A 53,057-nucleotide genomic window follows, 5' to 3' on the forward strand; every position below is an offset into this window, starting at 1 on the left:
TTTGCGGCTGGTCGCGCAGCACGACGGTGGCGGCGATGATGGCGCGGCCGATATGGACTTTGACATCGCCGGGGAGGTTGACGTCATTGCCCAAGGCATTGACCGTGGCGCCCTGGATGCCGCCGGCATTTTGCAAGATGGCCGTGCCGGTGAGGCCGGAACCGAAGAGGCTGAGCGTGCCGGTGAAGGGGCCTGCCGCCGATTGGGTGATAGTGCCGGCTGTGTTGATGCCGGCGAACTCGGCTTGATGGATATCGATGACCAGGGGCGCGCCGGTATGAATGAGGGTATCGGCCGAGAAGGGGCCATAGCTGCTTTGGCCGGTCGCCTTTATGAGATAGCCTTGCGGCGCCGTCGCCAGATTGGCGGTGACGTCGGCTATGCCGGCGCCGAGGCCGGGACGAGGGGCGTGGAGCACGGCCTGGGGCGCATCGAGCGTGCCCGAAGCGACAGCGTCAAGCGGGCCGTATTTGACGGATTCCGCCGTGGCTTTCAGGGCGATGGCGCCCTTGGCGGTAATCGAACCATCGGCATTAAGCAGGGTGAAGTCCGGCGCCTTGCCGGCGACGTGGTGGATGGAAAAGACGCCGTTCTGGCCGTAGGCGTAGCCGCCGGTGATCCTGGCATTGCCGCCGAGGAAGTCGGCCACGCCCTTATTGCTGATTTTCGTCGTCTGGGCGGCCATGGTGCCAGTCACCGAGGGATGCCAGTTGGTCAGGACGACAGTGGCTTCGGTGGTGACATTGACCGTGCCGACGTCTTTGATCTCGTAACTGTTGAGCGCGGCCTTGACCTTGGCGGCGTAGTTGCTGTCGGTCACGCTGCCGCTCAAGGTGCCGCTGGCCTTCACGCGATCGGAGTTCAGGTGGAGGGTGTTGCTGCTGAGGTGGCCGGTCTTGTCGATCGTGACGTCGCCGTCCAGCTTGAGGTGGGTGAGCAGAGGATCGACCTGATCATTGATGCCACTTAAGGCAACGAGTTGGGCATTGAGCGGGATGGTGACCTTGTCCTCGGCCACGCGGCTCTTGCCCTTGGCGGTCAATCCGCTGAGCTTGATCGTGCCGACGGCGAAACGCGTCGCCTTGATGTCGTAGTCGATGCGTGGCGTCTTCATGGCGCCGTCGAGCAGCAGGTCGGCACGCAAGTCGTCAGTGGTGATGTCGCTGCCGAGCGCGCGCGGATCGAGCAGACGGGCATGGACCTGGAGATTGTGGAAACTGTTGGCGGCGAAATCGACAACACCGTCGGCCGTGACGGCCATGGCGCGCGACGATAGTTTCAACTGGCTGTCGAGGGCGCGGTTCTTCATGGTCGCGGTGAGGTCGACGGCGACGGCCGGCTGCAGGAGGACGGTCGATCCCATGTTCACCAGGCGGTCGGGATGGGTGTCGCCCTTGACCTGGAAGACGCCGTCGCGCGCGGTGACGGCCAGGCCCAGCAGGTTGTCTTCGCCGAGATTGGCCGTCGCCTGGCCTTGCCAGAAGCTCCAACTGCCTTGGCCGTTGATGCGGGCCGTCATGGGTTTGTCGACATGGGCGAGCGCGGCGACCACGCCGGCTTGCGGGGCGATCAGGTCGGCCTGGATATCGAGCCGGTTCTTGTCGGGCGCGGCATTGAGCAGGACGTTCAGCCGGTCGCCCTTGTCGCTGCCGGCATTGGCGGTGATGTTGAGCTGCTTGTGCAGGATATGGGCGGCGCCGTCGAGATTGAGATTATAGGCGGTGCCGAGCACGGGCTGATCGAGTTGGATCAGGTCGAACTTAACGCGGCTGACGTCGATCTTCAGGTCGGGGAGGAGCGAGCCGGTCTGTTTCTGGTCCTGGGACGGGTTGAACTTCGGCCGGCGCAGCATCTCGACCCTGGGGCTGGACAGGTCGACAATGTCGATATGCTTGCCGAGATAGCCGAACGGATGCCAGTTGAGATGGACCAGATCGCTCTGTAGAAAGACGCCCTTGGGGTCGTAGAGTTTCAGGCCGTGGATGGTCATGTCGCCGTATAGCGAGCCATCGAGGCTGTCGATGCCGATTTTTAACCCGGAATTGAGCTTCAGGCCGGTGGCGTACTGGATCAGGATGCGCCGGCCGATGGGTGTATTGAGGCTGGTCAGGAAGACGCCAACAATAACGAGAACGGTGACGATGATGCCGGTGATATTGATAGCAACGCCGCGCCACGAAAACGCCGACCAGTCGAGACGGTCCCATTCGCGTTTCAGCCACGAGCGCATATCGCGCGGCGGAGGTGGCGCCTGGGGTTCCGGTCCGGGAACGGTCTCAGGTTTCGGCTTGCGCTCCGGGCGGCCGGCGCGCGGTTGGTCACCGTCCTCGGGTGCCGCGGGCATGGGCGGTTTCTTGCCCGTCTGTCGGGGTTTGCGCGCCATCAGAACGCCTGCCCTATGCCGACATAGAGGGCGATGATCGGATCGCCCTTGTCGCGAACCAGTGGCGTGGCGACATCGATGCGGATCGGGCCGAAATTGGTATAGAGCCGGCCGCCGACGCCGATGCCGGCATGCATATCCGAGAAACCAGGCGTCGTTGTCGCGTAGGCCTGGCCGATATCGATAAAGGGTACGATGCCGAAATCGCCGAAGCGGTAGCGGTATTCGATCGAGGCCTCAAAGACGCTTAGTCCCCCGGTCGGATCGCCATTGGCGTCTTGCGGTCCCAGGCCCTGATAGGCGTAGCCGCGCACCGAGCCGCCGCCGCCAGCGAACAGGCGCCGTGACGGCGCGATATTTTCCAGCTTGGCGCCGACCTGGAAGCCTAAGCGAACACGTGCGGCGATGACGGACTGGGCATTGAGGGCGTGGTAATAGCTGCCGTCGAGGATGGTTTTGACATTGGGCGAACCGCCGCCGCCGAGCGCCACTTCCGGTGTCGTCTGGACGCCGAGACGAAAGCCCTTGGCGGGATTGAGGAGGTCGTTGGTGCGATCGTAACCGATCTTGATCGGCGTATCGGCCAGGTAATAGAGGGTGCGGATGTTGCGTGCGGTATTGCCGCTGGTCAGATCGGCGGAAATTTCCTGGGTCGCCAGGAGTTCGACGCCGTAGGACCAGGTCCACACCTTTTGCCATAAAGGCGTCGACACCAGGGAGCGTGAGCCCGAGATGCTGAACGTATTGGCGTCATAGGCGTCATAGACATTGTGCGACAGGCTGGTCGCCAGTTGGGTGGTGCGGTCGCGGCGATGGTCGTTGGAGCGGCGGAAGGTCGCCGACAGCGCCTGTTCCTGGGTGCCGAGCGCGCCGGTGAAAATCAGTGCGCCTTCCGGCGGGAAGAGGTTGCGGTCCTGCCAGCCGGCGGTGGCGGTGAAGCCTTCGCCGGTCGAATAGCCGAGCGTGCCGGCGATCGTCCGCGACGGGCCCTTTTGCTGGTGGACGAGGAGGTCGACATATTGCGTGCCGTCGTCGGCCTTTTCGGTTGTCGGCACGGCCTCGACGGCAACGCTGCTGAACAGGCCAGTGGCGGTCAGGGCCTGGCGCAGATCGTCGACCTGGCGATTGTCGTAGAGGTCGCCCTTCTTGAAGCGTGTGAGCACGCCGACATGTTTAGCGTCGAAGGCCAGATCGCCGTCGGTCTGGAAGCCGCCGAAGCGTGACCGGGCACCGGTATCCACATTAAGCGTATAGTCGCCGGTCTGGACAGCGGGATCGAGCAGAATGTCGCGGCCGCCGAGCTTGGCGAAGGGATAGCCGCTATTGGCCAGGGTCAGGCTGACATTGGCTTCGGACGCAAGGACATTGTTGGCGATGATCGGATCGCCCGCCTTGACCATGAAGGCATTGCGGATCAGGTCTGGCGGCTGGATCGGATCGCTGTCGGCGGTGACCAGACCAAGCTTATATTGCGGGCCCGGGGTAACGATGAGATGGGCCTGGACCTGGCCGGTGACGCCGGGCACATTGCTGACCGTCGTCTGGACGATGCCATCATAATAGCCTCGCGATTGGAGGAGCCTGAGGATCAGGGCTTCGTCCTCGGTGGCGCGGGCGCGCACCATGGCGATATTGACGGCCTTGCCCTTGCCCATTTGCAGGGCGGACAGGCGTTTGAAGTCGACATTTAGGTCGACGTCATGCAGGCCGTCGACGACGGTAATATAGGTGATGGTCGGCGGCGCCTGTTCGGCGGCCATGCTGGGCAGGGGCTGGACGTCATATCCTTGCAGCCCGGGCAGGGGCGAGGTGAGCTCTTGGTCCTGGGCAGTGGTGACGGGCGGCAGGGTTTGCTCTGTGGTGACCGGGGCTGCCGGCGTAGTTTCCGGCGGAATCGGAATAGTCGTCTCTGGAGTAGGCGTCTCTGGAGCGGTTTCAGCTGGCGGCGCGGTCGTCTGATCCAGCGGCGGCAGGGCGGCGTTGAAGTCGTCGTCAGTGATGATATCGGTTTGGGCCGGCGGCGTGTTCGTAGGTGGAGTAGCCGGCGTGGTCTGGGCTTGGGCGGCGGTCACGGCGAACCAGCAGGCGAAGATGCTCAGTCCCCGGAAAAAGGGGAAGCGGGCAGGCGCAGTTGTGGCTTTGTTAGCGGAGATGTGAACAGCCCTCAGAAACTGTGCGGCGGCGGCCGCCCATGTGTTCTAGCTTGCGTGCCTTAAGAAGCTGCAAAAAATCTATGGGGAATGGGGCTTTATTAAGGGCATTTTGCCGGCAGGCCATCTTTCCGAATTCGACCGCAAGGGACGGAGTGCGACCAGAATCGACAGCGACTAAGGTGGTGGCAGATCAAATCATGATGCCCATATGAACAGGAGCGGCTATGATGACCACCATGCCCACGACCATTCCATCCGATCCGCGCTGGGAAGCGATTACGAAGCGCGATGCTGGCCTTGACGGCCAGTTCGTCTACAGCGTCAAGACGACCGGTGTCTATTGCCGGCCGTCGTGTGCCGCCCGCCCGGCGCGGCCGGAAAACGTTGCCTTCCATGACAGTTGCGAAGCGGCCGAAGCTGCCGGCTTTCGCGCCTGCCTGCGCTGCAAGCCGAAGGATCAATCGTTGAGAGCGGCTCAGGCGGCCATGATGGCGGATATCTGCCGCTGGATCGAGGACGCCGAGGAAGAACCGTCCCTGGCACAGTTGGCCAGACGCGTCAACCTTAGCCCCTACCATTTCCATCGCGTCTTCAAGGCCGCCACCGGCGTGACACCCAAGGCCTATGCCACGGCGCACCGGACAAAAATGGTGCGGGAAGGCCTGTCATCCGGCGAGAGCGTGACGGCAGCCTTGTACGACGCCGGCTTCGGCTCGAACGGCCGGTTCTATGAAAACTCGAACGGTATTCTCGGCATGACGCCGAAGCGGTTTCAGAACGGTGGCGCCGATACCGATATCCGCTTTGCCCTGGGACAGTGTTCCCTGGGCGCCATTCTGGTTGCCCAAAGCGACAAGGGCGTCTGTGCCATTTCGATCGGTGACGATGCCGATGCCCTGGTCCGCGAGGTCCAGGACCGTTTCCCCAACGCCAATCTGATCGGCGGAGAGGCCGAATTCGAGGCCCTGGTCGCCCGCGTCGTCGGCTTGGTCGAAGCGCCGAACCTTGGCGGCGACCTGCCGCTCGATATCCGCGGCACCGCCTTCCAGCAGCGCGTCTGGCAGGCCTTGCGTGACATACCGTCCGGTATGACGGTGAGCTATGCCGATATAGCGCAACAGATTGGCGATCCGAAGGCCGTCCGCGCTGTCGCCGGCGCCTGTGCCGCCAATACCCTGGCCGTGGCCATTCCGTGCCACCGAGTCGTCCGTACCGACGGGTCGCTTTCAGGCTATCGCTGGGGCGTTGAACGCAAGCGCGCCCTGCTGCTCAAGGAAGCGGCCTGTGCTTGATTGGGCAATGATTGACGACGAGCTCAACGCCTTTGGTTGCGCGGTTTTACCGGGATTGCTGAAGCCGGAAACCTGTTCCATGCTCAGCGGTATGTATGATGGCAACGGCTTTCGCAGCCATGTTCATATGGCCCGGCACGGTTTCGGCAAGGGCGAGTACAAATATTTCGCCTATCCTTTGCCGGAGGTCGTCACAAAACTGCGCGCCCAGCTCTATCTGCCGCTCGCCGTCATCGCCAATCGCTGGCAGGAACGGATGGAACTGGAGGCGCGCTTCCCGGCCGACCATGCCGACTATCTGGCGCAATGCCATGCCGCCGGCCAGCAACGCCCGACGCCCTTACTCCTGCAATATGGCCCGGGCGACTATAATTGCCCGCATCAGGATCTCTACGGCGAGCACGTCTTCCCGCTCCAGGTGGCGGTCCTGCTGTCCCAGCCGGGACGCGACTTCACCGGCGRCCAGTTCGTCCTGACCGAACAAAGGCCGCGCATGCAGTCGCGGGCCGAGGTCGTGCCGTTGGAACAAGGCGATGCCGTGGTGTTCGCGGTCCATCACCGCCCGGTCGCGGGCTCGCGCGGCAGCTATCGCGTTACCATGCGCCATGGCGTCAGCCGATTGCGCTCGGGCCGGCGTCATGCCTTGGGCATCATTTTCCATGATGCAGCGTGATACCGTCTGGGCAACCGCTATAACCCCTTGATTTTTTAATTCAATTGACCACTGTGAAAATTGAGCGCATAGGTAGAGTGTCGTCTCGAAATGCAGATGATCTGAAATGTCTGTAAAGCCGTCCTGGACGGGCAGGGTTTCACCAGGGGCAGAAAAAGGGCGTCACCTTGCCCGATTCCATGGCTATTTACGCAACAGATTGACCCTGACGGTAAGGGGCGAGGCGTCGCTCTCGATCCGTTTTTGCTCGCTTTCCCGGAGAGTATGGCCATGGGGGCACCGAACCCACGCTTAGGCCGCAAGGCCGAAATCATGTTCGTCGAAGACAATCACGGCGACGAACTCTTGGCCTTGCGGGCCTTCCGCAGCGGCCAGATCGAAAATCACTTCACCTTTGCCGGCTCTGGCGAACAGGCATGGTCCATGTTGCGCGGTGTCGGGGTCTATGCCGACCAGGTCTTGCCCGACATTATCATGCTGGATATCCGACTGCCCAGGATGAGCGGGCTGGACTTGCTGGAAATGATAAAAAACGATGCCAGGCTCAAACACATACCGGTTATCGTCATGTCCAGTTCGGAATCCGTGGAAGATGTCCGGCGCAGCTACGACCTCTACGCCAATGGCTACATCGTCAAGCCAATGGATATGGAGGCGTTCAAGGACGCGGTGGCGGCGATTGAGCACTACTTTTTCATGCTGGTCGTCCTGCCGCGACCACTGGAAAGGCATGCCAGCAAATTCGATCTGTCCTGTCATTGACGTGGTTCGCTCCGGTTGCCGCCGGGAGACGGGCTTGGTATTAAGCGTGTGATGTCGCAAGATGAACAATTGAGCCTGTTCGGCGCGCCGGCCGATCCGCAGCGCGACGGCCTGAGCGTGCTGCGCGGTTTCGCCCTGCGGTGGGTTCACGATCTGCTGACGGCCATAGCGACCGTAGAGGCAACGGCGCCGTTTCGTCACATGGTCACCCCGGGCGGTCACGCCATGTCCGCGGCGATGACCAATTGCGGCATGGGCTGGGTGACCGATCGCAGCGGTTATCGCTACACGGATACCGACCCGGTAACGGGCATGAGATGGCCCGAGGTGCCGCGGGTGGTGCGCGAACTGGCGGTCACAGCCGCCGCGGAAGCCGGCTATGCCTTCGCTCCGGACGGCTGCCTGATCAATCGTTACGCGCCTGGCGCCAAGATGGGGTCGCACCAGGATTTGAACGAGACCGACAAGGCGGCGCCGATTGTCTCGGTGTCGCTCGGCCTGCCTGCGGTGTTTCAATTCGGCGGCGTTTCGCGAACGGGGCCGACCGAGCGGATTGCCTTAAACCATGGCGATGTCGTCGTGTGGGGCGGGCCCTCGCGCATGGCCTATCACGGGGTTTTGACCTTGAAAGACGGTGTGCATCCGGACGTCGGCCGCCGGCGCGTCAATCTGACGATCCGCAAGGCGCGCTGACGGTCAATTGTTGATTTTGCCAAACCGCCCGGTGTGGAAGCAGTCGAAGCCCATGCCTGCTTAGGAAAATCGCGGTGTCGGTTCGTCGGGTGGCAATTGCATCAGGCTGAACCAGTAATGTTCGATACGGCTGATGACTTCATCGAACGTATCGGTGCTGATCGGCTTGGTGATATAGCCGTTGGCATGACGGTCATAGCAGCCCGTGACGTCATTGTCAGCGCTTGAGCTGCTGAGAACGATGACCGGGATGCGCCGCAACGACGGGTCGTCCTTGACGGTCGACAGGAAATCCTGGCCGCGCATATAGGGCAGGTTGAGGTCGAGCAGGATCAGGTCCGGCCGTACGGCCTCCGCATGTTCACCTTCGCGGCGCAGTATACTCAGGCCCTTTTCACCGGTTTCGGCGACGACGATATCACTGGCGATCTTGGCGCGCTTGAAAGCGCGCTTTGTCAGGACGGCGTCTCCCCGATTGTCTTCGATCAACAGGACTTGAGCGCTGCGGGCGCGTTCGGTGAGCTTACTCATGCGGCGGGAATCTTCCGGAAGACTTGTGGGCGCAAAGCGAAGGGTGCCACAGGACGGGACAGCGCCGCAAGCACTTTCAGATATCGGCGCGCATGTGATGACGAGGCCGTAATCTCAGCCTCTGCCGCAACCATGACGCTTGTAAGCGCCGGCGATTCGCGCCAAAACAGGAACCGAGCGCCGAATACGTGCGCAGACCGCGAGGCACAGGTGGATCACAACATGACCGGCAATGACTTCATGCCGCATGGCTACTGTTTTCTGTGGCGTCCCGACGTGCTGTGGCTACATGTCCTGTCCGACCTCTGCATCATGCTGGCCTATCTCGGCATACCGTTGGTGCTGCTGTATTTCATCCATAAGCGCAAGGACCTGCCGTTCCAACTGGTCTTTGTCCTGTTCGGTGCCTTTATCCTGCTGTGCGGCACTACCCATGCCCTGAGCATCTGGGTGTTGTGGCATCCCAACTACTATTTCGAAGGTGTGGTCAAAGCGATGACCGCCGTGGTGTCGATCGCCACCTTGGTCATGATGGTCCGCCTGTTGCCCCAGGCGCTGAGCCTGCCCAGCCCCGCCCAGCTCGAGGCCGCCAATGCCAAATTGGAAGAGACCAACCGTCAGTTGGAAGTCGCCAATGCCAAGCTGGCCGAGCTCTACGTCCGGACCGAGGAGCGTGGCCGGGTCGAGTTGGGCGCTGTCGTCGACAATGTCCTGGACGGCATCATCACCATAGATGAAAGCGGCGCCATCGAAAGCTTTAACGCCGCCTGCGTCAGCATTTTCGGCTATCGTCCTGACGAAGTCATGGGGCGCAATGTCAAGATATTGATGCCCGACCCGTACCACACCGAACACGACGGCTATCTCAGCCACTATATCGCCACCGGAGAAGCGAAGATTATCGGAACCTCCGGCCGTGAAGCCATGGCGCGGCGCAAGGACGGCACGGTGTTCCCGATCGATCTGTCGGTCAGCGCCTTTACGATCGACGGCGTCCGTCATTTCTCAGGCATCGTCCGCGACATCACCCGCCATAAACAGGCGGAAGAGAGCCGCCAGAAGCTGCTCGACCGCCTGACCGAATCCAATACCGAACTGGAGCGCTTCGCCTATGTCGCGTCACACGACATGCAGGAGCCTCTGCGTATGGTGCTGAACTTCAGCCAGATCGTCGCCACCGACTATGCCGACAAGCTGGACGACGACGGCAAGGAATATCTCCGCATCGTCGGCGACAGCGCCATGCGCATGCGCGACATGGTCCAGGACCTGCTCGACTATGCTCGCCTGGGCCAGGAAGCGCGCACGTTTACAGCCGTCGATATGGGCGCCGAACTCGACCATGTCCTGATCAATCTCAGCCAGATGGTCGAGGCCAGCCAGGCGCGCATCACTCATGACGAACTGCCGGTCGTCAGGGGGCACGCCGTCCAGCTGATGCGGCTGATGCAGAATCTGATCAGCAATGCCATCAAGTTTCAGCCCAAGGGTCGCCAACCGCTCATCCATATCGGCGTCACCGATCAGACCGAGGCCTGGCTTTTTTCGGTGCGTGACAATGGCGCCGGCATCGAAGCGGCCTTCACCGGGCAGATATTCGAGCCGTTTCGCCGCCTGCATACCTGGGAAGCTGTCGCCGGCAGCGGCCTGGGTCTGGCTGTATGCAAAAAGATTACCGACACCCACGGCGGCCGTATCTGGGTCGAATCCAAACCGGGCGAGGGGAGCACCTTTTATTTCACCCTGCCCAAGCCACGCGGCTAAACTTGCGGAGAGCCTATCATGCCCAATCTGTTGATACGTGAAGGCCGCCCGGCCGAGATATTGCTGGTCGAGGACAATCGCGGCGACGTTCTGTTGGCATCGCGCGCTTTTCGCGACGCACAGATCGAAAACAACCTGACCGTGGTCGAAACCGCCGAAAAGGCGCTCGAAGTCCTGCGTGGCGAGGGTGACCATGCCGGCAAGCGGCGGCCGGACATGATCCTGCTCGATCTTAACCTGCCGCGCATGAGCGGTCAGGAGTTGCTGGCCATCATCAAGGCCGACGACAAGCTGCGCAATATTCCGGTCATCATCCTGTCGAGCTCCGAATCCGAGGCCGATATCAGCGGCAGCTATGGCCAGCATGCCAATGCCTATATCGTCAAACCGGTCGACCTGCAGAAGTTCAAGACGGTGGTCGCCAGTATCGAACAGTTCTTTTTCATGTTGGTGGTTCTGCCCGGCGGCGGCCCAACCCTGATCCGGGCCTAGAGTTAGAAGCGCTGCGCCAGATAGCGGCCGGTAAGAGTGTCCGATTTCGCCAGGTCGCCCGGCATGCCCTCGAACTGCACCGTGCCGCCGTCGTGGCCGGCGCCGGGGCCCATATCGATCACCCAGTCAGCTCGCGAAATGACGTCGAGATTGTGCTCGATGACGATGACCGATGAGCCGGCGTCGACAAGCCGGTCGAACAGTCCGATCAGGGTATCGACGTCGTTCATGTGCAGACCGGTTGTCGGCTCATCGAGGACATAGATGTTGCCCTTCTTGCCCAACTCGGCCGCCAGTTTCAGGCGCTGGCGTTCGCCGCCCGACAGGGTCGACAGCGGTTGGCCCAGCGTCAGATAGCCCAGGCCGACATCGTCGAGCCCTTGCAGAACCCTGGCGATCGCGGGCTCGGTAAAAAACGCCACGGCATCGGCCACGCTCATTTCATAGACATCGCTGATCGACTTGCCGCGCAGCTTGTGTTCCAGCACCTCGGCGGTAAAGCGCTTGCCGAAACAGGTCTCGCACGCCGTCACCATGGGATCGAGATGGGCGAGGTCGGTATAGATCACGCCCAGGCCGTTACAATCCGGGCACGCCCCCTTGGAATTGGCCGAGAATAGCCCGGCGTCGACGCCGTTGGCCTTGGCGAAGGCCTTGCGCACATTGTCCAAAATGCCGGTATAGGTCGCCGTATTGGACCGTCGCGAGCCGCGCGCCAGGTTCTGGTCGATAATGATGGTGTCGGGATACGCCTCGGGCAAGCAACCCTGGATGAGCGACGACTTACCCGAGCCGGCGACGCCTGAAATGACGGTCAGGACGCCCTTTGGGATATCGACCGAGACGTCCTTGAGATTGTTGAGCCTGGCATGGGCGATCTTCAGCTCGCCGGTTGGCTTTCTCACCTTGTCCTTGATTGGCTGATATTTGTTCATGTGGTTGCCGGTGAGCGTGCCAGACGTCAAAAGCCCGGCAAAATCGCCCTCATAGACCAGTTCACCGCCCTTGGTGCCGGCGAACGGCCCCATGTCGACTACGTGATCGGCGATGGCGATCATGGCCGGCTTGTGCTCGACGATCAGCACCGTATTGCCCTTGTCGCGCAACTGCTGCATCAACCCGGCCAGCCGCCCGACATCGTGGGGGTGCAGGCCGACCGACGGCTCGTCGAAGACATAGGTGATGTCGGTCAAGGATGAGCCCAAATGGCGCACCATCTTGACGCGCTGGCTTTCGCCGCCGGACAGGGTCGAGCTTTCGCGATCGAGCGACAGATAGCCCAAGCCGATGGTGACGAGATTATCCAGCCGCGCCGCCAGGGCCGCCAGCATCGGTCCGACCTGTGGCGCCATGATACCGCGCACCAGCTTGGCCAGCTCACTCACCTGCATGGCCGACAACTCGGCGATATTGTGGCCCTCGACCAGGCTGCCCAGCGCCGCCTGGTTCAGCCGCGCGCCCTGGCAGGCCGGGCAGGTGGCGCGGGTAAAGATCTTGTCGTATTCGACGCGGACATGCGGCTGCAGGCTCTCGGGATCCTTGCTGCCCAGGGATTGTTTGAGCTTCGGCACCAGGCCCATATAGGTCAGGTTGATCTTGTCGACCTTGATCTTGCGGCCATCATCGAGGTGGAAGAGGTTGGCGCGTTCCTCCGCCGTATAGTCCCGGATCGGTTTGTCGATATCGAACATGCCTGAGCGGGCATAGGTCGACCACCACCAAGTATCGACCTCGAACCCCTTGGCCAGCAAGGCGCCGCCTTTCAAGGACTTGCTCTCGTCGACCACGGCGGTCATGTCCATGGCGGCGACCTGGCCTATGCCTTCGCACTCCGTGCACATGCCGCGCGGATCGTTATAGGAATAATAGCCCGGCGCCGGCAGGCGGGGTTCGGCGAGGCGTGAGAACAGCACCCGCAACATCTGGGCGGCGTCGGTCACGGTAGCTACCGTCGAGCGCGTATTACCGCCCAGGCGTTGCTGATCGACGATGATGGCCGCCGAGATATTTTCCAGCAGGTCGGCGTCGGGCTGGCCGTAATGCGGCATGAACTGCTGCACGAAGGCGGGATAGGTTTCGTTTATCAGTCTTTGGCTTTCGGCAGCAATGGTACCGAAGACCAGAGAGGACTTGCCCGAGCCCGACACCCCGGTAAAGACCGTAATCCGCCGCTTTGGAATATCGAGGGAGACGTTCTTGAGATTGTTCTCGCGCGCGCCGCGGATAATGATGGTGCCGTAGTCGGGTATGGCCATGGGCTGGTCCTGATTTGTCCGCGCGCCAGTTGGGTGATGTGAACGCGTTACCGCAAATATCATTCAATTGCGCGATGGTCGAGGCGGTGACGCGGTCGGCGTCGGACGACCATTCGGAGTGGTTGGAGGCTCTTTTCAAAAAAACGGCGCCCGAATGACAAGCGGTTGGCATTAAGCGGTAATTTAACACCTCCATATGGTCGCCGGGACACCTGCGCCCAATCTGCTTGCGGCGCGGCGAACAGCTATTTCGGAAAATAGGCCGCGTGGTCCGGCATGGCGCGGGCAGCTTCGGCGATAGCGGTGCGCATGGCGTCGAACTGCGCGACGACCGTGGCTTCATCGGCGACATCCGCCATTGGGTCATAGCCGGTGGGCAGGATATTCTGCCCCAACATGACGGCCAGCCAGCTTGGCGGCTGAAACAGGTCGCCGCGGGTCAGTACGATACGCCCCGATGTGCGGAAATGATCGAGCTTGTAGGTCAGGCTGTCGGGGATGGTCATGTTCCTGCAATAGCGCCAGAAGGGCGAATCGTCGCGCTCGGTCGCCTTGTAGTGCAGGATGAGGAAGTCGCGAATGGCTTCATATTCAGCTGCCACGGCGCGATTATATTGCTCGCTGACCAGCGGGCTGAACTCGGCGTCCGGCCACAGATCCAGAAGCTTGATCAGTCCGGAATGGATGAGATGGATGCTGGTCGATTCCAGCGGCTCGAGAAAGCCGCCGGCCAGGCCGATAGCTACGACATTCTTGGTCCACAACGACTTACGACGGCCGGTCGTGAAGCGGACGAATTTGGGGTCGGCGAGGGCAGGGCTGTCCAGGTGTTTCAGCAGGATGCCGGCGGCTTCGTCGTCGCCCATATAGACCGATGAGAAGACGTGGCCGTTACCGATGCGATGCTGCAACGGAATGCGCCATTGCCAGCCCGCTGTATGGGCCGTGGAGCGCGTGTAAGGGGTGAGGGGGGCGACTCTCTCGCTTGGGACAAAGGCGGCGCTACTGCAAGGTAGAAAGGCGCTCCAGTCGTCAAATCCACTATGCAGGGTTTTCTCGATCAGCAGCCCGGAAAGCCCTGAGCAATCGAGAAACAGGTCCCCGGACACGTCCTCTCCGTTGTCAAGTTGCAGAGACTGAACGAAGCCGCTTTCGGGATGTTGGTTAACTTTTATGATTTTGCCTTCAACGCGTTTAACCCCGCGGGCTTCGGCATAACGACGCAGATAAGCGGCATAAAGACCGGCGTCGAAATGATAGGCATAGCCCAGGGTGGACAGCACCGAGCGGCTGTCCGGCGGTGGCGGCGAAAAACGGTTAAGGCGCGATGCCATGCAGCACAAGGAATAGGTCTCGAAGTCCTCTACGTGACCGGCCAGCCTGCGCTTGGTGAGATAGTGTTGGAAGGCCGTACGTCCGATGGGGGCGCCAATAGAACCGAACGGGTGCATGTAGCGATGACCAAGCCGGGTCCAATTGTGGAACTCGATGCCGAGCTTGAAGGTCGCTTTGGTCTGACGGACGAAATCGGCTTCATCGATGCCGAGAAGGCGGTTGAAGTCGATAATATAGGGGATGGTGGCTTCACCGACGCCGATCGTGCCGATTTGTTCCGATTCGATCAGGGTAATCTCGCCGAGCTTGCCCTGGGTCATGCGGGCGAGCAGGGCAGCAGACATCCATCCGGCGGTGCCGCCGCCGACAATGACGATCCGGCGCGGCATGGAGGTCGCCATCTTTGGCAGGCTGGCAGGAGTCATGTTGGTCTTAGCTCATGGTGGTGAGTTCGGCGACGACATCATAGGCGTCGCCGCGGTAATAGGATTGGGTATATTCTGCGGCGCGGCCGTCACGCAGGAAGCCGCGCCGTTCGATAAACAGTCCCGAAGCGCCTGTGGCAATCCCCAGATAGCCGGCTTGTTCCGCGGTAAAGGAAACCGCGCGCAACCGCTGCAGGGCGCGTAAAGGGCGGTGGCCTGCCTGCTCCAGCGCGTCATAAAGCGAGTCGCCGACGCATTCGAGCGACGGCAAGCAGTAATCCGGTATGGTCGACATCTCGAGCGCCATCGTGGTGTCGTCGGCATAGCGCAGGCGCTGGAAGCGATAAACCTTCGAGCCGGGAGACAGGTTGAGTGACATAGCCTCCTCAGGATTGACGGTGCCTATGGCGCGACTGACCCACACGCTGTGCGGCCGGCGCCCGCGCGAGCGCATGTCCTCGCTGAAGGACGACAGGATGGAGAAGTTCTTTTCCACCCGGCTGGCGACGAAGGTGCCCGCGCCGCGGCGGCGCGTGACGAGCCCTTCCTCCACCAAACCATCCAACGCCTTGCGCACGGTTATCCGCGACAAGCGGTATTCCCGGGCGAGATCGCGCTCTGTCGGCAGGGCGTCGTTTTCGGTCAGCGCTTGTTGGAGAATGGCGTCACGCAATATGCGCTGCAATTGAAGATAAAGCGGAGCTGGGTCGTTTTCTTTTAAKGACGGCAATACGTCGGAGAATAACACTCTGAAAACTCCTGCAATGGATAGACCGGTCGGAGAGGCCAAAATGGCGATTCGACCGGGCGAGCATGGTTGGCCTTGGATTGGTATTGCTAAATCGCCAAAGATGTCGCATTTGATATGACCTTGGCCCGTATTGCCATGTGCCAAAAGCAGCTGGATCAGGGGCTGGGCGAACTTAGGATAGCCATTTTTTAGGTTTTGAATACCATTTTTAAAGCCCAAATCTCACGAAAGCGGCTGTATTTTTATATACTAAAAGGCAAAATCGTAGCAAATTAAATTTAAAAATCCTCAAAATCCTCATATTGCAAAATAGATAGTATTGTATAGTTGGAATTATTCTGAGAAATGCAAGTAGTTTATATTAATTTGTTATATACTTATTCTAGTCGGGGCCGTGGCTGTGTAATAGCGTATTTGTGGCGATTAATTCAAATGTAAAATTTCGTTTATTTTGTTTATTCTAGAAATATTGTTCTATTTTAATCATTTACATTGATTTTGTTACATTTTTTCCTATTTCTTATTTCATTTTGTTTAATTTTAATGCCCCAATCTGAGTGAGTTCGTTTTTGAAATCGTTTAAAAAGTGTTGCAAAAACGTCAATTTTTGTGACGACGTTATACTTCTGTAATATTGAATTGACATGGTCTTATTTTGGAACATACCTTGCCCCCCGCCCGGAGATTAAAGTGGGCGGCCATCTTTCCAAAGATGTCCTGTTCGCTCGACCGGTTACAGAAGGCATAGCTGTGTCCGCCACGTGACACAGTGGTTTTGAAAATGGGGATAAACATAATGAAATACAGAGATTACGCTTTGGTCACGACAGCCATGGCAAGCTTGATGCTGTCGTCAGGGGTCATGGCGCAGGATGCTGCGCCTGGCGATGCTGCGTCCGCGGACACAGCGCAGGAAGTTGTGGTGGTCGGTATCCGCCACAGCCTGCAAAGCTCCATAAAGAGCAAGAAGAACACGGACGCGATCGTCGACGTGATCACGGCGGAAGATGTCGGCAAGTTCCCCGACACCAATGTCGCTGAATCGCTGTCCCACCTTCCGGGTTTCTCGGTCGACCGGATGTTCGGGGAAGGCGAAAAGGTCTCCATCCACGGTACCGACCCGGCGCTGAACCGCATGTTCGTCGACGGCCACAGCATCGCTTCGGCCGACTGGGGTGGCAATCCCAACGACATTTCAGGCCGGACCTTCAACTACGCCTTGCTGGCGCCGGAAATCATCGGCAAGGCCACGGCTTACAAGAGCCCCGAAGCCTGGATCGACGAAGGCTCGCTGGGCGGCACGGTCATGATCGAGACGCGCAAGCCGCTGGATTTGAAGCCGGGCACGCTGYCGGCATCCGCCGGTTATGCCTATAATGACCGTTCCGAAAAGGGCAATGCCCGCGGTTCGGTGCTCTACAGCTGGCATAACGACAACAAGAACTTCGGTGTTTTGGTCGCTGCCACCTACGACAAGGAAAACCTGTACCGCGCCGGTGTCGAATATTTCGGCTATAGTGGCGGCGACAGCTTCGACGGCAGCTTTACCACGACGACCGATGCGAACGGCAATGTCACGGCCGTTACGGGCCCGAACATCAACGGCGCGGCGCCGACACCGGCCTCCTATGCCGAGATGAATGCTGCCCGCGTGCCGTGTTGTATCAACTGGGCCTATTTCGACCAGACGCGTGAGCGCAAGGGTCTGAGCGCGGCCGTGCAGTGGAAGCCCGATGACAACAGCGAGTTCGATCTGACGGCCCTGCACATCGTCGGCGATTATACCAATTTCAGCCAGTCGGAATATTCCGTCGCCGTGTGGGGCGGCAACCGCGCCTCCGACATCTCTGTCGCCAACGGCCTGGTGACCGGTGCCACGATCGGTTCGTCCGGCTATATCGGTTTCGATCCCAACAATCCGAACGGGGCGACCAGCTATGGCACCAATGCCCAGCTCGACAACAACCTGCGTCATTCCGTTGTGACCACGGACAGTGTCAACCTGGCCGGCAAGTGGTCGTTCGACACCTGGAAGGTCAGCGGCAATGTCGGCTTCACCAAGGCGACGGGCGGCAAGGATCCGGAATATCTGTCCAGCTTCCAGACCGGCGCCGGGTTCACCTTCAACTTTGACCAGAACCACACCATGGTCAATTACACGGTCGATCCGACCGACCCGACTTCGTTCTTCAAGAGCGACCTGCGTCAGGGCACCGTAAATGGCGTCCAGGGCTGGTATACGCAGATCGGCGGCGTCTATTATGAAGTCTATAAGGACGAGGAAACCTACGGACAGATCGATTTCGCCAAGGAGCTCAACGGTCCGTTCACCAAGCTGCGCTTCGGCCTTAAAGCATCGGTGCACGACAATTCCGACTGGAGCTCCGGCACCAATGTCTATTTGGCCGCGCCGACCGATCTCAGCCACTGGGACTATACCCTGTCACCGTCCGACCTGTTCGATGGTCTGGGCGCCAGCGGCAACGCCACTCAGTACGCCACCCTGACCCGTAGTGGCCTGATGGCCATGCTGAACTCGGGTATCTCCAGCGACAACGGCCTGAATTACGGCGCCATGTTCGACGTCAACGAAATGATCATGGCAGGCTATCTGCAAGGTGACTTCCGCGTCGACAAGTTCCACGGTAATGTCGGTGGACGCTTGGTCCGCACGCGCGATCAATCGGATTACTGGAATACCACCACTGTTGTGCAATTGGACGCCAACGGCAATCCGGTGCTGGACTCCGACGGCAATCAGGTCACCGTACAGGTTACGGAACCGCGTAGCGTCACGCAGGACGACACCAAGTTCCTGCCCGCGGTGAATGTGGTCTACGACCTTTCGGACAATTTGCTGCTGAAGGGCGGTATCGCCAAGGTGATTGCACGTCCGCGTTACGGCCAGTTGGCAGGCGCTTTCAGCCTGGATAACCAGCACCTGACCGGTGGCGGCGGCAACCCTGATCTGAAGCCTTACGAGTCGACCAATTATGAAGCTTCGGCGGAATATTATTTCGGCAAGTCGGGCATGGCGGCCGCGGAATTCTTCTACCGCGACATCTCGTCCTATATCGTCCAGGACACCCAGGACAAGGTCCTTTACAACACCAGTACCCGCGCCATGTCGACCTATAGCGTCTCGTCGCCGTTCAACGCGCAGAACGCCAAGGTCCACGGCCTGGCCCTGCAATATGAAACCGATCTGCCCTTCGGGTTCGGCGTCAGCACCAATGTGACCTTCGCCGAGGCCGATACCGGCACCAAGGCCTACTACATGCCTTACCTGTCGAAATATACGGTCAACGTCATTCCGTATTACGAAAAGGGGCCATTGCAGGTCCGCCTGAGCTACAGCTACCGGTCCAAGTATTTCACCCAGATCGGCCGCCGCAACTCCAAGGATTTCACCGACTCCTATACCCAGGTCGATCTGTCGGGAACCTACAACGTCAATGATCACGTCGCGGTCTATGTCAAAGGCCTGAACCTGCTCGACGAAACCTACTACCAGTTCTCGTCCGTCACGATCGCCCCGACCAACTTCTACAAGAACGGTCGCGTCTTCATGATCGGCGTAAACTACAAGATGTAATTTAGTCTGCTTTCTTGTTCCGCTTTCCTCACCAATGGAACAGCGGCGGAAGTTGCTGCGGTTTCGGCCTCCCTGGGCTCCGTAGCGACTTCCGCCGTTTTTTTTATGAATCCGGGATGCCTTGTGCAGCGCGGCGAATGCGTAGACCGGGCACTCATTTCTGGACTAGTTTCGTTGAAAAGATTGGTTTTTTGGGCTCGCGAATGAGTAGGTTGGAAAATACTATGTTACCGTAGTTGGCGCTCGTTTCGCAACGTGACTTGACTTTCGCGGTGCCTGCCGTGATTTTGGTGGCATGACTTCGGTTTTGCACATCGGCCTGTCCCGTCTTCGCGCCATACTCACCTTGTGCTGTGTGGCCATGATGATGTGGGCCGGCGTGACGGCGGCGGAAGCGCAGGTCCAGAACGCTGCCCACGCTGCGCGCGGCGATGTTGTTCTGGCGGACGGCGGCTGGCCGTCGGCATGCGAAACCGGTCACCAGGCCTGCGCCGCGCAGGTCGATTCCGAGGAAGACGCCGGGCTTTCCGGCCTGCACCATCACCATGCTGCCGACGGCCAACTCAACGCCCTGCCGGCCGGTGCCGACGACATGACCCCCATCCTCACCGGCGCCCGCCTCGGCGCCGCGCCTTATAATTCCGTCGTAAAGCCGGGCTCGCCAGCCGGTACGGATCAGCCTCCGAAGATTTGATCGCACGCCCGAAGTGTGTCGCGCCACCGGCGCTTTGATCAAATCTGACTGAGGATTCTCATGAAATTTCCCTATCGGGGGCCGCTTGGTGCGGTTCTCCTCGGTGCGAGCCTGGGTGGGTTCGTGCCGTCATTGGCGTCGGCCGATCCGGCGCCGCCGTTCCACGACCTGTTGCGGCAGGCCCAATCGGCGCCGCGCCTGAAGGCGGCGGAGGCAAGCCTCGACCAGGCCGAAGGCCTGGCGCAGCAGGCCCGCGCCCGGCCCAACCCGTCATTCAATCTCAGCGTCGAAAATTTCGCCGGCAGCGGCGCCTATGCCGGCAGCGAGAGCGCCGAAACGACGGCGGAAATCGAGCAGACGATCGAACTGGGCGGCAAGCGCGGGGCGCGTATCGAAGCCGGCCGGGCCGGCCTGGATGTGGCGCGCGCCAAGGCTAATCAGTCGCAGAGCGATTTGGCCTTCGACCTGGCGCAGGCCTACGCCGCCGCCGAGGCGGCCGACATACGGTTGCAACTCGCCAAGGATTCGCTTGCCCTGGCGCAAGACGACGCGCGCGCCGCCGACGCCATGGTCAAGGCCGGCAAGGAGGCCGATCTGCGATCCGTGCAGGCGCGATCCGGCGTGGAAGCCGCGCGCGCCGATGTCGACGAAGCTGGGGCGGTGCGAAGCGCCGCTTTCGCCCGGCTCACGGCCATGGTGGATTCGCCGGTCCCGTTTACGGCGATTTCGGAAAGTCTGTTGTCTCACGCCGATTGTGGCGAAGCGATCCCTCCCGTGGATCCATTGACCAGCCCCGCCTATCTGGTGGCCCAGGCCGAGCGCAACGCGGTGGCGAAACGTGTCCGCGTCGAGCAAACCCGATCGGCCCCGGATGTGACCGTGTCGCTCGGCGTTCGCCGGCTTGCGGCGGACGATTCCCACGCCCTGGTTGGCGGTGTTTCGGTGCCGTTCCCGATCTTCGATCGCAATCGCGGCAATATCCGTTCCGTTCAGGCGGAACTGGCGGCTGCCGACCAACAGGTCAATATCGCCCGCCTCGACGCCCAGGCCGATATTCAGTCGGCCATGGCGGCCCTTCAGGCCGCTTTCACCCGAGTTCAGTCGGCCCATGACAGCGAGCAGGCCGCGCGGGAAGCCTACCGGCTTACCCGTATCGGCTACGAGGCCGGCAAGCTGCCGTTGAGCGAAGTGCTGGGCGCGCGCCGCAACCTTGCCGAGGCGCGCAATCAGACACTCAAGGCCCGGGAGGACCGCCTCCGCGCCGAAGCCGAACTCGCGCACCTGCGCGGCATTATCCCATTTGGAGATCCGCAAGTCTCCGGAGACAAATCATGACAACGAACAAGCGATATCTGTACGGCGGCGCCATGGCCGCCCTTTTGCTCGCCGCACTCGGCGGTTTCGGCCTGGCGCGGTGCACGGCAGACAAGCCAGCCGCATCCGCGTCGGCTGCGGCGGTGGAAGAGACGCCTTCGGCCGACCTGGCCCTTACGCAAGAGGCCATTGCCGCCGCCAATATTGCTGTGGAAACCGTCAATTCCGGTGGCTTGTCCTCGGAAATCGTTACGCAGGCCCAGGTCGTGGCAAAGCCTGACGGTCAGGCGGCTCTGACCGCCCGCGCCGCCGGCTCCATCTTGCGCATCTATAAGCGCCTCGGCGATCCGGTGCGGGCCGGGGAGCCGCTGGCCCTGATCGAAAGCCGCGAGGCCGGACAGATGGCCGCCGACCGTACGACGGCGCTGGCCCGCGCCCGTGTCGCCCAGGCCAATCTTGCCCGTGAGAAATCCCTGATGGATCAGGGTGTTTCGGCACGGGTCGATTACGAGCAGGCGCAGGCCGAGGCGGCCGCCGCCCAGGCGGAGGTGTCGCGGGCCCAATCGGCGGCGACGGCGGCGCGGATCACCTCCGACGGCCACGGCGTTATCGTGGCCAGCCCGATCGCGGGCCGGGTGACGGCCAGCAGCGCCAGTCTCGGCGCCTATGTCCAGCCGGAGACCGAGCTGTTCCGCGTGTCGGATCCCAGCCGGGTGCAGGTCGAGGCGGCCATTGCGGCCTCCGACATGACGCGTGTGGCGGCCGGCGATCGCGCTGTGATCGACATGCCCGACGGCCGTGCACTGGAGGGGCGGGTCCGCTCGGTGACACCGGCGCTGGACGCTGAGACGCGCGCCGCGACGGCGGTGCTCGACGTGCCCGGCGGCGATTGGCAGCCCGGTCTGTCGGTCAAGGCGCGATTGTTCCCGCAGGGTAGCGGTCCGTCGTCGGCCATCGTCGTGCCCGAAGACGCCGTGCAAACGCTCAATGGCGGCGATGTCGTCTTCGTGCGCACCGGGGACGGCTTCAAGGCCGTGCCGGTCACGGTCGGCCAGCGTAGCGCCGGCCGCGCCGAAATCATTGCCGGTCTCACCGCCGGCCAGTCGATTGCCACACGCAACGCCTTTTACCTCAAGGCTGAGCTGGGCAAGGGCGCGGGCGAGGAGGAATAGCCATGATAGGATATTTGATGGCCCTCAGCGTGCGGGCACGCTGGGCGGTGCTGCTGATCGTGCTGACGATCGGTGCGTTCGGCGCCTGGCAATTGACCCGGCTGCCGATCGACGCCGTGCCCGATATCACCAATAAGCAGGTGCAGATCAATACGCTCGATTCCGGATTGTCGCCGGTCGAGATCGAGAAACGGGTGACCTTTCCCATCGAGACGGCCTTATCCGGCATTCCTGGCCTGGAAACGACGCGGTCCTTGTCACGCAACGGCTTTTCCCAGGTCACGGCCATCTTCAGCGAAGGCACCGACCTCTATTTCGCCCGTCAGCAGGTCAGCGAACGCCTGGTCCAGGCGCGGGACAGCCTGCCCGGAGGCACCCAGCCGCAGATCGGGCCGGTGACGACGGGATTGGGCGAAGTCTATATGTATGCCGTCGACTATACCCAACCGAACGGCAAGGGGGCCAGGATCGCTGATGGCCGGCCGGGCTGGCAATCGGACGGCGGCTTCCTGACGCCCGAGGGCGATCGTTTGGGTGACGAGGTGTCGCGCGCCGCCTATCTGCGCACGGTCCAGACCTGGATCATCTCGCCGCAATTGCGCACGGTCGGCGGCGTGGCCGGCGTCGATTCAATCGGCGGGTTTGAAAAACAGTATATCGTCGAACCCGATCCGGTGAAGCTGAGCGCCTATGGGATATCGTTCCCGGAACTGGCCAAGGCGTTGGAAGCGGCCAATCTCGCGGTCGGCGCTAATTTCCTCAATCGCGGCGGCGAGGCCTATCTGGTGCGGGCCGATGCGCGCATCCGCTCGTTGGACGAGATCAATGGCGCCGTCATCGCCACCCGGGGCGGGCTGCCGGTGGCGGTGAGGGACGTCGCCACAGTGCGGCTGGGCGGAGAATTGCGCACCGGCGCCGCCAGCATGAATGGCCACGAGGTCGTCATCGGCACCACCTTGATGCTGATCGGCGAGAACAGCCGGACGGTGGCGCGTGCGGTCGGTGAAAAGCTGGAGGCGGTCAAGAAGTCGCTGCCGCCGGGCCTTGAGGTCACAACGGTGCTGGACCGTTCGAAACTGGTCAATGCGACGGTCGAAACCGTGCAGAAAAATCTGTTCGAAGGCGCCATTCTCGTGGCGGCGGCCCTGTTTTTGCTGCTCGGCAATGTGCGGGCGGCGATCATCGCCGTGCTGATCATTCCGTTCTCGTTTCTGATGATGGCGATCGGGATGAACGGGTTGAAGGTGTCGGGCAATCTGATGAGCCTGGGCGCGCTCGATTTCGGCCTGATCGTCGATGGCGCGGTCATCATTATCGAAAACTGCCTGAGGCGGCTGGCCGAACGTCAGCATCACGAAGGGCGCATATTGACCCTGGCCGAGCGGCTGGACGTTACGACCCTGGCGGCGCGCGAGATGACCCGGCCGACGGTTTACGGTCAGGCCATCATCTTCCTGGTGTTCGCGCCGTTGCTGACCTTTACCGGCGTAGAGGGCAAGACCTTCTCGCCCATGGCCATCACCCTGATCCTGGCCCTGGCGGCGGCGTTCGTGCTGTCCATCACCTTCGTGCCGGCCATGGTGGCCCTGTTGATCCGCGGGCGGATCACGGAAAAGGAGGTGTGGATCATCCGCAAGATCAAGGCTCTCTATGCGCCGGTTCTCGACCGCGCGGTCGCCAGGCCGTGGCCGTTCATCGGCGCCGGTGTCGGCTTGTTCGTCGTGTCGGGCTTCGTGTTCACCCTGTTGGGCCAGGAATTCATTCCGCAACTCGACGAGAAGAATATCGCCTTGTCGACGAGCCGTATTCCTTCGACCTCCCTGGAAGAGTCCCTGACCATGCAGAAGGGTGTCGAAAAAGCCATTTCCGGTTTACCGGAAGTGTCGCTGATGTTTTCCAAGACCGGGACGGCGGAGGTGGCGACCGACCCGATGCCGCCCAATATTTCCGACGGCTTCGTCATCCTGAAGGAGAAAAAGGATTGGCCCAAGGACGTGAAGACCAAGGCCGATGTCGTTGAGCGCATAGAGGCGCGCACCGGTGGATTGATCGGTCAGGCTTATGAGATGAGTCAGCCGATTCAACTGCGCTTCAATGAACTGATCGCTGGGGTGCGCGGCGACGTCGCCATCAAGCTGTACGGCGACGACCTCGACAAGATGGCGGCTTCGGCCGCGCGGATCGTCGGCGTGTTGCAGGCGATTCCGGGGGCTGCCGACGTCAAGGCGGAACAGACGGACGGATCGCCGACGCTCGATATCCGCTTCGATCGCGGCGCCATCGCGCGTTACGGCCTGACCGTCGAGGAGGTGGCCGAAACAGTGGCGGTGGCGATGGCCGGACGCGAAGCCGGACTGGTGTTCGAAGGCGACCGGCGCTTCGACATCGTCGTGCGCATGCCTCAGGCGGCACGCAACGACCTGGACGCGTTGAAGGCGGTGCCGGTCATGCTGCCTGAAGCGGACGGTCATGCGCGCGGTTCGGTGCCGTTGAGCGAGGTGGCGCAGTTCCGTTTCAGCGAGGGGCTCAACCAGGTCTCGCGCGAAAACGGCAAGCGGCGGATCGTTATCCAGGCCAATGTCCGTGGCCGCGATGTCGGGTCGTTCGTGCGGGAAGCCCAGCCCGCGGTGGAAGGTGTGGCCCTGCCGACAGGATCGTTCCTGGAATGGGGCGGTCAGTTCCAGAACCTGAAGGCGGCGTCCGACCGGCTGGCGGTCATTGTGCCGGTGTGTTTCCTGGCCATTTTCGGCCTGCTGTTCATGGCCCTTGGCGGGCTTGGCCGGGCGATTTCTGTGTTTACGGCCGTGCCCCTGGCCCTCGCGGGCGGGGTTTTCACCCTGGCCATGACCGGGATTGCCTTTTCGGTGTCGGCGGCGGTCGGGTTTATCTGTCTGTCCGGTGTCGCCGTGCTCAACGGCCTCGTCGTCATGAGCAGTATCCGGCAAAGGATCGAGGACGGCATGGAACTGGGCCAGGCCATTACGCAGGGCATGATCGAGCGGTTGCGGCCGGTGATCATGACGGGCTTGGTGCCGGCGATCGGTTTCATTCCCATGGCTATAGGCAGCGGCACCGGCGCGGAGGTGCAGAAGCCACTGGCGATTGTGGTGATCGGCGGCCTGGTGACAGCGACGGCCCTGACGCTACTGGTGCTGCCGGCGATCACGAAAGTGGTGCTCGGGCTCGGGGCGGGTTTCGGACGCAAGACCGGAGCGCCCAAGCCGGAGGTTCCGGCTGAGTAGACCTGCACATCCGGGGCTCCGGTACCGGATGGCCGGTGTCTGGCTGCATGTCTCGACCGGCCCAATCCAGCCGCCGAAGACCCTCTCAACGCCGCCAATCGGTCTGCCGGGAGGTGCCTGGAGGCCCTCCAGGCACCCTTGGACTCAGCGATGGCGGCGAACGAATTTGAGGATTTGGGGATTATGTCGAAAAGTGGTGCGGTGAACATGGGACCATATCGGCTGTAATCGGCGGTCGATCACCCATTTCCACCCATTTAGCCGGGGGTCGTGGGCGCTTATAGGCTGTAGTCGGCGGAGGATCACCCATTTCCACCCATTTAGCGGGGGCGCGAGAGCTTACAAGTTGGCGTAGCCCTGTTATCGGGCCGTGATCCTTTTCGCGCGGAGCGTTTGCAGCGCCGGCGATACGCTTCTCGGGGCGTCCGTCGTGTTCAAGAACGCGCTATAATCGTGAAGCGCCGGTTGTCAGGATTCTTGACATGCCGGCAGGCCGTGGTGGCGATCGATGTGATCGTTCAGAATTCCTGGCTTATTGCGCCAGACATCGTCTATTTAAAGGGCCCAATGAAAAGACATGACAACTTGGCTCTATGAAGCTTTCTGGAACCCTGGCGAGATTTAACGCGACAGGTTCGCTTCGAAATCGATCGGATCAAGGATAAGCGCGGGGAAACGGCCCTTCATGATGATATTGTCGATGGCTTCGCGGGCATAGGGGAAGAGGATCGTCGGGCATTTGCCCAGCACGATGCGGTCCAATTGCGTCGGGTCGTAACCGGCAATGTGGAAGACCCCTGCCTGCATGATTTCGATCATGAAAGCCGTGCTGCCGGCGCTCTTGGCGACGATGGCGATGGTGAGGACAACCTCGGTCAGGCCGCCGGGCAAGGCCTCCTGGGCCACCTTCACGTCCACCTTGACCTCGGGCTGCCATTCCTGGGTGAAGATGGCGGCGCCGGACGGCGCCTGGTATGACATGTCCTTGAGATAGATCTGGCGGATGGTGAATTGCTGAGCCATGAGGGTACCTTAAGCTGTTAGGGGGCCGTCGAGATCGAACACGGTCTCACCCGGCTGGACATAGTCCATGATGAGGTGGACGCGCGCTTGCGTCCCGTCGTTGCGGACGGCGTGGGTGCGCCGGTTGTTGATTTCCCACATCTCGCCTTCCGGCATGTGGAAGCGGAGTCGGCCGACCATGAAGAGGCTGTCGGGATTGGAAATCACCGGCACATGAATCCGGTGGCAACGTTTCAGCGACTCGCCGTCGTCGATATGCGGTTTGATCTCCGCGCCGGCAGGCAGGCGCGTCAGCAGGGCGCGGATAAAGTAGCCAGGGCCGTTCTGCTCGGCGACGCGGCGTTGACGCAGGGTTTGCAGATAATAGCCGCGAATATGCTCCATCAGGGGACGGACCTGCGGTTCAAGGGTAGCGAAAATCGCATGATAGGTCGGGTCGGTGTGGCGGAAATCCGCGTCCGCGATCAGCTTGACCGTTTGGGTGCTATTATGCGCGTTGAAGGCAGCCTGGCGGCTGGCGTCGGCGTTCCAGACATCGTCCGCGAAGCCCTGAACGACGGCGCGAAGGCCAGAAATGTCGAAGCTTCCCAGTTTCTGGGCGTCTTGGGCGAAATTCATGCGAGGTCACTGCAACAAGCTGCACCGGCCTGGCGGCGGGCTATCGGCGTCAGGGCTCGGTGCAAATCTACGCACAGGGGCATACCAATGTCCACATATATCATTACATGTGCGGTGACCGGATGAAGGGCGAAGGGGGTAGCCTTAGACGTCGCCAGGATCATGACGGCCCCTCATGCGGCGCGAGGTACCCCATGGCTTCCAGGCGTCGCCGCAGCGGTTGCAGGTGCGCTTCATAACGCTTCCAGGCGCCGACGCCTTGCGAATTGATCGGGGCACGGACCTGCACGGCGCTGGCGGTCGAGACGCCGCCCTTGGCTTCGTGCGGCTTCAGGCAGGCGTCTTCGAAGGGCAGGCCGCAGGCGGAAATCAGCCGGCGAATCTCGGTTTCCGGGTCGCGGATCACGGCCTCCAGCGACACTTCGATCAGTCCGTCGCCGAGGACCTGTTTCCAGTAAGCCATCAGGTCGCGATAATGACTGTAATGGTCGGCCAGGTCGTCCTGGGCGTAGGACCAGCCATAGGCGCCGGTGAACAGCACTTTGTAGCCGCCGAACAGGGCGTCTATCGGGTTGCGGTCGAGGGCGATGATGATGGCGTCGGGAAAGGCGAGGCGGATAAGGCCGGCATAGTCGTGATTGGCCGGAAGTTTGTCGATAACGTAGGTCCGGCCGTCGTTGAGATAGGCCGACTCGCGCGCGTACATGTCGGCGATGGCGAGCGGATCCAGTTTGGCGGCGGCGGCGATGACGTCGGGCGCAAGGCGGCGGGCGTCATCGACCCCGGCCAATTTATGCGTGGCGATGCCGAAGGTTTTCAACTCGCCGATGGCCTGAACCTGGCTGTGGGCGGCCAGAACGCGCTCGATCAGGGTCGTTCCGGACCGTGGCAGTCCGATAATGAAGATCCGTCTGGGACCGGCGCGCGGACGATCGTCGCGGACGGTGAAACGTTCTGGCGGAAAATGGGTCTTCCAAGCGGCAATGGTTTCGGCTTCTTCCGCCGAGTCCCAGGATTCGATCTTGCCGGCCAGATTGGCGCCGATCTGCAGGCAGTCCCAGGCGGCGTCGGTCTGTCCCAGGTCGTCATATTCCTTGAACAGAGTATAGGCGACGCGGCAGGCCTCCAGGCTGGTCCGGCAGGACAGGCCTTCGAGGAGCGCGATATGATTGTCCTCGGCCGTCCAGCGCCGCAAATAGGCGAGATTGAAATAGGCGGCGACCGGCGGCGCGGGGGACAGGGCGATCGCCCGATTGAAAGCGGCTTCGGAGGCCTTGATGTCGCCCAGCGCGCGATAGACGCTGCCGGTGCTGTACCAGGCCTCGGCGTGATCGGGGGCGAGTTTCGTTGCCTTGCGGATGCAGGCGAGCGCCTCTTCGGGCAGGCCGGCATGGGTGAAGGTGTAGCTGACCTTGACCAGGCTGGCGACGTCGTCGAGACCCATGGCCGCGGCGTCGCGGGCGCTGGTCACGGCCTCCGCCATGCGTCCGAGGCTGATCAGCGGCTTGCCGCGAAGGGCGAGCATTTGCGCCCGGAGCTTCGAGCCTGCCGGCGCGTGCCGGGCCGCCTCGGCGAAGGCATGCTCGGCAGTTGTCATGTCATCGAGGACGGCGGCCCTGCCGAGAAGCCACCAGGCTTCCGCCGACGCCGGGTTGGCGGTGGTCGCTGCCCGTGCGGCCGTCAGGGCGGCAGGCATATCACCAGCCTTGAGGGCGGCGTGGGCTGTTTTCAGGGCTTGAGCGAGCAGCATCAAGGCCGGCTCCGTGGGACGTTGGCGACAAGGCGCTTGTACACAAGGCTACTCCTGAAAGAATCACAGGCTTCGCGCAAGCCTTTAAATGTTATGACCTTTGACGGGATATGCCTTGGGGAGACCCGCATGGTCAATGCATAATCCTTATGGGCCTGCGCCTGGCTACGGCCAAGGCCTTCGATCTGTGATACAAAAAAGCAACATTCGGCCGTATTATGACATTTTAGCGTCTATCGCAAATTTTTTCCATATTCCCATTATTTTTCAAATACTTTTTTGCAATGGAGTGAAATGTCATGTCCTCGGGGCCGTGCTGTTGACAACGTAAAGGATATGACAACGTTGGACTTTGGTCTCTTTTGGGCGGAAAATATGACCTGTCCGCCAAACTAGGATTTGACGTTATTTCGATTTTATATGTAAGAATGCTTTCACCAATGGCTTATGACCGAGGTGTTTTGGTATTGAATAGGTATTATCAAATCCAAGGCGAGTGATAAGTGTCAATAATGTTGGAGCGCTTCCGCTGTGCGGAATGATGGAGAACTAGGGATGAAAATAAAATCATATGCTTTGATCACCACGGCCCTGACGGGCGTGATGATGTCAGGCGGCGCGTTTGCCCAGACTGCCGCGCCGGCTGCGCCGTCGGCCACCGCGGATGACGCGCAGGAAGTCGTTGTTGTCGGTGTCCGCAAGAGCCTGCAAAAGTCGCTCACCGTCAAACGCCGGGCATCGGCGCACATCGACGTCATCACGGCCGAAGACGTGGGCAAGTATCCGGATGTCAATGTCGCGGAATCTCTGTCGCGCCTGCCCGGCGTCACGATTGACCGGACTGGCGGCGGCGAGGGCAACAGGGTTGCCATCAACGGCATCGACTCGCGCCTGGTCCAGGTTCAGCTGAACGGCAACCCGATCGCCACGGCGACCGGCGGCGCCAACAGCCACGACACGGGCCGCAGCTTCGACTTTACCAATCTGGCGCCGGAATTGATCGGCAATGTCGAGGTTTACAAGTCGCAGGAAGCGCGTCTCGACGAAGGCGGCGTCGGCGGCACGATCATCCTGAATACGCTCAAGCCCCTGTCGCTGCCGATCAACACGCTGCGGCTGAACTACAGCTACAACATCAATCAGCGGAACGAGGAAAAGGATCCGCGCTACTCCATCATCTACAGCACCAAGGACGACAGCGGACGCTTCGGCGTCATGTTGAACTACTCCTATAACAAGTCGGTGCTTGGCAGCGGCTCGATCAGCACGTCTTATCAGCCGGTCTGCGGCGCGGCGCATTGGGGCGGCTGTACGGGTAGCGCCTTCAACTCTCCGTCGTCGCTGCCGACGGTCTCCAGCGGTCCCGCTCTCAACAGCAGCATGCTGGTGCCGCAGTACATGGCTCTGTCTGCGACAACGCAACAGCACGAACGCAAATCGCTTTTCGCCGCCATCCAGGCGAAGCCGAGCGACGATTTGGAATTCAACCTGTACGGCATCAATGTCGCGGACGACGATTCCAGCTATAACCAGTGGTTTGAAACCGACCTGAGCGTGGACTGGAACGAGACCAACCCGTACTACACGCGCGATGCCAACGGCAACGTGCTGCATGACGCCAACGGCAACAACCTGTACCAGGTCAAGATGAACTCGGTCACGACGAACGAGTCCGGCGTGACGGGCGGCAGCGGCAATTACGCCGTGCGCATGGACGAGTACTACAAGCACCAGGTCATCAACACCACCGGCCTCTATCTGGACGGCAAGTGGACGCCCGGCGCGTGGACGATCCAGGGCTCCATCGGCGAGACCAAGGCGCAGGGCGGCTCGGATCCGGAATACTATCTGAGCTTCTACGGCTTCGACTCGGGCACCTGGGCGATGACGCCGGACGGCGCGTCGCTCAATCTCGACAAGGCCGCGACCGATCCGACACTGTTCGCCACCCGCAAGAAGGGCGATCAGGCCGGATTCGTCAAGACGGCGCGCTCGCTCGATCAATTCGACTACGTCAAGTTCGACGCCAAGCGTGAAGTCGAATGGGGGCCGGTCTATGAAATCCTGGCCGGCGTGAAACATCAGAAGCACCGCGACGTCAACAAGCCGCACTTCTTCAACACGACGTTCAGTGCCACCGGGACGATGGCCGACTTCGACACCTTCCTGAGCGATCCGAAACTCGTGTCCGGTCTGGGCACCGAGGGCGACCTTCAGTCCTTCGTCGCGATGACGCAGGAAGCCGTCGCCCAGTATTCGATCGCCAACAAGAGCGACGGCAATGTGAAGAACGGTGACTATCGTGACGCAGGCAATATGTGGGACACGACGGAAACCGTGAGCGATGCCTATGTCCAGGCGAACTTCCGTGCCGGTAAATGGCATGGCGATGTCGGCGTCCGCTTCGCCAAGACCGAGAACAAGCAAGTCTATCGCTCGACCATGGACTACTACCCGTACGAAGAGGAAATGATTCCGCTCGAAAAGGGCTATGACGACGTCCTGCCTTCGTTCAACGCCAATTACGACCTCAGCGACAATATGATGCTGCGCTTCTCCGCCGCCAAGGTCATGTCCCGTCCGACCTTTGCCGACATGTCGGGTCAGATCGAATACAGCCTCGACCGCTATTACACCGGGGCGGCGAATGCGAATTTCTTCGAGGGCCATGGTGGCAATCCGGACCTGAAGCCCTATCGTGCGATCAACTATAATGCCTCGTACGAATGGTATTTCGCGCCCGACAGCCTGTTCAATGTCGACGTCTTCTACCGTGATGTGCAGTCCTACATCGTACAAAGGTATAATTTTGTCGATGTCACCTTGCCGCAAAACGCGCTCAGCTACTGCACGGGCACGGTCGGACGCGCCTGTAACCGCACCGAAAATATGCTGGTCAAGTCGCCTTACAACGGCAGCAGCGCCAAGATCCCGGGTTTCGCAATCGGCTATCAGGGCAATATAGCCTACGGTTTCGGCATCCAGGCCAATGTCACCTTCCTGGATCAGCAGTATAAGGGCTACACGGACCAGTACAACACGAATGGGGGTAAGCTGGCCATGCCTTACCTGTCCAAGTGGAGCTACACTATCTCGCCCTATTATGAAAAGGGACCGATCCAGGCGCGTGTGTCCTATACTTACCGGACCAAGTACAATGTCTCGCTGGGTAACGACCTGATTCCGCCGTCCTATGTCGACGGTTGGGGCCAGTTGGATGCTTCGGCGTCCTACGCGGTCAACGATCGTATATCGGTGAACGTGGCGGCGCAGAATATCCTCGACAATCTGCAGCATCCGTACACCACCGGCGGCTTGCCGCTGGGGTGGAGCAAGTACGGCACGCGGCTGATTTTCGGCATTTCGTTCAAGAACTAGGTCCTACCGCATAAGCCGCACGGAGTCGGTCCGTGCGGCGGCGCGTTGCTTCAGGTCGTGTCTTCGACCCGGCAGGCGGAATCCATCGCTCGTCTTTCCTCCCCCGAGCCAGATGAAATTCTCGCCAGACTATGTTGGGTTTGTGTGTTGTCGAAGCTAAGCCTGAATCGAAACGCGATACGCCGCAAGGCTTGGGAAGGGGGCGTTTGGCCCTTGCCTTCCCAAGCCTTGCAGTGTTCTGTTCTGTGTTTCAGTCTTCCCAGCCTTCCCAGTCTTCAAGGTGTCGTTCATGGCCGATAATCACGATATGCCGTCCCGCCGGTACTTTCTGGGAGGCGTTTTGGGCGTCGGTCTGTCCCTGACGGCGACAGCCGGCATGGCGGCGGCGAACGACAATCGTACTCCCGATGAACTCGACAGTGCCTGGCTGAAGGCCACCCAAAAATACGCGCCCGAGCGCAAACGCTTACTGGCCGCCGTCGACAAGGGCGATAGCGACGGGCCGTTCCGCCCCGATTGGGCGTCGCTTCAGGCCTATGAAACGCCGCAATGGTACGCCGATGCCAAGTTCGGCATCTTTGTTCACTGGGGTCTCTATTCCATCCCGGCCTTCGGCAGCGAATGGTATTCGCGCAATATGTATATCCAGGACAGCCCGGAATATACCCATCACATCCAGACCTATGGGCCGCAAACCCAGTTCGGCTACAAGGACTTTATTCCGCTGTTCAAGGCGGATCAGTTCGATCCCGCCGTATGGGCCAAGCTGTTCAGCGACGCCGGCGCCCGCTATGTCGTGCCGGTGGCCGAACATCACGATGGCTTTTCGATGTATGACAGCCACCTGTCCGACTACAGCGCCGTCAAGATGGGGCCGAAGCGCGACCTGATCGGCGAAATCGCCGCGGCGGCCCGCGCCCAGGGCCTGCATTTCGCCTTGTCGTCGCACCGCGCCGAACACGACTGGTTCTTCGACGAAGGCCGCAAATTCCCCTCGGACGTCTCCGACCCGGCCCTGGCCGGCCTTTATGGTCCGGCCCAGTCGCGTATGGCCGGCAAGAGCGACGAGGATCTGTTCGGCGACTATACCCATGTCTCGCAGGCGTGGCTGGACGACTGGCTGGCGCGGCAGGCCGAGTTGGTCGGGCGCTACAATCCCGACCTGGTCTATTTCGATTGGTGGATCGGCCACCCGTCCTTCCGCAACACGCTGCCGAAATTCCTCGCCTGGTATTATAACAAGGCCGCCAATGCCGGCGGATCGGCCATCGTCAATTACAAGCTGGGCGAATTCGCCGACGGTACCGGCGTGCTCGATATCGAGCGCGGCCAGGCGCCGGGTATCCGCAAGGATGTCTGGCAGACCTGCACCTCGATCAGCGACAAGTCGTGGGGCTATATCGACAACGACACCTATAAGAGCCCGGCGGCGATCGTGCATCTGCTGGCCGACGTGGTCAGCAAGAACGGCAATCTGTTGCTTAATGTTGGTCCGCGCGCCGATGGCCACATCCCGGATGCAGCGCGCGACACGCTTTTGCAGGTCGGCGCGTGGCTGAAGGTCAATGGCGAGGCGATTTACGGCTCCCGGCCATGGGTGGTCTTCGGCGAGGGGCCGACCGAAACGGCCAACGGCACCTTCGCCGAAAGCAAGGCCAAACCCTATACGGCCCAGGATATTCGCTTCACCACCAAGGACGGTGTCCTCTATGCCATTGCCATGGCGTGGCCGGATGACGGCTCGGTGACCGTGACTTCGATCGGCCGCGATTATCCGGTCAAGGCCGTGACGCTTTTGGGCGCCGGCCAGCCGGTCGCCTTCGCGCAAACAGCCTCGGGCCTGAAGCTGACGCCGCCGGCCGATGCACCCCGCCAGCCCGCCTATGTCTACCGTATCGAAACACACTGATCATTCCGGAAATCCCATGAAACGCCTTCTCCTGTCCTTTTGCTTCGGTCTGACCTTGCTGGCCGCCGCGCCGGAAGGCGCCATGGCCAAGCCCAAACCGGCCGCGGCCGCGGCGACGCCGGCACCGGCAACTGGGCCGGTGGCGCTGTTCTATCTGATGGAGACGCCGAAGTCGGTGGCCTCGTTCGAGGCCCATATCGACAAGATCGGCTTGCTGGTGCCGACCTGGTACGGCGTCGACAAGAACGGCCTGGTCAATGGCGCGCCCAATCCGGGTATCCTGGCTGAGGCCAAGGCGCACGGCCTTCCGGTCATGCCGATTATTTCGCTGACCGTGCGGCCGGATTTTCATGCCCTGCTGGGCAATGAAGAGGCCAAGAAGCTGATGATCGCGCGCATGATCGATGAAGCTAAGCAATACGGCTATGTCGGCTATCAGTTCGATTTCGAAAACATCGCCTGGACCGATCGCGACGCCTTCAGCCTGCTGACCAAACAGACGGCCGACGCCCTGCATGCGGCCGGCCTGCAGCTGTCCGTAGCGGTTTGTCCCAATGCGCCGGGCCATCCCGGACGCGGGGCCTTTTCCAAGTGGATGTTCGAATATTGGCGCGGTGTCTACGATATCGCGGCGATCGGCAAGAGCGCGGATTTCATCTCGCTGATGACCTATGACCAGCATACGCGCTGGACCACACCCGGTCCGGTCGGCGGCATGACCTGGGTCAAGGAAAACCTCGACTATGCGCTGAAATACGTGCCGAAGGAAAAGTTGAGCCTGGGCATAGCGCTCTACGGTTATCACTGGTACGCCGGCAATCCGGTCAAGGCCGACGGCACCGAGGCTTCCAACATTTCCGCCGACTATTTCGATGCCGACGAATGGCAGCCCCTGGTTAAGCAGTACGGTATCCAGGTGCAATGGGATCCGATCGATCAGGAATCGTGGTTCTGGTTCTATCGCGACCAGATGCGCGAATGGGCCTTCGTGCCGGACGCCCGATCCTTCAAGGTGCGTTACGATATCGCGGCGTCATCCGGCTTAGCCGGGGTCAGTTCGTGGGTCCTGGGCTCGGAAGACCCGGCGATTTGGGACGTCCTCCCCGCCGCCCGGCCGTAAAGCGTTACCGGGCGACCGAAACGGCCGGTGAATGGTGTTCGCGCACCGCTAGGAAACATGTTCAGGTTTGAGGATTAGGTCATGACAAAAGGCATTTTCACCGGCGGTCTTGCGGCCTTGATTGTTAGCTTAGTGGGATCCGGGCCGGTCCTGGCCGCTGAGCCGTCCCTGATCCCATGGCCGGTCAAGGTCACGCCGGGGGCAGGGCGTTTCGTGGTGTCCGGTAAAACCCCCATCTGTGCGACGGGCGCGGCGGGCGATGCGGCCCTACAATTAAAAACGGTGGCAAAAGCTGTCCAGGGCCTCGACCTGGCGTCGGGCTGCGGCAAGGGGGCCATCGAACTGGTTCTGACGCCCGGTGCCGCCGTCAGCGATCCCGAAGGCTATACGCTGGATGTCGGCGCCAAGGGCGTTCGCATCACGGCGCGCGAGGCGGGCGGCCTCTATTACGGCGCCATGACCCTGGCGCAACTGATGAGTTCGGACAGCCGGTTCGGCGCACCCGTGACCCTGTCCGGCGTGCATATCGTCGACTATCCGCGTTTCAAGTGGCGCGGCTTGATGATCGATTCGGCGCGCCATTTCCTGCCGGTTGCCGATATCAAGCGCATGATCGACCAGATGGGCGAGCACAAGCTCAATGTCCTGCATTGGCATCTGACCGACGACCAGGGCTGGCGGTTGGAGATCAAGCGTTATCCCGACCTGACCAAGGTCGGCGGCTGGCGTACGCCGCCGTCGAACGGCGGTCCCGGCAGTGAGACCGAGCCCTATGGCGGTTTCTATACCCAGGACGAGGTGCGCGATCTCGTCGCCTATGCCGCGGCGCGCCACATCACCATCGTGCCGGAGCTCGACATGCCGGGCCACGCTCAGGCGGCGGTAGCCGGCCATCCGGCGCTCAGCGTCACCGGCGAACAGCCCCAGGTATCGGCCGACTGGGGGGTCAATCCCTATCTCTATAATACCGACGCCGACAGCATCGCCTTCGTCGAGAACGTGCTGGACGAGGTCATGGCGCTGTTTCCGTCGACCTATATCCATCTGGGCGGCGATGAAGCCGTCAAGGACCAGTGGAAAAATTCGCCCAAGATCCAGGCCCAGATGGAGGCGCTGGGCATCACCTCCGAAGACGCGATGCAGAGCTGGTTCATGGAGCAGTTGGGCAGCTATCTCGCCGCCCACGGCCGTAAGATGATGGGGTGGGACGAGATTCTGGAGGGCGGAATCCCGCCGTCGGCGGCCGTCATGTCGTGGCGCGGCGACGACGGGGCGATCCAGGGGGCGCAATTGGGCCACGACGTGGTCATTGCCACCCTCTATCTCGACAATCTGCAGACACGACGCAATGACGAGCCGGCGGGGCGCATGGGCATATTGCCGCTGGCCAAGGTCTATGGCTTCGAAGCCATGCCGACGGTCTTGTCCCTGGAAGAAAGCAAGCATGTCCTGGGTGGCCAAGCCAATCTGTGGAGCGAGTATCTGATCACGCCGTGGTATGTGCAAAACGCTGCCTTTCCGCGCGTCGACGCGGCGTCGGAGGCTTTTTGGACGCAGCCGGCGCGACGCAACTGGTCTGGCTTCCTGGCGCGTTTGCCGGTGCAATTGGAGCGCTATCGGCGGCAGGGCGTGCACTATAGCGACAATGCCTTCGCCGTCGATTTCCAGCTGACCGGCGACCGCAACGCGGTCCTGGCGGCCGGGGGCGGGGAGTTGGCCCTTATCAATCAGACCCGGTTCGGCCAGATACGCTATACGCTCGACGGTTCCGAGCCCGGCCTGAAGTCTGCGCTCTATACGGCGCCGTTGAAACTCGATTTCGGCCATACGGTGAAGGCGGCGAGCTTCGACGATGCCGGCCGGGTCCTGGCTGCCAGCCGGACCTACGACTTCAGCGCCACGACGCTTCTGACGCGGTCAAGCGGCGAGCTGAAGACCTGCGCCGGCGGCGATTTCGGTCTGCGGGCGCCCCTGACGGTGGATTCACCGGCCACCAGCCCGGTCTACGATGTCGACATTTTCCACGACTGCTTCGTCTATCCGCAGGCGAAACTGGACGGTGTGACGGCGATCGACGTCAATATCGCCCGTCTGGCCCGCAATTACGGCCTGGCCCACGACCAGGACAAGGTCAAGGTCTATCCGAAACAGACGCCGTTCGGTGAATTGGTCGTGCTTCAGGACGGTTGCGAGGGAACGGAGCTGGTGCGTCAACCTCTGCCGGACCCGAAGACCAGCAATAATCAGCAGGCGGTGACGCTCAAATTGCCGGCGGCGTCGGGTGTCCACGATCTGTGCCTGATGTTCACGGCACCGATCGACGGACCTTTCTACGCCATCGATACCGCCAAACTCGACCTGCAGGACTAAAGGATACATCATGCTGAAATCGGTTTTTATGGGAGCCATTGCCCTGTCAGCCCTGATCGCAGGATCTGCATTTGCTGCCGCGCCGGAGGTTCAGGTGCTGGAGCACAACTGGAGCTTCCGCCTGGCGCCGGACGACGCCAATGTGGCGGTGCATCCCGAGGTGGCCGGGTGGCTGAAGGCGACGGTGCCCGGCACGGCCCAGACCGATCTTCTGGCGGCGGGTAAATTACCCGACCCCTATATGGCGGACAATGAAGCGAAGGTGCAGTGGGTCGGGCTGTCCGACTGGCAGTACAAGACCGACCTTACGGTATCGGCCGCGACTCTGGCTCGCGACCATGTCGATCTTGTCTTCGAAGGGCTCGATACCTTCGCCGTCGTGCGCGTCAACGGCACGCAGATCCTGGCGACCGACAACATGTTCCGCACCTGGCGCGCCGACGTCAAGGCCCTGCTGCATCCGGGGGTCAATAGCATCGAGGTCGGTCTCGCTTCGCCGTTGAAAAAGATGAAACCCCTGGTCGCGGCCATGCCCTATGTCATGCCGGGCGCCTATGATTCCGCCTTCGGCGACGAACCGCTGGGGCGCAATTCCTCGACCTATGTCCGCAAGGCCGGTTACCAGTACGGCTGGGACTGGGGCCCGCGTGTCGTGGCGCTCGGCATCTGGAAGCCGGTCAAGCTGGAAGCCTGGGACAGCCTTCGCCTGGACGGCCTGCATGTCGAACAGGTGCACCTCGACGACACGGTGGCGGTGCTCAAGGCCGACCTCGATATCCCTTCGGACAAGGCGCAGACCGTCACGGTCAAGATCGATATCGCCGCGCCGGACGGCACGGTCCAGACGGTCAGCCAGGACGTGGCGCTGTTTGCCGGCGTCAATCCGGTCAGTGTGCCGGTGCAGGTCAAGGACCCGCAGCGCTGGTGGCCGGCCGGTTACGGCAAGCCCAACCTCTATACCGTCACCGCGACGATCAGCCTGAACGGCGAGACCGTCGGCGAGGCGAGCCACAGGATCGGCCTGCGCACGACGGAAATCCGCCGCGAAAAAGACCAGTGGGGCAAGAGCTTCGAGATCGTCGTCAATGGTGTCCCAATCTTCGCCAAGGGCGCCAACATGATCCCGTTCGACATCTTCCCGACGCGGGTGACGGCGGCCCAGCAGGACCGCATGCTGCAATCGGCGGTCGACGCCAATATGAACATCCTGCGCATCTGGGGCGGCGGCACCTATCAGGACGACCACGTCTATGACAAGGCCGACGAGCTGGGTCTGATGATCTGGCAGGACTTCATGTTCGGCGGCGCCATCATCCCTTACGACCGCGATTTCCGCGAAAACACGCGCATCGAGGCCGTCGAGCAGGTCAAACGGCTGCGCGACCACCCGTCGATCGTGCTGTGGGCTGGCAATAACGAAGTCCAGACCGACTGGGAAAACTGGGGCGGCAGCACCGAGGCGCTCAAAACATCGGTCAGCCCGGCGGAGCGCGACCGCATCGTCATCGGCATGGTGCGCATGTTCGACCAGGTCCTGCGCGGCGCCGTCGATCAAAATTCGCCGGGGACGCCCTATTGGGCCGGTTCGCCGTCCACCGACTATGACGGGCCGGCCGATCAGAACGACGACGGCGACCGCCACTACTGGAGCGTCTGGGGCGGCAAGCCGGTCGAGGAATATCTCAATGTCACGCCGCGGTTCATGAGTGAATACGGCCTGCAGTCCTTCCCGGTGATGGCGACGATCAAGGCCTTTGCTGGGCCCGGCGACATGCAACCGGAAACGCCGGTCATGCGCGCCCATCAGAAGTACGACAAGGGCAATGGCAATAAGCGCCTGCTGCTCTACATCCACAACAATTACGGCGAGCCGAAAACCTTCGAGGATTTCGTCTATCTCAGCCAATTGATGCAGGCCGACGGCATCGAGCTGGCGGCGTCGCACCTGCGCGCGGCGCGGCCGCAGAGCATGGGTTCGATGTACTGGCAATTGAACGATGTCTGGCCGGGGGCGTCGTGGGCCAGTGTCGACTATTACGGCCGCTGGAAGGCGCTGCAATTCCATGCCAAGCGCTTCTATGCGCCCTTGAGCGTCAGCCTTCTGCGCAATAACGGCGTCACCGAGGCCCATATCCTGTCCGATCTGACGACGGCGAAGGCACTGACCTGGCGGTTGCGGGTGCTCGATCTGTCGGGCAAGGTGTTGAGCGAAAAGTCGGGCGCGGTGACCGTGGCGCCTCTGACCAGCCCGCTGGTCGCCAGTCTGAGCGACGCCGACCTGCTGGGCGGGGCCGATGCCAAGACCAGCCAGGCCGTCTTCGAGATCATGGACGGCGGGCAAGTCGTCGCGAAGGTCTTCGGCTATGCCGGCGCCACCAAGGCCGTGGCGTGGACCGATCCGAAGCTCAAGCTGAGCGTTGTGCCGGCGAGCGGCAGCTATGACGTCACGGTGACGGCGGCCGCGGCGGCGCGCGGGGTGTGGATCGATGTCGGCGATCTCAAGGCCGACCTGTCGGACAACAGTTTCGACATGACCGGCGGCGAGAGCGTCACCGTCCACGTCACGACGGATGTCGCCTTGGGCAAACTCAAAAAAGCCCTGAAGGTGCGGTCCTATTACGGCTCGGCAACGGCGTTTCAATGATGCGCAGGCTCATTTCTTCTCTGATGGTTCTGGCCGCCCTGGTCCCGTGCGTGGCCGGCGCCAAACCCGCGGCCAGGAGCCCCGTGCCGGCCGTTGTCCGCGCCATGACGCTGGACGAAAAGATCGCCCAGCTTCAGGCGGCCGCGCCGGCCATTCCGCGCCTCAAGGTCACCGGCTATAACTGGTGGAACGAAGGCTTGCACGGTATCGCCCGCAACGGCGAGGCCACGGTGTTTCCGCAGGCGATCGGTTTGGCGGCGACCTGGGACAGCGGGCTGCTGCACGATGTCGGCGATGTCGTGGCGACCGAGGCGCGCGCCAAGTTCAACGGCGTCGGTATCGGTCAAGACCATGGCCGCTATCAGGGCCTGACCATCTGGTCGCCCAATATCAACATCTTCCGCGATCCGCGCTGGGGCCGGGGGCAGGAGACCTATGGCGAGGATCCGCACCTGACCGGGACCCTGGCCACGGCCTTTGTCGAAGGGCTGCAGGGGCCGGATTCGTTGCACCCGAAGACCATAGCGTCGGTCAAGCATTTCGCCGTCCATTCCGGCCCCGAAGCCGGCCGCCACGGTTTCGATGTCGATGTTTCGCCCTATGACCGCGAGACGACCTATCTGCCGGCTTTCCGTCAGGTCGTGACAGAGGCCAGACCCGGCTCGATCATGTGCGCCTATAATGCCCTGCACGGCGTTCCGGCCTGTGCTTCGTCCGACCTGCTGGACCTGCGCCTGCGCCACGATTGGGGGTTTCAGGGCTATGTCGTCACCGATTGCGACTCGGTCGAAGACATGTACGCCTTCCATTTCTATCGTCCGACGCCGGCGGAAAACGCCGCCGAGGCGCTGAAGGCCGGTACCGACCTTAACTGCGGCCGTTATTACAGCCATCTGAAAGAAGCGGTGGCGGAGAAGCTGGTGACGGAAGGGCAGATCGATACCGCCCTGACGCGCCTGTGGTCGGTGCGCACCCGGCTGGGGATCGATGGCGAGGCCAGTCCATGGAGCACGATCGCTCCTGATGACATTCATGCGCCGGCCGCCGCCGCCCTGGCGCTGAAGGCTGCGCGCGAATCCATCGTCCTGCTCAAGAATGACGGCGTCCTACCGCTGAAGGCGACGGCCCGGATCGCGGTGATCGGCCCGAACGCCGATACGCTGGAAGTCTTGCAAGGCAATTATCATGGTGCCGCCATCACCCCGGTGACGCCGTTGCAAGGCCTGCGGCAGGCCCTGGGCGCCGACCATGTGACCTATGCCCAGGGCGCGAACATCGCCGAAGGCGTGGCTGTTCCGGTTCCGGAAACGGCCTTGAGCACCGGTTCGGAAGCTGGGCTCAAGGGCGAATATTTCGCCAATGCGGATTTCGCCGGCACGCCGGCAGTAACGCGGACCGACACGACAATCAATCTTGATTTATATAATGCGGTGCCGGTCAAGGGTTTCGAAAAGGGGCCTTACAGCGTCCGTTGGACCGGCTTTATCACGCCGCCGGCCGCCGGCGATTACCAGCTTAAAATCTATACCGAGCGCTGCTGGGAATGTAATAATGAACATGACGGCATCGTCCTCTATATCGACGACAAGCCGGTCATCAGCGACAGTGGCGACGGCAAGCGCCTGAGCGCCGACGTCCATTTCGACGACGTTCAGGCGCATCGGATACGTTTGGAGTTCAAGCATAGCGGCCAGGACTGGGGCGTGCGTCTGCAATGGCAGGCGCCGCCGGAAGCCCAGATCGCTGAGGCCGTCAAGGCGACGCAAGACGCCGATGCGATCGTGGCCGTCGTCGGCCTGTCGCCGGATATCGAGGGCGAGGAGCTGTCGATCCTGGTGCCTGGCTTCGACCATGGCGATCGTACGGATCTGGCCCTGCCGGCCCGTCAGGACGCCCTGCTCAAGGCGTTGAAGGCCACGGGTAAACCGTTGATCGTCGTCAATCTCTCCGGCGGCGCCGTGGCGCTCAACTGGGCGGCCGCCAATGCCGACGCCGTCCTGCAAGGCTGGTATCCCGGTGAATCCGGCGGCACCGCCATTGCGGAAACCCTGCTGGGGCAAAACAATCCGTCGGGCCGTTTGCCGGTGACCGTCTACAAGTCGGTGCAGGACCTGCCGCCCTTTGTCGATTATCGCATGACGGGACGGACCTATCGCTATTTCGACGGTGAGGCCCTGTACGGTTTCGGCTACGGCCTGTCCTACAGCCGGTTCGCCTATAGCAATATCCATCTGTCCAGCGCGTCGGTCGCGGCGGGGCAGGGGATGCGCGTGACCGCGACCGTCACCAATGCCGGCGCGGTCGAAGGCGACGAGGTGGCCCAGGCCTACCTTACGCCGCCCGCCAATGCCCAGGGCCTGAGATACAGTCTGGTCGGTTTCCAGCGCGTCCACCTGAAACCCGGTGATAGTGCCGCGGTCACCTTCGATCTGACACCGCGCGATCTCAGTGTCGTCGATTCCCGCGGCGACCGGTCAGACACCGCCGGCGATTACAAGCTGTTCGTCGGTGGCGGCCAGCCTGCCGAGGGTGCCGGGGTCAGTCAGGGCTTCACCGTGACGGGCCAGGCCAAGCTGGCGAAATAGAGATGAGTACCATGACGACACGCAGAGATTTCCTGGCGGCTGCCGCTGGCCTTGGCTTGAGCGGCCTGGTCCCGGCCGGCGCGGCGCTGGCGGCTGACGCGCGGTTCACCATCAAGGGCGACCAGTTCACGCTGGATGGCGCGCCGTTGCACATCATGGCCGGCGAGATGCACTATCCGCGCATTCCGCGCGAGCTGTGGCGCGACCGGCTGCGCAAGCTGAAGGCGCTGGGTCTCAATACGCTGTGCACCTATATCTTCTGGAACGCCCATGAACCGCGTCCGGGTGCATACGATTTTTCCGGTAATCTCGACCTGGCGGCGTGGATCAAGACCGCCCAAGAGGAGGGGCTGTGGGTGATGTTGCGGCCGGGGCCCTATATCTGCGGCGAGTGGGACGGCGGCGGTTATCCGGCCTGGTTCCTCAACGATCCGGCCATCAGCCCGCGGTCGCTGGACCCGCGCTATATGGCGCCGTCGGGCGCCTGGCTGAAGCGGGTCGGCCAGGAGGTGGCGCATCTCGAGATCGACAAGGGCGGGCCGATCCTGATGACCCAGGTCGAGAACGAGTATGGCTCCTATGGCAACGACCTGAGCTATATGCGCGCCGTCCGCGATCAGGTGCGCGCCGCCGGCTTCGACGGCACGCTCTATACGGTCGACGGCGCCGCCGTGATCGAGAACGGCGCCTTGCCGGAACTGTTCAACGGCATCAATTTCGGCACCTATGACAAGGCGAAGAACGAGTTCGAACGTTTCGCCAAGTTCAAGAGCGGCGGGCCGCGCATGTGCACCGAGCTGTGGGGCGGCTGGTTCGATCATTTCGGCGAATTGCACGCCTCCATGCCGATTCCGCCCCTGATCGACAGCCTGACCTGGATGCTTGAGAACCGGATATCGATCAGTTTCTACATGGTGCACGGCGGCACCTCGTTCGGTTTCAACGCCGGCGCCAATTTCGACAAGGGCACGGGTACCTATCAGCCGGATATATCCAGCTACGACTATGACGCCATGCTCGACGAGGCGGGGCGGCCGACGCCGAAATTCGACGCCGCCAAGGCCTTGTTCCAGACCTATCTGCCGCCCGAGCGTTTCACGCCCCTGCCGGAACCGGAGAAGGCCCTGGAGATCAAGCGGTTCCGTCTGACGGAGACGGCGCCCTTGAGTCAGCTGATGGGCAAGCCGCAGACTCGAGGCGAGCCGCAGACCCTGGAGCAGATGGACCAGGGCCACGGTATCATGGTCTATCGCCACAAGGCCGGATCCGCGCTCAAGGGACACCTGAATTGCGGCGAAGTGCGTGATTTTGCTCTGGTTTCGGTCGCGGACCAACCTGTCGGTACGCTGGATCGGCGCTATCATGAGACCGGCCTCGATATCGCCGCCAAGCGGGGAGATATCGTCGAAATCCTGGTCGATACCATGGGCCATATCAATTATGGACAGCAGATCGGCAAGGACCAGAAAGGCCTGATCGGGCCGGTGACATTGGGCGACAAGGTCCTTACCGGATGGGATCATTACGGCCTGCCGCTCGATGATCTCAGCGGACTGAGGTTCGGCGCGTCCCGCCCTGCCGGGCCGGCCTTTTATCGCGGCACCTTCTATGTGGCTGAGGCCGGTTATACCTTCCTCGACCTGCGCGGCTGGGGCAAGGGCTATGTCTGGGTCAATGGCCGCAATCTCGGCCGCTACTGGTCGGTCGGGCCGCAGCGCGCGGTCTTCGTGCCGACGCCGTGGCTGAAGGTCGGGACGAACGAGGTGATCGTGCTCGACCTGCATGAGGGCGGCGAACGGTCTTTGGCGGGGAGCGGCAACCAGATCTGGGATCGTCCCGGCCTGGTCACGGTTTAAGGAGCGCGGCATGCATCGCAGAGAACTGATTTTAGGCGCGACGGCGGCAGGCGCGTTGATGGCGTCGCGCGCGCTGGCGGATAATCCGCCGCCCGTAATTCCCCCCATGTCGCCGGTCGTGGCGAGCGGCCTGCGCCTGCCGGTGGAAGCGCGCCGGTTCAAAAGCCCGGCGGTCGAGGCGGTCATCAAAAAGACGGTGAAATCGCTCAAGGATCCTGTCCTGGCGCGGCTGTTCGAGAATTGTTACCCCAATACGCTGGATACGACGATCGAGATCGGCGAGGTCGACGGCAAGCCCGACACCTTCGTCATTACCGGCGATATCGAAGCCATGTGGCTGCGTGATTCCAGCGCCCAGGTTTCGCCCTATGTCCCCCTGGCGGCCCAGGACAAGGCGCTGAAGACCCTGTTCCAGGGGCTGATCCAGCGTCAGGCGCGCTGTATCCTGATCGACCCCTATGCCAACGCCTATATGCACGATCCCAAGGCGATGACCAGCCTGTCCTGGTCGCAGACCGACGAGACGGAGATGAAGCCGGGTGTCGCCGAGCGCAAGTGGGAGATCGACTCCCTGTGCTATCCCGTCCGTTTGTCGCATCGCTATCTGACGGCGACCGGGGACCTGACGCCGTTCGACGATACCTGGCGCGCCGCCATGCAGACCGTCGTCAAGACGTTCCAGGACCAGCAGCGCAAGGCGGGCGACGGCCCCTATAAGTTCAATCGTAACGCCACCGAGCCGACCGAAACCCTGGCGCGCGGCCTGGGCTGGCCGACCGTGATCAACGGCCTGATCCATTCGGGATTCCGGCCGTCGGACGATGCCTGCACCTATCCGTATTTCGTGCCGGGCAACGCGTTTGCCGTGGTCAGCCTGCGACAGCTGGCGCAGATGTCCGGCGCGACGGGGCTTGGCGCGGCGTTCGCCGACACCTGCCTGGCCCTGGCCGGAGAGATCGACACCGCCCTGGCGGCGCACGCGCGCATGACGGATCCGGCCGGCCAGGCCATCTGGGCCTATGAGGTCGACGGCTTCGGCAACGCCTTGTTCATGGACGACGCCAATGTGCCGAGCCTGTTGAGCCTGCCCTATCTTGGCTACTGCGCCAAGGACGATCCGCTCTATCTGCGCACCCGGGCCACAGTTTTGAGCGCGCGCAACCCTTACTATTACGAAGGGCGGGTGCTCAAGGGTGTCGGCAGTCCGCATTCGGGCCTCGATACGGTGTGGCCGATTTCGCTGATGATGCAGGCCCTGACCAGTACGGACGACAGCGAAATCAAGGCCTGTCTGAACGGTTTGAAAGCGGCGTCGGCTTCGCGTGGCTTCATGAACGAGTCGGTCGGCAAGGACGATCCCGCCATCTACACCCGTTCGTGGTTCGCGTGGGCTAACAGCCTGTTCGGCGAGTTGATCTTGACCATCGCGGCACAAAAGCCGGTGCTACTCGGCTGAATAAAGGATTGCTTATGTTATCTCGTCGTCAGGTTCTGGCCGCAACCGTAGCCCTGGGCGCCCTGCCGAAACTCGGTTTCGCCGCTGAAACCGCGCTTTGCGACTATGTCGACCCGTTCATCGGCACGGGCGGCCACGGCCATCTCTATCCCGGCGCTACCCTGCCGTTCGGCATGGTGCAATTGTCGCCCGACACCAGCAATGAAGGCTGGGACTCATGTTCGGGCTACCATCAGGGCGACGGCTCGATCATGGGATTTTCGCATACCCATCTGAGCGGCACGGGCTGTCCGGACATGCTTGACGTACTGCTGGTGCCGGCGACCGGCGCGGTCCAGCTGACGCCCGGTCCGCTCGACAATCCCGACCTGGGTTACCGGTCGCGCTATGCCGAGGAGACGGCGACGCCCGGCTATTACGCCGTCACCCTGACCGACAGCCGTGTGCGCGCCGAACTGACGGCGACGACGCGCGCCGGTCTGCATCGTTATACGTTTCCGCAGGGCGAACCCGGCCACATCCTGGTCGATCTGGCGCACGGCCAGAGGAATTGGTGGGGCGACAATCATGAAACCATGCTGGACAATGTCTCGCTCACGGTCGTCGGCAATGACACGATCGTCGGCGGCCGCCAGGTCTTCATGTGGGCCAAGGGGCGCTGGATCTTCTTCGCCCTGAAACTGTCGCGACCCTTTGCCCATGCCGATCTCTATAACGACGACCAGCCGGCGGACGGGACGGACATCGCCGGCAAGAACCTGAAAGCCGCGCTGCATTTCCCCGATGCCGGCGCCGGGCCTCTTCTGGTCAAGGTCGGCATTTCCTCGGTCGATATCGCCGGCGCCCTTAATAATCTCGACAGCGAACTGCCCGATTTCGATTTCGAACGGGTCCGTCAGGCGGCTCGCACGGCCTGGGAAACGGAGCTGGCAAAGGTGCGCGTCGACATGGCCAGCGAGACGGACAAGCGCGTCTTCTATACGGCGCATTATCATACGCTCTTGGCGCCGACGATTTTCTCCGATGTCGACCGGCGGTATCGCGGCATGGACAATGCGGTGCACAGCCTCCTGCCGGGCGAGGAAAACTACTCGACCTACAGCCTGTGGGATACCTATCGCGCCGTCCATCCGTTCTTCACCCTGACCCAGGGCGCGCGTCTGCCGGGCATGATCGGCGGTCTGGTGCGCATGGGCCAGCAGAGCCCGGCCGGCGCGCCGATATGGCCGTTGCAGGGCTGCGAAACCGACACCATGATCGGCTATCACAGCGCGGCCGTCATCGCTGAGGCCGGGGTCAAGGGCGTCAAGGGCGTCGATTACCGGGCCGGTTTCGAAGTCCTGCGCAAACGGGCCTTCGTTGATGACGTCCATGGCCTCGGGCTCTACCGCCAAATGGGTTATATCCCCGCCGATACGGTCGATGAATCCGTGTCGCGGACCCTGGAATTCGCCTATAGCGACTGGTGCACCTCCAAACTGGCCGCGGCGATCGGCGAGGATGCGGTCGCGGCAAGCCTGAGGGCGCGGGCGCAGAACTATCGCAATGTCTTCGACACCTATATCGGCTTTGTGCGCGGCAAGCAGAGCGACGGCGAATGGGTGACCCCATACAATCCGCGTTCGCTCGGCCACGACCAGGTGAAGTGGCGCGACTATACCGAAACCAATGGCTGGCAGGCGACCTTCCTCAATCAGCACGACATCTATGGCTATGCCGGGCTGTTCGGCGGCGAGAAGGCGTTCGAGGCCAGGCTCGACGCCCTGTTCACCACGCCGGCCGACGCCAATGAGGCGACCTTGTCGGACATCAGCGGCCTGGTCGGGCAATATGCCCACGGCAACGAGCCCAGCCACCATGTCGCCTACCTCTATGCCTATACCGGCGCGCACTACAAGACGCAGAGCCGGGTGCGCATGTTGATGCAGGCCATGTACCGCGCCGCGCCGGACGGGCTGGAAGGCAATGAGGACTGCGGGCAGATGAGTGCCTGGTATGTCATGAGCGCGCTCGGCCTCTATGCCGTCGATCCGGTCAGCGCCACCTATGTCTTCGGCTCGCCGCTGGTTAAACGCGCCGAGATCGCCGTGGGTGAGGGGCGGCGGCTGATCATCGAGGCGCCCGACAACAGCGCCGACAATATCTATGTCCAGGGCGTGCGCTGGAACGGCAAGCCGCACGGCAAGAGCTATATTCGCCATGCCGAGCTAGTGCAGGGCGGGCGCCTGACCTTTGCCATGGGGCCGCAACCCAATCCGGCCTTCGGCGCCAAGCCGGCGGACCGCCCGCCATCGTTTGTATGAAAGAGTTCCCCGTGCGCCTGACATCGTATCGTTCGTTTGCCCTTGCCCTGTGCGTCATAGCCGCGTCCACCCTGGCGCGCGCCGAAACCGTCACAGCTCCGCCCAAGCCGGCGATCGGGACCAATACCGTGGCGGTGGCCGATCCGCTGGTGACACGGCCGCACACCCAGCCGTGCGTCGTCGAGCTGCTGGGCGAGCATGAATTCGTCGGCGACAAGCCGGTGGCCATGGCCTATGCGCCGCCGGCGGCCTGTCACGGGCCGTGGGCCAAGGTGGTGATCGAAGCCGATTTCCACGTCACCAAGGGGCGCCAGTTCGACCGGACGGCGATTATCAATCTCGGCGGCGTCAATCTCTATCTCGGCACCACCATGGAGCCGCGCCGCGATATCGCGCCGGCCTGGCACGCCGAGCGCGACATCACCGACTATGCCGCCTTGCTGACGACCGCCCAGGACGGCGAATTCCTGCTCGCCAACTATCTCGACGACACCTATACCGGCCATCTGTACGGCCAGGCGCGGCTTGTCTTCTATCCCGTCGAAGCCGACCAGACGCCACCCGCCACGGCGCAACTTGTCCTGCCCCTGACCGACCACCTGACCTCGCTCGACAAGGCGACACCCAGCCTGAGCAAGACCCTGACCTTGCCGCGCAATATCGAACGCCTCTATCTCGACGTCATGGCCGAGCCGCAGGGCGACGACGAATTCTGGTATGGCTGTGTTTCCGACCGCTTCGTTACCGACGGTTCCAACCTGTGCGGCGGCGGCAGTCTGCGTGAAACCGAGGTGTCGATCGACGGCGTTCCGGCCGGCGTGGCGCCGGTCTATCCGTGGATCTATACCGGCGGCATCAATCCCTATCTGTGGTTCCCGTCGCCCGGCGTGCAGACGCTCAATTTCGAGCCCTACCGCGTCGATCTGACGCCTTTCGCCGCCACCCTCAATGACGGCAAGCCGCATACCGTCTCGCTTCAGGTCTATGGCGTGCGCCGTTACGTCTTCGCCATGGGCACACTGATGGCGTGGCTGGATGAAGGCCGGGACTTCGTCACCGGGGCGTTGACGCGTAACACCTTAGGGCAGCCGCCGGTCAAGGTCGATGATGCGGGGTTGACCGCCAAGGGCGGCGACCTCAATGGCAAGATGACCACGACGGCGGACCGGGACTACGAGATTGCTGGCTATGTCGATACCTCGCATGGCCGGGTGACGACACGCCTGCAGCAGACATCGGCCTTCGCCAATCGCCAAACCTTTACCATGTCGAGCACCGACAATGTCTGGCGGCTGCAACAGGCCACGACGCTCAAGACGGTTGTGACGACGACCGATGCCGGCGGCGTTCACCGCAAGGTCATCGATGAAAGCTTCCCGCTGACGGTCCATCAACACGACAAGCTCGGCACCGACTATGGGCTTGAGGATATCGACCTCTATCAGGGTTTGCAGCGGACGGTGCGCGACACCGGGCCCGACGGCCGCACGCTGACCCGTACGACCGAGCTGAGCCAAAGCCCGCGCCTGCATGCCCTGACCGACCCCAAGACGCACCGGACGAAGACCTCGACCAGTACGTCTGTCCACCACGTCAAGATCGTAGGTAGCGACGGCACATGCTATGACCGTACGATCACCAGCCGCAACAATACCGTCACCGCCGTGACCGACGCCTGCCCAGTCATCCCGTGATATCGTGAGGCCCCTATGACCCATCGCCGCGCCTTTTTCAAAACCTCCCTGGCGGCGTCGTCGCTGGCCGGTGTCATGACCGCCGGCTTAGGCTCTGGCATGGCCAAGGCGGCGTCGGGGCCGGCCAAGCCGATCGTGGTGTCGACCTGGGATTTCGGCGTCGCCGCCAATCAGGCGGCCTGGGAGGTGCTGCGGACCGGCGGCCACGCGCTCGATGCGGTCGAGGCCGGGGCGCGGATACCCGAAGCCGACCTGCGCAATCACAGCGTCGGCCGCGCCGGTTACCCCGACCGCGACGGCCATGTCTCGCTCGATGCCAGCATCATGGACGAACAGTGGCGGTGCGGCGCCGTAGCAGCGCTGGAACACATCGCCCATCCCATTTCGGTCGCGCGCCTAGTCATGGAAAAGACGCCGCACGTCCTGTTGGCCGGCGACGGCGCCCTGCAATTCGCCCTTGAGCAGGGCTTTCCGAAGGAGGAGTTGCTGACGGCGGAATCGGCCCAGGCGTGGCAGGATTGGCTGAAGACCGCCAAATACGCACCCGTCGCCAACAGCGAAATGTCGACCTATGGCGGCGGCGCGCCCAACAGCCTGATACCCGGCGACGTCCATAATCACGATACGCTGGGCATATTGGCGCTTGACGATCAGGGGCGGCTATCGGGCGCCTGCACGACCAGCGGCATGGCGTGGAAACTGCGTGGCCGGGTAGGGGACAGCCCCATTATCGGCGCCGGGCTTTATGTCGACGGCGAGATCGGCGGGGCGACCTCGACCGGCGTCGGCGAAGAGGTCATCCGCAATGCTGGCAGTTTTCTCGTCGTCGAGCTGATGCGTCAGGGGCGCAGCCCGCAAAAGGCCTGCGAGGAGGCGGTGATGCGCATCGTCAAGCGCCGCCCCGAAGCCGCCAAGACCTTGCAGGTCGGTTTCCTGGCGCTCAGCCGGCGCGGCGAGGTCGGGGCCTTCGCCATCCAGAAGGGGTTCGTCTATTCGCGTTGCGACGCCAGCAAGACCGATCTCGTCGTCCCGTGCAAAAGCGTTTTCGCCTAAGCTCATGTGGCGCGCTACGATTCGGAGTAGCTGTGGCGTTATTCAAAGAAAACCGGCACTCCGAATGGGATTGATGTCAGCCGCAAGAGGTATTATAATGCCTTACTAACAAGTCCGGAATTACCTAGTTATGATCCCTACGCCGCCGACGGCAATGACGGGTTTGTCCTGCACGGCGCGCGGCAGCTGAAGCCGCAGGAAACGGCCGGTGTGCGGTGCTTCGAAACGCACCTTCTGCTCGGACCGGTTGGCGGCGATATTGGAGAATTCGCCCGTGGCCACGGGATCGCCCCAGGCCTGGCCGTCGGCGCTGACCCAGGCGGTAAAGCCCGCCGGCGCGCCCAGTCTGTCGGCAGCGGTGATCGCCAGGGTGCGGCTGGCATAGGGCGTCAGTGTAAAGCCCTTGAGGGCATAGGGCTGGGCCAGGTCGATCACGAGCTCGACCGGCTGGCCTTCAGCACCCTGGAAGCCTTCGCCGGTGAGCAAGCCGTCGGCCGCGGCGCCATTCGAGACGGCCTTCCAGCGCGCCGGCGCGACGTCGAAATCGCGGCTGCTCACATCGCTGACGCCGCCACTTGCCCGGCTTTTCGCGATGGCGCGGACCGTGCCGCCTTCCGCCAGGGGGAAGGGCGCGGTATAGGGCGTCGAGGCCACCGACGGCTGACTGCCATCGGTCGTATAGTAGATGTCGAGTCCTTGAACCGGCGGCCGCAAGGTCACCGTCCCGCTGCCGTCGCGGGTAATCGCCGGTTCTTCGACGACATCAGGGAGGCGATAGAGGCTGAACTCGGTCAGGACGGGAGAGGCGGCTGCTTTGGTGATGCGCAGGCGGACCTTTTGCGTCGTCACGGGCGTGTCCAGGCGGATCAGCCGCTGGGAGGAGATGCAGGTATGTTCGGCAATCGTCTTCCAGGCGCGGTCCTGCCAGATGTCGATGGCATAGTCGTCGACGCGGACGCCGTAATCGGTGGCTTCGGCCAGGCGGACCATGTCGAAGGTCCTGGCCTGTGGCAGGTCGAGCTGCAGCCAGGCGCCGGTCGCATCGCTTTCGCGCGCCGCCCAAAAATCGGCCTTGTTACTCAACACATTGACCGGTGCGCAGCCCCTGCCGAAGGTGCTGCTGGCGGTCACCTGAGCACCGGCATTGAGGTTTACGGCGTGGGCCTTGTCGAGGACCGCCTTGAAGCCGGCCAGGGATTTCGCGTCGTTTTCGTGGATGCGACCGCGCCGGTCGGGTGGCAGGTTGAGCAATAGGTTGGCGCCGCGTCCGGTCGACTCGAAATAGAGGCGCAGGAGATTGGCCGGCGAGCGGACCTTGTCGTCCTCGTCCGGATGCCAGAACCAGCCGGGACGGATGGAGACGTCGACCTCGGCCGGGTTCCAGATCGGTCCGCCGCGCACGCCGGCATTGCCGCGTGGCATGGTGAAGGGCGCATAGTCCATGGTCGGCCAGCACGGGTCGCCGGCGACGCCGTCTTCATTGCCGACCCAGCGCACATCCATATGTTCGTCGGCGAAGATGACGGCCTGGGGCTGAAGCTCGCGCACGATGGCGCGGATCTTGTCCCATTGGTAGTAGGTCGCTGCGTCGATCCTGCGGACCTCGCGCGCGCCGCCGTAATAGCCGTCGCCGCCATTGGCGCCGTCGAACCAGACCTCGTGAATGGGGCCGTAATTGCTCAGCAATTCGCGCAATTGGTTGTGGTAGGTGGTGACATAGGCCGGATGGCCGTAGTCGGGATTGTTGCGGTCCCAGGGCGACAGGTAGACGC

At 62.0% G+C, this 53,057-nt stretch carries 32 protein-coding genes (1 of these 32 cut by a window edge); 22 read left to right on the forward strand and 10 right to left on the reverse strand.

Annotation, left to right across the window (positions count from 1 at the left end; all coding sequences use genetic code 11):
• Positions 1–2,344, reverse strand: the 5' portion of a protein-coding gene (locus tag AC1DX3_RS14315; protein ID WP_476989989.1) for a translocation/assembly module TamB domain-containing protein. It extends 1,964 nt beyond the left edge of the window; 2,344 of the gene's 4,308 nt are visible here — the first part of the coding sequence; the start codon lies at positions 2,342–2,344; the stop codon falls past the left edge of the window.
• A gap of 38 nt (positions 2,345–2,382) precedes the next feature.
• Positions 2,383–4,455 carry a BamA/TamA family outer membrane protein gene (locus AC1DX3_RS14320; protein ID WP_476989990.1) on the reverse strand — a complete coding sequence of 691 codons (2,073 nt, stop codon included), beginning with the start codon at positions 4,453–4,455 and terminating at the stop codon, positions 2,383–2,385.
• A 308-nt stretch (positions 4,456–4,763) separates the two neighbouring features.
• Here AC1DX3_RS14320 and ada point away from each other — a divergent pair, with 308 nt between their 5' ends.
• The 4 genes from ada to alkB all read left to right on the forward strand — a co-directional run bounded on the left by ada (position 4,764) and on the right by alkB (position 7,956).
• The gene (gene ada, locus AC1DX3_RS14325; protein ID WP_476989991.1) at positions 4,764–5,828 is read left to right on the forward strand and encodes a bifunctional DNA-binding transcriptional regulator/O6-methylguanine-DNA methyltransferase Ada; all 1,065 of its coding nucleotides are present in this window, start codon (positions 4,764–4,766) and stop codon (positions 5,826–5,828) included.
• Between the two features lie 7 nt (positions 5,829–5,835).
• Positions 5,836–6,501: a 2OG-Fe(II) oxygenase gene (locus AC1DX3_RS14330; RefSeq protein ID WP_476990020.1), complete on the forward strand. Its 666-nt coding sequence runs from the start codon at positions 5,836–5,838 to the stop codon at positions 6,499–6,501.
• 270 nt (positions 6,502–6,771) lie between these two features.
• Positions 6,772–7,263, forward strand: coding sequence for a response regulator (locus AC1DX3_RS14335; RefSeq protein WP_476989992.1), 492 nt, complete (start codon positions 6,772–6,774; stop codon positions 7,261–7,263).
• Positions 7,264–7,314: 51 nt separating this feature from the next.
• Positions 7,315–7,956: a DNA oxidative demethylase AlkB gene (gene alkB, locus AC1DX3_RS14340; protein WP_476989993.1), complete on the forward strand. Its 642-nt coding sequence runs from the start codon at positions 7,315–7,317 to the stop codon at positions 7,954–7,956.
• 60 nt (positions 7,957–8,016) lie between these two features.
• On the opposite strand, the gene AC1DX3_RS14345 is transcribed toward alkB, so the two are convergent.
• Positions 8,017–8,487: a response regulator gene (locus AC1DX3_RS14345; protein ID WP_476989994.1), complete on the reverse strand. Its 471-nt coding sequence runs from the start codon at positions 8,485–8,487 to the stop codon at positions 8,017–8,019.
• A gap of 222 nt (positions 8,488–8,709) precedes the next feature.
• On the opposite strand from AC1DX3_RS14345, the gene AC1DX3_RS14350 reads away from it, so the two are divergent.
• Together AC1DX3_RS14350 and AC1DX3_RS14355 are read left to right on the forward strand one after the other, a co-directional pair.
• A complete protein-coding gene (locus AC1DX3_RS14350; protein ID WP_476989995.1) occupies positions 8,710–10,251 on the forward strand; it encodes a sensor histidine kinase in 1,542 nt (513 codons plus the stop codon).
• Positions 10,252–10,269: 18 nt separating this feature from the next.
• Entirely contained in the window at positions 10,270–10,743 is a 474-nt protein-coding gene (locus AC1DX3_RS14355; RefSeq protein WP_476989996.1) for a response regulator, read from the forward strand.
• A gap of 2 nt (positions 10,744–10,745) precedes the next feature.
• Here the strand turns inward: AC1DX3_RS14355 and AC1DX3_RS14360 are convergent, their stop codons facing one another.
• The 3 genes from AC1DX3_RS14360 to AC1DX3_RS14370 form a co-directional block, all read right to left on the reverse strand.
• Entirely contained in the window at positions 10,746–12,998 is a 2,253-nt protein-coding gene (locus AC1DX3_RS14360; protein WP_476989997.1) for an ATP-binding cassette domain-containing protein, read from the reverse strand.
• A 245-nt stretch (positions 12,999–13,243) separates the two neighbouring features.
• On the reverse strand, positions 13,244–14,758 hold the full coding sequence (locus AC1DX3_RS14365) for a tryptophan halogenase family protein (protein ID WP_476989998.1): 1,515 nt from the start codon (positions 14,756–14,758) through the stop codon (positions 13,244–13,246).
• Between the two features lie 7 nt (positions 14,759–14,765).
• Complete coding sequence (locus tag AC1DX3_RS14370; protein ID WP_476989999.1) at positions 14,766–15,506, reverse strand: GntR family transcriptional regulator; 741 nt, start codon at positions 15,504–15,506, stop codon at positions 14,766–14,768.
• 799 nt (positions 15,507–16,305) lie between these two features.
• Between AC1DX3_RS14370 and AC1DX3_RS14375 the strand changes: the two genes are divergently transcribed.
• The 5 genes from AC1DX3_RS14375 to AC1DX3_RS14395 all read left to right on the forward strand — a co-directional run bounded on the left by AC1DX3_RS14375 (position 16,306) and on the right by AC1DX3_RS14395 (position 25,526).
• Positions 16,306–19,104, forward strand: a complete 2,799-nt coding sequence (locus AC1DX3_RS14375) for a TonB-dependent receptor (RefSeq protein WP_476990000.1) — start codon at positions 16,306–16,308, stop codon at positions 19,102–19,104.
• Positions 19,105–19,399: 295 nt separating this feature from the next.
• On the forward strand, positions 19,400–19,798 hold the full coding sequence (locus tag AC1DX3_RS14380) for a hypothetical protein (protein ID WP_476990001.1): 399 nt from the start codon (positions 19,400–19,402) through the stop codon (positions 19,796–19,798).
• A gap of 60 nt (positions 19,799–19,858) precedes the next feature.
• Positions 19,859–21,133 (forward strand): TolC family protein, encoded by a 1,275-nt coding sequence (locus tag AC1DX3_RS14385; RefSeq protein WP_476990002.1) that lies wholly within the window; start codon positions 19,859–19,861, stop codon positions 21,131–21,133.
• The gene (locus AC1DX3_RS14390; RefSeq protein WP_476990003.1) at positions 21,130–22,284 is read left to right on the forward strand and encodes an efflux RND transporter periplasmic adaptor subunit; all 1,155 of its coding nucleotides are present in this window, start codon (positions 21,130–21,132) and stop codon (positions 22,282–22,284) included. Before AC1DX3_RS14385 ends, AC1DX3_RS14390 begins: the two co-directional genes overlap by 4 nt.
• Before the next feature lie 2 nt (positions 22,285–22,286).
• Positions 22,287–25,526 carry a CusA/CzcA family heavy metal efflux RND transporter gene (locus tag AC1DX3_RS14395; protein ID WP_476990004.1) on the forward strand — a complete coding sequence of 1,080 codons (3,240 nt, stop codon included), beginning with the start codon at positions 22,287–22,289 and terminating at the stop codon, positions 25,524–25,526.
• A 621-nt stretch (positions 25,527–26,147) separates the two neighbouring features.
• Here AC1DX3_RS14395 and secB read toward each other — a convergent pair.
• The 3 genes from secB to AC1DX3_RS14410 form a co-directional block, all read right to left on the reverse strand.
• Positions 26,148–26,549: a protein-export chaperone SecB gene (secB, locus tag AC1DX3_RS14400; protein ID WP_476990005.1), complete on the reverse strand. Its 402-nt coding sequence runs from the start codon at positions 26,547–26,549 to the stop codon at positions 26,148–26,150.
• A gap of 9 nt (positions 26,550–26,558) precedes the next feature.
• Positions 26,559–27,167, reverse strand: coding sequence for an aspartyl/asparaginyl beta-hydroxylase domain-containing protein (locus AC1DX3_RS14405; RefSeq protein WP_476990006.1), 609 nt, complete (start codon positions 27,165–27,167; stop codon positions 26,559–26,561).
• Between the two features lie 160 nt (positions 27,168–27,327).
• On the reverse strand, positions 27,328–28,917 hold the full coding sequence (locus AC1DX3_RS14410; protein WP_476990007.1) for a sulfotransferase family protein: 1,590 nt from the start codon (positions 28,915–28,917) through the stop codon (positions 27,328–27,330).
• Between the two features lie 555 nt (positions 28,918–29,472).
• Here AC1DX3_RS14410 and AC1DX3_RS14415 point away from each other — a divergent pair.
• The 11 genes from AC1DX3_RS14415 to AC1DX3_RS14465 all read left to right on the forward strand — a co-directional run bounded on the left by AC1DX3_RS14415 (position 29,473) and on the right by AC1DX3_RS14465 (position 51,285).
• Positions 29,473–32,295 (forward strand): TonB-dependent receptor, encoded by a 2,823-nt coding sequence (locus AC1DX3_RS14415; RefSeq protein WP_476990008.1) that lies wholly within the window; start codon positions 29,473–29,475, stop codon positions 32,293–32,295.
• A gap of 289 nt (positions 32,296–32,584) precedes the next feature.
• The gene (locus AC1DX3_RS14420; protein ID WP_476990009.1) at positions 32,585–34,204 is read left to right on the forward strand and encodes an alpha-L-fucosidase; all 1,620 of its coding nucleotides are present in this window, start codon (positions 32,585–32,587) and stop codon (positions 34,202–34,204) included.
• A gap of 16 nt (positions 34,205–34,220) precedes the next feature.
• Positions 34,221–35,324, forward strand: a complete 1,104-nt coding sequence (locus AC1DX3_RS14425) for a glycosyl hydrolase family 18 protein (RefSeq protein WP_476990010.1) — start codon at positions 34,221–34,223, stop codon at positions 35,322–35,324.
• Between the two features lie 81 nt (positions 35,325–35,405).
• Positions 35,406–37,694, forward strand: coding sequence for a beta-N-acetylhexosaminidase (locus tag AC1DX3_RS14430; RefSeq protein ID WP_476990011.1), 2,289 nt, complete (start codon positions 35,406–35,408; stop codon positions 37,692–37,694).
• Between the two features lie 10 nt (positions 37,695–37,704).
• Positions 37,705–40,338, forward strand: coding sequence for a beta-mannosidase (locus AC1DX3_RS14435; protein ID WP_476990012.1), 2,634 nt, complete (start codon positions 37,705–37,707; stop codon positions 40,336–40,338).
• Positions 40,335–42,923, forward strand: a complete 2,589-nt coding sequence (locus AC1DX3_RS14440) for a glycoside hydrolase family 3 C-terminal domain-containing protein (RefSeq protein WP_476990013.1) — start codon at positions 40,335–40,337, stop codon at positions 42,921–42,923. The genes AC1DX3_RS14435 and AC1DX3_RS14440 overlap by 4 nt, the downstream gene beginning before the upstream one ends.
• A gap of 11 nt (positions 42,924–42,934) precedes the next feature.
• Positions 42,935–44,779, forward strand: a complete 1,845-nt coding sequence (locus AC1DX3_RS14445) for a glycoside hydrolase family 35 protein (RefSeq protein WP_476990014.1) — start codon at positions 42,935–42,937, stop codon at positions 44,777–44,779.
• Positions 44,780–44,789: 10 nt separating this feature from the next.
• Positions 44,790–46,235 (forward strand): glycoside hydrolase family 125 protein, encoded by a 1,446-nt coding sequence (locus tag AC1DX3_RS14450; RefSeq protein WP_476990015.1) that lies wholly within the window; start codon positions 44,790–44,792, stop codon positions 46,233–46,235.
• A 14-nt stretch (positions 46,236–46,249) separates the two neighbouring features.
• Entirely contained in the window at positions 46,250–48,538 is a 2,289-nt protein-coding gene (locus AC1DX3_RS14455; RefSeq protein WP_476990016.1) for a GH92 family glycosyl hydrolase, read from the forward strand.
• Positions 48,539–48,549: 11 nt separating this feature from the next.
• Positions 48,550–50,232, forward strand: coding sequence for a peptide-N4-asparagine amidase (locus AC1DX3_RS14460; protein ID WP_476990017.1), 1,683 nt, complete (start codon positions 48,550–48,552; stop codon positions 50,230–50,232).
• A 15-nt stretch (positions 50,233–50,247) separates the two neighbouring features.
• Entirely contained in the window at positions 50,248–51,285 is a 1,038-nt protein-coding gene (locus AC1DX3_RS14465) for a glycosylasparaginase (protein ID WP_476990018.1), read from the forward strand.
• Positions 51,286–51,405: 120 nt separating this feature from the next.
• Here AC1DX3_RS14465 and AC1DX3_RS14470 read toward each other — a convergent pair.
• The coding region (locus AC1DX3_RS14470) for a discoidin domain-containing protein (RefSeq protein ID WP_476990019.1) at positions 51,406–53,057 on the reverse strand (1,652 nt) is incomplete at its 5' end.

It is taken from the genome of Asticcacaulis sp. P2_B1 (assembly GCF_056404915.1).

Excerpts from the sequence above, each read along its gene's own strand:
- ada (WP_476989991.1), top strand. The coding sequence starts at position 4,764 with ATGACCACCATGCCCACGACCATTCCATCCGATCCGCGCTGGGAAGCG.
- AC1DX3_RS14335 (WP_476989992.1), top strand. The coding sequence starts at position 6,772 with ATGGGGGCACCGAACCCACGCTTAGGCCGCAAGGCCGAAATCATGTTC.
- alkB (WP_476989993.1), top strand. The coding sequence starts at position 7,315 with ATGTCGCAAGATGAACAATTGAGCCTGTTCGGCGCGCCGGCCGATCCG.
- AC1DX3_RS14345 (WP_476989994.1), bottom strand. The coding sequence starts at position 8,487 with ATGAGTAAGCTCACCGAACGCGCCCGCAGCGCTCAAGTCCTGTTGATC.
- AC1DX3_RS14350 (WP_476989995.1), top strand. The coding sequence starts at position 8,710 with ATGACCGGCAATGACTTCATGCCGCATGGCTACTGTTTTCTGTGGCGT.
- AC1DX3_RS14355 (WP_476989996.1), top strand. The coding sequence starts at position 10,270 with ATGCCCAATCTGTTGATACGTGAAGGCCGCCCGGCCGAGATATTGCTG.
- AC1DX3_RS14360 (WP_476989997.1), bottom strand. The coding sequence starts at position 12,998 with ATGGCCATACCCGACTACGGCACCATCATTATCCGCGGCGCGCGCGAG.
- AC1DX3_RS14365 (WP_476989998.1), bottom strand. The coding sequence starts at position 14,758 with ATGACTCCTGCCAGCCTGCCAAAGATGGCGACCTCCATGCCGCGCCGG.
- AC1DX3_RS14380 (WP_476990001.1), top strand. The coding sequence starts at position 19,400 with ATGACTTCGGTTTTGCACATCGGCCTGTCCCGTCTTCGCGCCATACTC.
- AC1DX3_RS14385 (WP_476990002.1), top strand. The coding sequence starts at position 19,859 with ATGAAATTTCCCTATCGGGGGCCGCTTGGTGCGGTTCTCCTCGGTGCG.
- AC1DX3_RS14390 (WP_476990003.1), top strand. The coding sequence starts at position 21,130 with ATGACAACGAACAAGCGATATCTGTACGGCGGCGCCATGGCCGCCCTT.
- AC1DX3_RS14395 (WP_476990004.1), top strand. The coding sequence starts at position 22,287 with ATGATAGGATATTTGATGGCCCTCAGCGTGCGGGCACGCTGGGCGGTG.
- secB (WP_476990005.1), bottom strand. The coding sequence starts at position 26,549 with ATGGCTCAGCAATTCACCATCCGCCAGATCTATCTCAAGGACATGTCA.
- AC1DX3_RS14405 (WP_476990006.1), bottom strand. The coding sequence starts at position 27,167 with ATGAATTTCGCCCAAGACGCCCAGAAACTGGGAAGCTTCGACATTTCT.
- AC1DX3_RS14410 (WP_476990007.1), bottom strand. The coding sequence starts at position 28,917 with ATGCTGCTCGCTCAAGCCCTGAAAACAGCCCACGCCGCCCTCAAGGCT.
- AC1DX3_RS14415 (WP_476990008.1), top strand. The coding sequence starts at position 29,473 with ATGAAAATAAAATCATATGCTTTGATCACCACGGCCCTGACGGGCGTG.
- AC1DX3_RS14420 (WP_476990009.1), top strand. The coding sequence starts at position 32,585 with ATGGCCGATAATCACGATATGCCGTCCCGCCGGTACTTTCTGGGAGGC.
- AC1DX3_RS14425 (WP_476990010.1), top strand. The coding sequence starts at position 34,221 with ATGAAACGCCTTCTCCTGTCCTTTTGCTTCGGTCTGACCTTGCTGGCC.
- AC1DX3_RS14430 (WP_476990011.1), top strand. The coding sequence starts at position 35,406 with ATGACAAAAGGCATTTTCACCGGCGGTCTTGCGGCCTTGATTGTTAGC.
- AC1DX3_RS14435 (WP_476990012.1), top strand. The coding sequence starts at position 37,705 with ATGCTGAAATCGGTTTTTATGGGAGCCATTGCCCTGTCAGCCCTGATC.
- AC1DX3_RS14440 (WP_476990013.1), top strand. The coding sequence starts at position 40,335 with ATGATGCGCAGGCTCATTTCTTCTCTGATGGTTCTGGCCGCCCTGGTC.
- AC1DX3_RS14445 (WP_476990014.1), top strand. The coding sequence starts at position 42,935 with ATGACGACACGCAGAGATTTCCTGGCGGCTGCCGCTGGCCTTGGCTTG.
- AC1DX3_RS14450 (WP_476990015.1), top strand. The coding sequence starts at position 44,790 with ATGCATCGCAGAGAACTGATTTTAGGCGCGACGGCGGCAGGCGCGTTG.
- AC1DX3_RS14455 (WP_476990016.1), top strand. The coding sequence starts at position 46,250 with ATGTTATCTCGTCGTCAGGTTCTGGCCGCAACCGTAGCCCTGGGCGCC.
- AC1DX3_RS14465 (WP_476990018.1), top strand. The coding sequence starts at position 50,248 with ATGACCCATCGCCGCGCCTTTTTCAAAACCTCCCTGGCGGCGTCGTCG.